We start from the raw sequence: 44,717 nt of genomic DNA on the forward strand, positions 1-44,717 counted from the left end.
AGCATGATCATTCTTCAGAATACAAATACACATTCGTTTATAAGTAGGTATCTCCCGGAATTCCGGAATATCAATATCTTCCTGATATTCCATACGTACCGGTTTCTTCAGGGTTTTATAGTTACTGTTATCCATCACAATGATAGGCACTTTGGCATCAATCAACTTCTTAATCGTAGCATCACTCAGACAGCTCCCTTGGTCCGCCAAAAGCTTACACTTACCGACAGCTTCCGAAGATAATTCTTGCGCGCACGCTCCGGCAAAGTAGATAATAAGAAATACATAAATTCACGCCAGGTATATCCCTCCGGTAACTTCACAGACTGCCATCCCATAGCGTGCGTACCACCATACATACCGGTAAAATTCACTCCATTTACACGTCCGATCATTTTTCCCCAGGTATTAGGATCGAGCACCCGATAAAGCGCCAGACTCTCTTGTGCTTCATTGATAAACGGGCTCGCTACACGCTGACGTTCCAAATTTACTCCAGCACGATAATAAAGGTCATACAATGTATTATAATCCCATTTGAATTTCCCATTAGCCGTCCAGACATCCGTTGTTTTCCAATCAAAAATAGGATATGCATTATAAATATCACATCCCACTTTCGAGGTCCACTTATATTTATGATACATTTGGAACTTCCGACTCATATAAATGCATCTCCAACGATTGAAACTTTCTTGTGTACGAATTCCAATCAGACAGCAGGTACGTACCGCATCATTTTTATCATGTATCCATTGAGCAAAACGCATTTGGAATTCATAATCCCACATCGTAGTATTGTAAAAAGGAAAATCATCCTTAGTCAAAGCCCCTTTGGGCATAGGACGTACCCATAGATCCTTTTTACTTTCTTCCCATGGACGCCAAAAAGATTGATACATTGACGTACAAGTAGCTACACGAAAAGGCACACAGACACGATATACGTCCAGAATATCTTTATTAGCTTCTAATATCCGGTCCACATAATCAATGGTCATTTTATACTGGATCTCATAATCCATATGAAAAACGCTTAAACGTACTTTCAGATTATTTTGCCGAATATAATCAATACACATATTCAACAATACCCCGCTATCTTTACCTCCTGAGAAAGATACATAAACATTATCAAATTCGTTAAATATCATCCTCAGCCGTTCTTGCGCCAATTCATATACATTTTTCGTTCCTGCAATTTTCTTCTTCCCCATAATCAAAACTATCTAAACATTTTCACATAACGTGTCCATTTCATGTCAATAGGTGCAAATTCGAATTTTTCGAAAGTCTCCTTATCTTGTATCAATGTCACCGAGTTGAGTATCCAACCTTCAGATATAAATTCTTTCATTATGGCAGGCAACAGCATAGACAATATCTCATCCCGCTTTTTAGCTTCCGCTGCTATATAATAATTATTGATTATTGCTCTTTTTCCACTCTTTTGTTCCACCGGAATAAAGCCAATAACTTCTCGGCTCTCAAAGGCAACGAACCATATAAAATTATCGTTTGTCTTAAACGGATAATTATTATTTGCACGTATCACTTCCGGATCCATCACCAAAGGCGCTAAAAACCGATATAATTGTTTGTCTTTTCCTTTTAACTGTATTACCTGTATCATAGCATTTTAAATAGATAGACAAAAGTAAAGAAAAAAATCTTTATGTTAGCATAATTGAGAAATAAAACATTTATTTTAAGCAATTAATCCATGTGGTAGCGTCCAATTTTGACGTACCTCGTTTTGAAACCCGCCAAACAGCGGGTTTTCTATAAAGTTTATCAAAACGAACTAGATTTTTATTGTTTATTAATTGTTTTCGTCGAACATCAACGACAGTAAATTGTCATAATCTCGTCGTCTGAACACGATTTTTTGAAAAAACTTTCTCAAAAAAAACAAAACAGACTTTCCTTGCATACGACAATCTTCGATTTGTTCTGGTGTTAAAAGACGGTTTCGTATTCTCGCTCAAGATTATAAAGTTCCCCTATACATCGTAATATGTATTCGGCATCTTTATCATTACCCAGCTCAAACGCATATTTAAATTTAGACCCAGCATGAGCCATGCAACATAGATGTTCTATTTCTACCAACTTATCGTCAAGATACATACATTATAGCCATCTAACTGTAAATCTTTAACTTATCTATTTTCTAGAATACTCTTCAAAACTTCTCGGCCATCACTGCCTTAGCCTCTAAAGGTTTTACTACTTCTTCCTCTTTCGTTGATGACTCTACTTGCAATGGAACTATTCGAAATGGCAGGAATAGAATTCCCCAAAGAAAAACTGATGAACAACCAGACGGGTACAGTAGGTACAGTAAGTTCAGCCTCTCCACCGCACACACGCGCACACGTATCCTAATAAGGCGAATGAAAAAGAAAGTCACACACTTCGCCCAGCATTCGACCATGACCGGTTATCATAAAATCTCCGTACCGACCAAAAATACTGGGAAGTAAAGAAAAGCTTCCTTACTACATGTATGGCATACGAACATGGGTCTGGAATGACAAAAGGATCTAGAGTTTCTCAAAGAGCATGGCATTCATACACTCCGTATCCGGACATTCCTGACGACAATATCCAAGATAACATTATATCCCGTTGGGATATTACTATCACTCCCAAAGATTTTAAAGCCGTAATGAGACTTGTAACCCCTCTGTACCGCCATGCCATGCATATACTATCCTTTCTGCCTTCTACGGAGGTCAGCCATCGAGCAAATGCCAACCGCGACGCCTTTTCAATTCTCTGGGCAACGAATTTACATGTGCACAGATATTGAAATAGGCTGAAAAAATGGAAATTAAAACTAATACTGCTCTCAGCTGGCTAAAACGCTTGGTAAAGCGCAAGTTAATTACCAATTTGGACGGTAAGAGAACTTACGCACGCGTATGTGTGTGGGCGCAAGAAGGAGCCGGGTAAAAGTGTACCTACTGCACCCATTTACCCGTAAAACAACCCACTGCTTTAGGTAGGTTAAAGCATAGCTATAGATATTGTAAAGCTATGCTTTACCTCCTACAAAGCAGTGGGTTTATGGTTCACCTAATACATCTACAATCAGTCCGGAACCCTGTGGGTATGTTATGTTAATAAGCGAAAGTGAACTATCTTTGCGTTCAAACTAAAATTATCTGTCCCATGTCTTCCAACCGCAACCTACATAAGTTACTACGAATCATCTTCCCCGAAGTTTTAATGACGTATTTCGAGATCTCCGGTTTGCATGACAACTCTGTCAAAATCGAAGTTTGGCTTGATGAAAAGAATGAATGCATTTGCAGAATCATTCAATGCAAAAATTAAAGCGTTCAGAGCACAGTTTAGGGGAGTCGGAGATATACCATTCTTTATTTTTAGATTATGCAAACTAACTGTGTAGATTTAACATACCCACAGGGGGGCGGACTAACCCGTTATTACTTCCTGAGGGTAAATAATAAAAGCTCTGAAATCTTTAAATTTCAGAGCTTTACTTCGTTTTTTACTTTAAGCGGTGCGCACGAGGCTCGAACTCGTGACCCCATGCGTGACAGGCATGTATTCTAACCAACTGAACTAGCGCACCAACACTTTATTTTTATTTTAATTAACCATATACATTCTCACGAATGCGGACGCAAAGGTAGATATTTTTTTGAAACGCGCAAGAGCTTTTGTATCTTTTTTCTCAAAAAGTGTGTTTATTGAGAATTATCCTGTACATTTGCAGATATTACATCAAATAGAAAATAGAATGAAAAATACACCAATTGAACGACATGTGATTGATGAAACAATAAATGAGTTCAAATTGTCGATTTTTCCAAGGCAACAATTCGTGAAGTGAAAGCTATTGCTTCGAAAGCTGAAGCTGTATCTGGCGTTGAATTTATAAAGATGGAAATGGGAGTTCCGGGACTTCCTCCTTCTGCTGTTGGAGTAAAAGCAGAAATAGAAGCATTGCAAAACGGAATAGCAAGCCTATATCCTGATATCAATGGTTTACCGGAATTGAAAAAGGAAGCGTCAAAGTTTATCAAATCATTTATCAATGTAGATTTGAATCCGGAAGGCTGTGTACCCGTAACCGGATCTATGCAGGGGACATTTGCTTCTTTTCTGACTTGTAGCCAATGTAACGAAAAGAAGGATACAATTCTGTTTATTGATCCAGGATTCCCAGTACAAAAACAACAATTAGTAGTCATGGGTCAGAAATATGAAACCTTTGATGTCTATGACCACCGCGGAGAGAAGCTGAGAGAGAAATTAGAAAGTTACCTGAAAAAAGGAAATATATCTGCTATTATTTATTCAAATCCTAATAATCCAAGTTGGATTTGCTTAAAAGAAGAAGAATTACAGATCATTGGTCAATTAGCGACTCAATACGACGTTATTGTTTTGGAAGACCTAGCCTATTTTGCAATGGATTTCCGCCAAGACTTAAGTAAACCGAATCAGGCTCCTTTCCAACCAACAGTTGCTCATTACACAGATAATTATGTATTGTTGATCTCAGGTTCAAAAGCATTTAGTTATGCAGGACAACGTATTGGTGTCAGTTGCATCTCGAACAAATTATATCACCGAAGCTATCCCGGATTAACAAAACGTTACGGTGGAGGTACATTTGGTACTGTTTTTATTCATCGGGTACTTTATGCGCTTTCTTCTGGAACCAGTCATTCGGCCCAATTCGCAATGGCTGCTATGCTGAAAGCAGCGAATGAAGGTTGCTACAACTTCTTGGATGAAGTAAAAGTATATGGCGAAAGAGCCAAAAAGCTGAAAGATATTTTCCTTCGTTACGGATTCCACTTAGTATATGACAAGGATCTTGACGATCCAATAGCTGATGGATTCTATTTTACCATTGGATATCCAGGAATGACTAGTGGCGAATTGGCTAAGGAATTAATGTATTATGGTGTCAGTGCAATTTCATTGGTCACTACAGGAAGTCACCAGGAAGGATTACGTGCATGTACCTCTTTCATTCAAGATCACCAATATGAACAGCTTGAAGAGCGAATGAAACTTTTTGCTAAGAATCACCCTACTACCTAATTTATAGATATTCTGAATACTAAAATTCATAAAACTGGTCCTTAATGATAAAAAAATAGGAAAAAAAGAAGGATATTCTATTTTTTTTCTTAATTTAGGGGCATGAATATCAATTCCGACATATTTAAGATTGAGTCTAATAATGTTTTGCCGTCACGAGGAAAGATTTTAATTTCAGAACCTTTCCTCCGTGACACAACATTTGGGAGGTCTGTAATTTTACTGATTGACCATACCGAAGAAGGAAGTATGGGATTAATAATCAATAAACGGCTTCCACTATTCACCAATGACATTATTAAAGAATTCCAATATCTAGATGATATACCTCTTTATAAGGGGGGCCTGTAGCTACCGATACATTGTTTTATCTCCATACGTTAAGTAATATCCCTGGTGCGCTTACTATAGGTAAAGGACTTTACTTGAATGGTGATTTTGATGAAATAAAAAAATATATATTACAAGGAAATAGTGTCAATGTACCATCCGTTTCTTTTTGGGATATTCCGGTTGGGAAGGTAAACAATTAGGTAATGAAATCAAAGAAAACACTTGGTTGGTCTCTGAAGAGGAAAATGACTATCTGTTAAACACAAATATCAAAGGAATGTGGAAACAGGCCTTGGAAAAACTAGGTAGCAAATATGAAACTTGGTCCCGTTTTCCACAAGTACCTTCTCTTAATTAGTGATTTCTTGTTTTTATTGTTTGGTAGGATTAAGACATTGAAAAATGATAGCATCTTTATATGTATTTTCCACTTGCAACCAATTTTTCAATAATCCACATTGGACAAATCCACAGGAAGTAAATAATTTGATACAAACTTCATTATCGGTAGCGACATGAGAATATAACTGACTTAGAGACAGAAAATCAAAAGCATATTCGCATAGTAACCTTAAAGCGTCAGTTGCGTAACCTTGCTGGCGATAATCTTTATGGATGGCAATTCCCACTTCACCACGAGAATGCAGTGGAGCAAAGTCTGTGATATCGATTGTCCCTAAAACACAATGATCTGATTTACGCAAAATCATCAGACGCAACTGTTTATCCGCAAATATATCACATTGAGAACCTTCAATATATTGCCGCAGCACATAACGTGAATAAGGTACAGTGAAATTACTAATATCCCACAGAGAAGGATCATTCTCCATTTCATACATTATGTCCATATCTTCAGGCTCTACTGCACGAAGATAAATACGGTCGTTCATTAAAAAAAGATTTTCGCATTTCTTTTTTTATTCTTTATTGATATGGAGTTCATTTCTAAGTCTCTTTTCGCTTGGTAGACAAAAAAGAGAAGCAGTCAGACAGATCAGCATACACAGATTTCCCGTATTACTGAAAGTCAGATAATAACACAGCAGGTTCAAAAGGATAGCAACTTCAAGCAACCCCAACCGAACATTACTCAATTGTACATAGCGTTTCAATGCAAGTGTTATAGTCATGTGGTCAATCTTCTTCTTCAGTACCAGATTAAATAATTTAAGAGAAAGAGGTACGCAAACAGCAGTCAACAATATACCAAAAGTTTCAAAATAATAGGTGGCGCGTACATCGTCTGCAAAAGTGCCAACAGGAAAAAGCTCCAACTCTCCTGCCCCTAACAAAAATGCAGGGAGAACCCAAAAGAAGACATAACTGATATTTAAGTTTCTGACAGCACGTTTTATTTGTTCTTCCATGTTCGTTCAAGAAAAATAATTAATGATTTATACAGTTCCGGTAAATAGAGTTCGATTCACAATACTACGTCCCAGAGTTACTTCGTCAGCATATTCAAGTTCGTCACCGACAGAGATTCCCCGGGCAATCACACTAAGCTTTACGTTCATCTTTTCCAATTTACGATAAATATAAAAATTAGTGGTATCACCTTCCATTGTAGTGCTCAATGCCAGAATAACCTCTTTGATTCCTCCTTCCGCAACTCGCTGCACCAAGCTTTCTATCCGTAAATCGCTCGGTCCTACCCCATCCATTGGAGAAATAATGCCACCCAATACATGATAAAGTCCCCGATATTGCTGCGTCGCTTCCACCGCCATCACGTCACGAATATTTTCGACCACACAGACAGTTGAAGCATCCCGCTGAGAGTTACTACAAATCTGACATATTTCCGTATCAGAGATATTATGACATACTTTGCAATACTTCACCTCACGTTTCAATGTCATAATGGAATTACCGAAAGCTTCCACAGTAGCTGTATCCTGACGGAGCAGATGCAGCACAAGTCTCATTGCTGTCTTGCGCCCGATACCAGGCAGTTTGGAAAATTCACCAACTGCCTTTTCCAGTAGTATAGAAGGATATTGTTGATTCATATAAATAAATGATCGTTCTATCGATTACGGCCGCAAAGATACAGATATTGTTTTTAAATACCTATAAAAAATATTACCTTTGCAGCCGATATGATGATACTTGTCACTATTACATGCTATTTTACGGCATTATTGCTAATAGCCCGTATCACCGGATATAAAAGCGATTCAAATGCAGCGTTCTTTAAAGGAGAGAACAAATCACCTTGGTATGTGGTCTCTTTCGGCATGATTGGCGCTTCTATTTCCGGAGTAACATTTGTATCTGTACCAGGCATGGTACGTGAAATGGACATGACGTATCTGCAAACTGTATTCGGATTCTTTTTCGGATATATGATCGTTGCTCACGTACTCCTTCCTTTGTATTACAGACTAAACCTAACCAGTATTTACGGTTATCTGGGAACACGAATCGGAATACATTCCTATCGTACTGGATCTTTTTTCTTCCTGTTATCGCGTATGTTAGGAACTGCTGCTAAATTATATCTGGTTTGCCTTATTCTTCATACTTATGTATTCCAGGGATTACACGTACCTTTCTGGGTTATAGCAATCGGTTCGGTAGCTTTAGTGTGGATATATACTCATAAAAGCGGAATTAAGACAATCGTATGGACAGATACTCTACAGACCTTCTGCTTGATTGCAGCATTACTTTTTATCATTTATTTCACAATTCAAAAACTGGATATTGGTTTCAATGGCATTGTACAGGCCATTCAGGAGAGTGAACACAGCCGCATTTTTGTTTTTAAAGACTGGATCTCCCGCCAGAACTTCTTCAAACAATTCTTCAGTGGTATCTTCATCGTCATTGTTATGACCGGTTTGGATCAGGACATGATGCAAAAGAATCTTTCCTGCCGAAATTTGCACGAAGCAAAAAAGAATATGTACTGCTACGGTTTTTCTTTTATTCCACTGAATCTTCTATTCCTATGTCTTGGAATTCTGTTATTGACACTAGCTGATAAAATGCAATTGGAACTACCTGTAATGAATGATGATATTCTCCCCATGTTTGCAACACAAGGATATCTGGGACAAGCGGTATTGGTACTTTTCACAATTGGTATCATAGCAGCAGCGTTCAGTAATTCAGACTCTGCTCTGACAGCAATGACTACAAGTGTTTGCGTAGATCTACTCAATACGCAAAAAGACACTGAAGAAATCGCACGTCGCAAAAGAAGAAGAGTCCACTTGCTACTTTCAGCCCTATTGGCATTTTTCATTTGCCTAGTAGAAATGCTAAATAATAAAAGTGTAATCGATGCGATATATATCATTGCATCCTATACATACGGTCCATTACTCGGCATGTTTGCTTTCGGATTATTCACCCGTAAGCAAACAAATGATCGATTAGTTCCATTTATAGCTATAACTTCACCATTACTTTGTTATGCAGCAGATTGGTGGATAAACAAAGAATTTGGATATAAATTCGGTTATGAGTTGCTTATGTTGAACGGAGCACTTACCTTTGCAGGGTTGATGACTTTGTCCACAAAAAAGAATCAGCTGAAAACGCTCTGAATAAAGGTGTCTATCGTTTATAATAAAAATGAGTGGAATTTATTATAAACTACACAACTGTTTATTATAAATGTTGAGAGAGTTTATTATAAACAAAAGAACAGTTAATTAATTGACAAGAAATATGGAAATAACAAATGCAGAATTTGTAATTAGTAACACAGATGTGAAGAAATGTCCGGCAGGAACATTCCCCGAATATGCTTTCATCGGCCGTTCCAACGTTGGCAAATCAAGTCTTATCAATATGCTGACTTCCCGCAAAGGACTAGCTATGACTTCTTCCACTCCTGGAAAAACGATGCTCATCAATCACTTCCTGATAAATAATAGTTGGTATCTGGTAGACCTGCCGGGATACGGCTATGCAAAACGTGGGCAAAAAGGTAAGGAACAGATACAGAAGGTGATCGAAGATTATATTCTGGATCGAGAACAAATGACCAATCTGTTTGTGCTCATAGACAGTCGTCTGGAACCTCAAAAAATAGATTTGGAATTTATGGAATGGTTAGGAGAAAATGGTATTCCTTTCTCTATTGTTTTCACTAAATCAGACAAGTTGAAAGGTGGCCGCCTGAAAATGAATATTAATGCCTATCTGCAAGATTTACGGAAACAGTGGGAAGAACTTCCTCCTTATTTTATTTCATCATCAGAGAACCATACAGGGCGCACAGAAATCCTCGACTATATTGAAACCATTAACAAAGAGATAAATACAAAATGAAAAGAAAGTTTTTCTTTGCTACATTCGTCGTAGCATTTTCAATGGTGGCAAGCAACAGCCAAGCACAGTCTTTAAAAGATCTATTTAACAAGGACAACATTTCTAAGGTAGTAAACGCTGTAACAGGTCAAACCCAAGCTATTGACATGACCGGAACCTGGAGTTATGAGGGTTCCGCAGTAGAATTTGAATCTGAAAACCTGTTAATGCAAGCAGGAGGAGTCGCCGCAGCTTCTGTAGCTGAAAATAAATTGAACGAGCAACTGACTAAAGTTGGTATCAAGGCTGGACAAATGAGTTTTACTTTCAATGCGGACAGTACTTTTACGAGCAAGGTAGGTAAACGTACCATGAATGGAACTTATTCTTATAATGCGGCAACTAAACAGGTATCATTAAAATATTTGAAACTGATAAATCTGAATGCCAAAGTAAACTGCACTACAGAATCTATGGAATTGCTTTTTAATTCAGATAAACTTTTTGAAACTTTTAGCTTTCATTGGTAGTAAAAGCAATAGTACTGCACTGAAAACAGTCAGTTCATTAGCTGACAGTTATGATGGTATGATGGTAGGATTTGAGTTAAAAAAATAGTAAAAAAGTCCATTTAATACAATTTCTCATAACAGAAAATATATTTTAGAGAAAAAATATTATCTTTGTCGCTTGTAATCAAAAAGAAGGAAAAATGAAAAAAATACTTTTTTTAGTGACTTTATTAGTGATGGGAGTTAGTTTAGCATTTGCTGAAGAAGCGGATGGAGGTGCTGCCATTAAGTTTGATAAGACAACACACGACTTCGGAAAATTTTCTGAGAAACAACCTGTAGTAAGTTGTGAATTCAAATTTACTAATATAGGTGATGCTCCTTTAGTGATTCATCAGGCAGTAGCTTCTTGCGGATGTACAGTACCGGAATACACTCAAGAGCCAATTTTGCCAGGTAAGTCAGGTATTATCAAAGTGACTTATAACGGAGCAGGTAAATATCCGGGACACTTCAAGAAATCCATCACTTTACGTACCAATGCAAAAACCGAAATGGTACGGATTTACATCACTGGTGAAATGGAAGCCAAAGATAAAGATGATAAAGACGCCAAATAAGAAAAAATAGACAAGAAGGAAAAGGAGAATCTTTTGATTCTCCTTTTTTTTTGTTTACTTTGAAGTCTGGAAACATAAACTACTAAAAAATAATATGAAAGAACATCAAGAAGAAGACAAATTCACTGGGTTACCCGAGAATGCGTTCAGAGAATTAAAACCGGGAGAAGTATATAACCCGCTAATGAGTCCCTCTAAAAATTATCCGGAAGTTACTTTCTGGTCAGTCTCTTGGGGTATTGCCATGGCTATTCTTTTCTCCGCAGCAGCAGCCTATCTGGGGCTGAAAGTAGGGCAAGTATTTGAGGCTGCTATCCCTATCGCTATTATTGCTGTGGGTGTCTCCGGTGCTGCAAAAAGAAAAAATGCGTTAGGAGAAAATGTAATCATCCAGTCAATTGGAGCTTGCTCCGGAGTTATTGTTGCCGGAGCTATCTTTACCCTTCCCGCTCTCTATATTCTTCAGGCTAAATATCCTGAAATGACTGTTACCTTCATGCAAGTGTTTATCAGTTCATTGTTAGGCGGTGTATTAGGTATTCTTTTCTTAATTCCGTTTCGGAAATACTTCGTTAGCGATATGCATGGTAAGTATCCCTTTCCGGAAGCCACAGCCACTACACAAGTATTGGTGTCCGGTGAGAAAGAGGGTAGCCAAGCAAAACCTTTATTGATAGCGGGATTGATCGGTGGTTTGTATGACTTTATAGTAGCAACATTCGGTTGGTGGAACGAGAATTTCACAACTCGTGTTTGTGGTTTTGGAGAAATGCTGGCAGAGAAAGCAAAGTTTGTCTTCAAAGTGAATACAGGAGCAGCTGTACTTGGTCTGGGATACATTGTCGGATTGAAGTACGCTTCTATCATCTGTGCTGGTTCACTGGCTGTATGGTGGATCATTATTCCCGGAATGTCTGCTATCTGGGGCGATAGTGTGCTGAATGCATGGAATCCGGACATTACTTCTACAGTAGGATGATGAGCCCGGAAGAGATCTTCAAATATTATGCAAAAAGTATTGGTATCGGTGGTATCGCCATGGCAGGTGTCATAGGTATTATTCGTTCATGGGGAATTATTAAAAGTGCCGTTGGACTCGCTGCTAAAGAGATGGGTGGCAAAGGTAATGTAGAAAAAAGCATTGTCCGTACACAACGTGACCTTTCAATGAAGATTATTGCTATCGGCTCTATCATAACATTGATCTTAGTTGTATTATTCTTCTATTTCGATGTGATGCAAGGCAATTTGGTACATACATTAGTAGCTATTGTTCTGGTAGCTGGTATTTCTTTCCTATTCACAACAGTTGCAGCAAATGCAATTGCTATTGTTGGAACAAATCCAGTATCAGGAATGACATTAATGACACTAATTTTAGCTTCTGTTGTGATGGTATCGGTAGGATTAAAAGGTCCTTCTGGAATGGTGGCTTCCCTTGTAATGGGTGGTGTAGTTTGTACTGCATTATCTATGGCAGGAGGTTTTATTACCGATTTAAAAATAGGTTATTGGTTAGGAAGTACACCTGCCAAGCAGGAAACCTGGAAATTCCTTGGAACAATTGTATCTGCTGCAACGGTAGGTGGTGTAATGATTATCCTGAACAAAACTTATGGATTTACTAGCGGCGCATTGGCAGCTCCCCAGGCAAATGCAATGGCAGCCGTTATCGAACCGCTAATGAGTGGTGTAGGCGCACCCTGGTTGCTTTACGGGATTGGTGCCGTTTTAGCAATTATTCTGACTCTTTGTAAAATTCCTGCATTAGCATTCGCATTGGGTATGTTTATTCCTTTAGAATTAAATGTGCCTCTGGTTGTTGGTGGAGCTATTAACTGGTATGTTACTTCTCGTAGTAGAGACACAGCATTAAACACAGAAAGAGGCGAAAAAGGAACTCTGTTGGCTTCCGGGTTCATAGCGGGTGGTGCACTGATGGGAGTAGTCAGTGCTGCTATGCGTTTTGGTGGAGTCAATCTGGTAAATGAGACTTGGTTGAACAATACTTGGTCAGAAGTGTTGGCATTAGGAGCCTATGCTCTGTTAATCCTTTATTTCATTAAAGCTTCAATGAAAGTAAAATAACATGAAGAGATTTTTATTCTTCATAATGTCATTTATGAGTGTAATAACATTTGCACAACAGCCCGTCGAGCTACCTTTGTGGCCCGACGGTGCCTCCAATACTAACAGGCTGACTGAGAAGGAAAAGGAGTTATCTTATTTGCAACCAATGATAAGAATCGGAAAATCCTATCTGGGTACTAAATATGTTGCTAATACACTGGATGAAAGTCCGGAGGAAAAGCTTGTCATCCAACCTCAAAAAGTAGACTGCCTGACATTCGTTGAATATGTATTAGCACAGGCACTGAGTTCTGATATTACCAAAAACTTACAGAACATACGGTATCGTGATGGTATTATCAACGGATATCCTTCCCGGTTACATTATACTTCTGATTGGATTGAAAATGGTGTTCGCCATGGATACTTGGAAGATATTACCGCTGAAAACAGTTCATGTATCAATAAACTATCACTTTCGTTTATGTCCACTCATCCAGAACTGTACAAACAGTTGGCAAATTCACCGGAGAATGTAAAACGAATAGCTGAATGCGAAAAAGCATTGACCGGAAAAACAGTACATATATTGCCAAAGAATAAACTTCCCAACACAGGGCTCCCCTGGATTGAGAATGGAGATATCATCGCAATCACTACCAGTTTACCTGGATTAGATATAGCTCATGTTGGAATAGCATATTATATTGATGACAATCTTCATCTACTGCACGCATCTTCTTCATTAGGAAAAGTTGTGATCAGCAAAGAGCCTCTCAAACATATGCTTGACAATTATGAATCATGGACAGGAATACGTGTTGTCCGGATGTCTCACCCTAAAAAATAATCAATCATGAAAAGAGTAAAACATTTCCTTCTTGCTTTTTCCCTATTATTACCGACTCTATCAGGAGCACAAGAAGTAGCAAACGCTACTTTTTTGGAATTAACTCCAGATGCTCAATCAGCAGGTATGGCAGGCACAGGACTAGCTATCACTGATAATGGAAGCACGGCTATCTTTCATAATGCTTCCACCATCGCTTTCTCACAAGACGTCATGGGTGCCAGTTATTCATACGCTGATATCAATAAGGATAATGCACTACACAGCGCATCCCTATTCTACCGGATCGGTCGGGAAGGGAAACATGGTTTTACACTTGGTTTTCGTCATTACAAACAACCGAGTTCCTATGTAAATGACAAAAAAGAAAATGATATTTTAAACTTTAATCCTCATGCCTGGAGTCTGGAAGCAGGATATTTCAGAAGCATGACACAAAATCTTGCTCTTTCATTGACTTTCAGATATTTGCAGACAAAATCTTATCCAAATACTGATAATAAAGGAACTGTTTGTCTGGACTTAGGAGCTACCTATCATCGAAATATGTCTATTCTGGATGAAATGGCATCCTGGTCTATCGGATTTCAAGCGGCCAATTTGGGAAGAAAGCTCGATGGACAAAAATTACCCGCTCGATTAGGATTAGGAGGAGCCATTGATCTTCCATTCAGTATGGAAAATCGCCTACAAGTAGCGTTGGATCTCAATTATCTTCTCCCTTCCGATTACCGTCATCTTCAAGCTAGCGTTGGAGCTGAGTACAATTTCCTGAAGTACGGAGTAGTCCGCGCCGGATATCATTTTGGAGATAAAGACAAAGGAGTAGGCAACTATGGTACTTTAGGTTGTGGAATAAACTTCTGGCCCATTCGCGCAGACTTCTCTTATGTACTGGCTGATAAAGACAACTTCATGCATAAGACTTGGCAAATTAGCTTAGGAGTAGTTTTCTAAGCTCATCCTCAAGACGTTGCTTCACTTCGTCCATTGACACATCCTGTTTCAATTCCTGGCGAAGAGAAGTAACGCCTTTATCTATAAATCCACAAGGGTGGATATAACTGAAATAACGCAAATCCGTATTCACATTCAAAGCCAATCCATGCATAGTGACAAAATGACTACTGCGTACTCCTATCGCACAAATCTTACGGGCACGAGATGTTTCACCTTCCAGCCAGACTCCTGTCGCTTTTTCCAGCCGTCCCGCTTCGATACCATAGGAAGCACAGACACGTATCACAGCTTCTTCAAGTAAATGTACATACTCCTTTAATCCAAGTTGAAAATCTTCCAGATTCAGAATCGGGTAACATACTAACTGTCCCGGACCATGATAAGTAATATCTCCTCCCCTGTCAATATGATAAAGGGATGCACCAATGGCTTTGAGCTGTTCGTCACTCAACAACATATTATTTTCTTTCCCGCTACGCCCCAACGTATAGACATGAGGATGTTCACACATAATGATCCTGTTTACATATGGTTCTCTCTGTGCTTTCGCATGAACGAGAGCATTAAACCATTCCGTTTGCCGCTGCCATGCATCGGCATAAGGTATCAAGTTCCAATATACAAAAGATGTTTTCATAAAAACAAAGATAAAAAATAAAAAGAAAATGTGTACATTTGTCGAACTAAATAAAACAACCGACCTTATGAAAATGGATTTTCCTCAGGTTGATTTACCTCTTGAGGTTCTAGCCTGGACAGATGTCACTGAAGATATTCTTAACATTTATAAGCAATCATGCCGATTGCAAGCCTGTATTGTGGCTATTTGTACCGAGGGATACATGAAAGCCTCTATCAATTTGCTGGATTATGAGATTCGTCCAAATGATCTGATCACATTACTTCCGGGAACGATTATTCAATTTAAAGAAAAAACTGAAAAGGTACGTTTGTGCTTTGCCGGATTCTCTTCGACTTGTGCCGGACGCATTAATCTGATAAAAGCTATCGGAGATGCTTATCCAAAATTATTGGAACTACCTGTAGTTCCTCTCTCCGAAGATATTTCCAAATATTTAAAAGAATATTTCGCCCTATTATCTCATGTCAGTTGCGATGATTCTTTTGATATGGATCCAGAATTGTCAGAAATTTCTCTTCAGGCAATTCTGACAAGCGTCAGACTCATATACCGAAAACTAATTGTAAAGAATGACAGTTCAAATCGCAAAAAAGAGATTTGTCGAGAATTGATACAATCAATAACAGAGCACTATAAGGAGGAACGTCGTGCACAATTTTATGCAGATCAACTTGGCATTTCTCTCCAACATCTTAGCACCACCGTTAAACAAGTGACAGGAAAAAGTGTGCTTGACACCATTGCTTATATCATTATCATGGATGCTAAAGCAAAATTAAAGGGTACCAATATGACTATTCAGGAAATAGCGTATTCTCTGAACTTTCCCAGTGCAACCTTTTTTGGCAAATATTTCAGACGATATGTGGGAATGACACCTGTAGAATTCAGAAATGGATAAAACTGATTACCTTATCATTCTGTCATCCAGAACGAAGTGAAGGATCTCTTCTTTCACCCATACAAAAGTAGATTCTTCGCTGCGTTCAGAATAGCAGGACAAGATAAAAATATCCTTTATTATTTTCTTCCCAGACTTAGAGAATTGAGTACCACACTTACACTGGAAAATGCCATAGCAGCACTTGCCAACATTGGATTCAATAATAAACCATTGAGTGGAAATAAGACTCCGGCAGCAATAGGAATACCAATCAGATTATAAATAAATGCCCAGAAAAGATTCTGATGAATCAGTCTTACAGTCTGTTTTGATAATTCAAAAGCTTTAGGAAGTAACAACAGATCGGATGTCATCAAGGTTACCATTGCCACATCCATTGCGATATCTGTCCCTTTTCCCATCGCAATGCTGACATCGGCCAAAGCCAATGCTTGTGAGTCATTAATTCCGTCGCCAACCATAGCTACCTTTTTCCCTTGTAATTGTAGTTCACGAACAAACTCTGCTTTATCGTCCGGCAAAGCATCAGCAACAAAGCGTTCAATACCTAAACGAGAAGAAACAGCCAACGCAGTACGTTGTCCGTCACCTGTTAGCATACAGATATCAATGCCCAGACGCTTCAGTTCCCTTACAGCTTCCGCAGAAGTCGCCTTCACTGGATCTGAGACAGCAATAATGGCCAATAATTCACTTCCCCGACCAAAATAAATAATACCTTGACCATCGGACTCATATTGCACCAACATATCAGCCATGATATCTATTACTATTGCATTGAAGTCTTTCAGTAATTTATGGCTTCCAACCCAATAAGTATAACCTTCATAAGAAACTTTTATTCCTTTTCCGGTAATACTTTCGAAACTATCTAGAGTGACAGGCTTGATATTTTCTTCTTGTAAAGCTGCTACAATAGCACCTGCAAGTGGATGTTCAGATTTCATTTCCGCTGCCAACAATACATCTTTGAAATGCATTTCCTGTGGTTGCGCCCACAACCATCCAGTAGCAGTAGGATGACCTTCGGTCAATGTTCCTGTTTTATCAAGTACGACTACATCCACTTTTCTCATTTGCTCCAAAGCGACCGCATCTTTTATAAGAATATGCTGGCTGGCAGCTTTACCAATTCCAACCATTAATGCAGTAGGAGTAGCAAGTCCCAGAGCACAAGGGCAAGCAATCACAAGTACAGATACGGCAGAAAGAATTCCATAGGAGATATATTCACTACCGCCAATCACGATCCATAATATAAATGTCAGAATAGCAATAGCTAGTACGACAGGGACAAAAATACCCGTAATACGATCTACAATACGTTGTACAGGGGCTTTACTGCCCTGAGCTTCCTGCACCATACGGATGATGCGTGCAAGTACAGTTTCAGTTCCGACCTGTGCAGCACGAATAATAAATGAACCACGTTGATTTATTGTTCCGGCTAGTACCTTGTCTCCTTTTTTCTTTTCCACAGGAACCGGTTCACCACTAATCATGCTTTCGTCTACATAAGAATCACCTTCAGAAAGCTGGCCGTCTACAGGAATCTGCTCTCCCGGACGAACAACCACCAGATCTCCGACTTGCAATTGTTCTATCAGAATTTCTTCTTCTACTCCATTCCTTAAAACGCGGGCAATCTTCGGCTGCATTCCCATTAGTTTACGAATAGCAGTCGATGTATTCCCTTTAGCGCGTTCCTCCATCAGCTTTCCTGTCAGTACAAAAGCGATAATTACAGCAGAAGCTTCGTAATAGACATGCGGCTCCAATCCACGAGCATACCAGAACTCGGGGAAAAATGTATTGAATACACTGAATAAAAAAGCAATGGATGTACTCAGTGCTACTAGTGTATCCATGTTACTACGTCCTAACTTTGCCTGTTTCCATGCACCGGTGAAAAAAGAACCTCCGAAAAGGATCATTACCGGAATAGTAAGTACTAACTGAATCTCACTTGAATAAGGCATATGCATCAGCACCATAGAAAACAAAAGCAATGGAACAACCAGTATCCAAGCTCCAATAACTTTTCGTTTCAAACGAAGATAACGCTTATGCTGTTCTTCTTCCTGACGTTCTTCTTTATGTGTTTCTTCAATAATTAAATCGTATCCGGCAGCAAGCACTGCAGCACGAATTTCTCCGGGAGTTAATTGATCACTCTCATAGGATACGGTTAATGTATTCGTTGCAAAATTGACCGAAGCTTCTACAACTCCGGTCAGTTTCTTGACTGTTTTTTCGACATTATTAGCGCACCCTGCACAGTGCATATTCAACACAGGGAACGATTTCTTTACTATATTACCCATACAATCTATATTTAACCTCTTCCCTTCCTTCACCAAAAAGGAGTTGAGAAGAGGCTGTTCTTTTATTTATAAACAAGCAAAAACGGGTCTTTGTTCGATTACTTCTTATCTGCTTTCTTATCTTCCTTCTTTGTTTCTTTTACAAATTGCGCTTCATATTCGAACTTCTTAAACCCAGCCTGCAAGTTCTTTACATTCGTCTTTTCAGCATCATAAGTGATGGTTACCATTTTTGTTTTCAGTTCAGTAGTCAACTCTTTTACCCCTTTTTCGAAGCGTATGTTGTTTCTCACTTTCCGTTCACAATTTTCACAGTGCATCTGAGAAACTTTGAATACTGCTATACGGATATCTTTTGCCATTACGACTGTTACACCTAAAAAAGCTACGATACATGTAGCCATCCATCTTTTTGTTTTCATTGTCTTTCTCTTATTCGTCTAAATATTATATAATTATCAGTTTCTTGCCAAGTTAAATCGTACTCCGATATAAGCTTTTGCTCCATGTACAGGTCCCCATATCATTGTTGAATCGAAATTATCTCCCCAAGGATTCGAACCATCTATTATAGGATTCTTCTGCTTAAAATTAGTAAGGTTCTCCCCTCCTACATAGATAGACCAGCGACGAAAATAACGGGTTATCTGTACACTCACTTGTTCGAAACTACCATAGCGGCGCTCCCAAGACAGTCTTCCATCCGTCAATTCATAAGGGGACGGCATTCTGCCACTACCATTAAGCTGAAGCGTAGCATCAAATTGCCAAATTCCCATTGGAGTCTGGTAGGAAGCAGTCAATAGCCCCTTATACTTACTCGTCAGAGGCTTTTCCATCCGCTGACCTTTATAGGTAGTTTGTACATCTGTCAATCGATAAGCCCCAGTCAGCGTAAATCCTTTGAAAAAAGGATAGCTCGCTTCTATCTGGAATACATGAGAATAGGAACGCCCATCCAAATTATAAAAAGAGACTTCATGCGGATTACTATCCATGTCCACAATTACTTGTTTCAAAAAGTTTGTGTAATAATATTCTGCATTGACATTCAATGTCTTTGCAAAGATTGGAATATAAGTAGCTACGCTGGCACCATAGTTCCATGCTTCCTCCATATCCAAATTTTGGAATATCGTTACTTTTCGACTACTAGAGAGTAAGTAATTGTTTTCAGCTAAAACATGATTTGTCCGATAACCTTTTCCGGCTGAAAAGCGAAAATGAACATATTCATTCGGATTATATTTAAGGTGTGCACGCGGAGTCATAAAAAATCCATACTCGCTACTGTAATCTCCACGCAAACCTGCCATAAACATCCACTGGTCATTCAGATTTAGTGTATATTGCACATAAGCTCCGGGCACAGCTTCTTTATCAAAAGCTTTACGCAAGAGCCCTTCTGCATCATTTTCCAAACGGTAATGTTGGTCAAATGCATCATAATTAAAACTCAATCCTGCAGAAATACTATTCTGCTTATTTAATTCCGTCTCAAACATTAATGAAGTATACACATTAGTCTGGTCTACATTATAAAGTTTCTTTCCATATAATGCATCTTGATTATGCCAGGCAGCAGATAAGATCAACGCTAAATTAGTGTTTTTCTCTTTATTAAAAATATAAGCATTTTTGGTAAAAAGTTCATAACGATCCATATCAATACCAACTTTATATAATTCTGAAGTTAACATATTTTCATGATGAGTTTGTCCACTGTTTCGACTTTCGGACAAAGCCTTGAATCCTGCCTGAAAAACGTAATGATCACCCATATATGCCCAACGGTTCCATATATTATATTGTTCCACTTGCGGAATATCTACAAAACCATCATTATTGTCATCATGCGCTTTAGTCTCATTCTCGTAATGTACCAATAAAGAGGTGCTCCAACGTTTGGAAATCTTCAAAGTAGCATCTGCATTCGCTTCATAACGGTTGGTAGAACTCGCAAAAAGATTGGCAAATACCCAATCAGCTTCCGGCAATTGCGGTTTCTTAAACTCTACATTAATTTGCCCGGTAATGGCTTCATAACCATTTTTTACGGAAGAGGTTCCTTTTGAGACCTGTATACTTTGCATCCAAGGCCCTGGAACATATCCTAATCCATAAGGAGAAGCAGCTCCACGATAGTTCGGAATATTCTCTGTAAGCATTTGTACGTAGGTACCGGACAAGCCTAAAAGTTTTATTTGCTTTGCTCCTGTCGCTGCGTCCGAATAGCTAACATCCACCGAAGGATTCGTTATAAAACTTTCTCCCAGATTACAACAAGCTGCTCTGCTCAATTCCGCACTAGTTATGATATCTTCATTAAGAACACTATTACGTATCTTCATTGTTCCCATCTTGCGTCTAACGACACTGATCTCATTTAAATCTACTCCATCTTGAAGTACAATATCCAACTCATCATTTTTATCACTAACATGAATTGTATCATTCTGGAAGCCTATAAAACTCACTACCAACATATGTTCTTTTGCTGGTTTATGAATAGAAAAGCTACCATCTTCTTTTGTGGTTACACCTTGTCCTGTATTCAACCAAAAAATATTTGCTCCAAGAATCGGTTCTCCAGTATTATCTTTTACTATTCCTCGCACTTGCCCACAGATATCAAATGCTAACAGCGAGAATAAACTTAATATTATATATTTCATTTATTTTATTTTCGAGATACAAAAATAGATTACTTCTAATGCAACCAAGTTGCATTACTTTACTCTTGGCCTAATTAACCAAAAGTAAAAACGCAGATTAACGCTGACCCTATTCAAGAATCCACGTCGGAAAAATATAAGATGTAAGCTAAATAATAAGTACAGAATGTAGTGCCAACCTCTGTCGAGAGCAGACATGTGGCGGATCACAAAAACAAGAATAGACTTCCGAATAGTCCATATATATCGAAGCCATCCATTCATTTATCTGTCCATAAAATAATGCAATCACCGGAGCAGAAACTGTCATCTCGGAAGTGTGCTTCATCAAATCAATCTTGTAAATAGTAGCTGTACAGCCTTCTTTCTTACAATCTTTTTTTGAATCACAAGAATGAATTTTCCGGCATTTAGAACAACCATCCATACAACTCTGCGCACTCTCACAACGAACACAGCAATAATGTATAATAGACACTCCTACTCCTGAATAAATTATCAGAAGAGAAAGAAACATTACTATTATGTAAGATAGTTTTTTCATTATGGGGACAAAGATAAAGATAAAAACAGAGAGCCCTATATTTTTAACAATAATAATGAGATAGATTGATATACTGTTCGAAATACCTAATATTTTTCCTTTTTTATTCGTCGGATTCGGTAAATTCATTTATATTTGTCGATAAGGAAAGAGACAACAAATATAGAATTTATAGTAAAAACGAGTATGAAAAAACAATATGTCAGCCTGCTTGCGATTATCCTTTCGGCTAGCGGCTTTTTGTTTTCTTGTCATGACAAGATGAACAAAAATACAGGAGCATTAAAATTCGATAGTATTCAGGTAAACGAAACTGTACATCTCTTTAATGATACAGCTAAACCTGCATGTAACATAGTTGTTAATTTCACTTATGCTGTTAAGTCATCAGATCCGATTTTAAAAGATAGTATCAACTCCTACTTCATTTCCACTTTCTTCAGTGATAAATACATTGGAGAACAACCTAAGAAAATCGTGAAAGAGTATACTGACGAATATATCAACACATATCTTCATGATCAAGAACCGATGTATCTGGAAAGTGAAAAAAACAAAGATGACGAATCGGCAATAGGATCATGGTATTCTTTCTATAAAAGTCTCGAAAGCCGTGTACAACTTTATGAGAAAGACCTTCTCGTTTACCGCATTGACTATAACGAATACACTGGAGGGGCTCATGGCATGTACATGACTACTTATCTAAATATGGACCTTACCTTAATGCGTCCACTTCGTTTGGACGATCTTTTCGTTGGGGACTACAAAGATGCGCTGACTGACCTGATTTGGAATCAATTAATGGCCGAAAACAATGTAACGACCCATGAAGCTCTAGAAGACTTAGGATATGCTTCTACAGGGGACATTACCCCTATAGAGAACTTTTATTTGAGTAAGGATGGCATTACCTTCTACTATAATATATATGATATCACACCGTACTCTATGGGACCGGTCAAAATAACTATCCCTTTCTCCATGATGGAGCACTTGTTAGGTAGCAATCCGATTCTGGGAGATTTGAAAAGCTAAAAAGTCATAATTGATAAATTATAATTTAAAACAAGAAAGTGGAAATCATTCTTAAATATTTTCCGAACCTCACGAAAGAGCAGTGCAAACAGTTTGCTGCTCTATACGACCTCTATATTGATTGGAATTCTAAAATCAATGTGATCTCTCGCAAAGATATCGAGAACTTATACGAGCATCATGTACTCCATTCATTAGGTATCGCCAAAGTGATCCAATTCCATCCCGGTACTAGTGTCATGGATCTTGGTACGGGGGGAGGTTTTCCTGGCATTCCTTTGGCAATTCTATTTCCTGAGGTAAAATTTCATATGGTAGACAGTATTGGTAAAAAAGTACGTGTAGCAACAGAAATAGCCAATGCTATTGGATTGAAGAATGTCACTTTCCGTCATGCGCGTGCCGAAGAGGAAAAACAAGAGTTTGATTTTGTTGTAAGCCGCGCCGTTATGCCTTTGCCTGATTTAATAAAAATCATAAGAAAAAATATATCTCCCAAACAGCAGAATGCTCTACCCAACGGATTAATCTGTCTTAAAGGGGGCGAGCTAGAACATGAAACAATGCCATTCAAGCATAAAGTTGTGATGAGCAACCTTAGTGACAATTTTGGAGAAGAATTCTTTAAAACCAAAAAGGTAGTGTATGTCCCACTTTAAAGAGAAATCATTATTAAAACCATGAAAATAAAGAGATTTGAATTTAATATGTTTCCTGTAAACTGTTATGTTATATGGGACGAAACTAAAGAAGCCGTGGTTATTGACCCCGGTTGCTTTTATGATGAAGAGAAACAGACTTTAAAGAACTTTATCCTTACTAATAATCTGAATGTAAAGCATTTACTAAACACTCACCTACACTTGGACCATATTTTCGGCAATCCGTTTATGCTGAAAGAATTCGGTCTGTCGGCAGAAGCTAATAAAGCGGATGAGTATTGGATTGACGAAGCTCCCAAACAAAGCCGTATGTTTGGTTTCCAATTACAGGAAGAGCCTGTTCCACTAGGTAAATACCTTCATGACGGAGATATCATAACTTTCGGAAATACAAAACTGGAAGCTATTCATGTACCAGGTCATTCCCCAGGAAGTTTGGTTTATTATTGCAAAGAAGATAATTGTATGTTTTCAGGAGACGTATTATTCCAAGGAAGTATCGGTCGTGCTGACCTCACAGGAGGAAACTTTGACGAACTAATAGAGCATATTTGCAGCCGTTTGTTCGTACTTCCCAATGAAACAGTTGTTTATCCGGGACATGGCGCACCTACTACTATCGGTATGGAGAAAGCAGAGAATCCTTTTTTTAGGTAAATTGCTTCTGAAGCTACCTGATAATAGCAATAATCAGAAAATGAAAAAGCATGGAGCTGACTAAAAAGATAGAACCTCTTATCTTCCCTACTATAAATATCTACAGAGAATGTAAACAATGAGTATTCAGACTTTTTAGTCAACACCCGCAAAATAAGACTTTAAATTAATACATGTATGGACAATACTGAAACATCCAGAAATCCCTTCTCCTTTGTTGGAGAAAACTGGGGAACAACTTTTGCAAGCCGTCATATCGGTATCAATGAAGAAGATATCAGTGTGATGCTCCGTAAAATTGGCGTAAATTCATTAGATGAATTAATTGATCAAACAATTCCCGCCAATATCCGACTAAAAACACCATTGGCATTGACACCTCCACTTACGGAATATGAGTTCAGCCGTCACATTTCAGCGCTTGCAAACAAAAATAAATTATATGCTACCTATATCGGTATGGGATGGTATAATACCATCACTCCTGCCGTTATCCAACGAAATGTATTTGAAAATCCTGTATGGTACACGTCCTATACTCCTTATCAAACGGAAGTATCACAAGGACGATTGGAAGCACTGATGAATTTTCAGACAGCAATCTGTGACCTCACAGCCATGCCACTAGCCAACTGCTCGTTACTGGACGAGGCAACCGCTGCTGCCGAAGCTGTTACCATGATGTATTCCTTACGATCACGTGCACAGCAAAAAGCAGGTGCAAATGTCGTTTTTGTCGATGAAAACATCTTTCCACAAACATTGGCAGTAATGACCACACGTGCCATTCCCCAAGGGATTGAGTTACGAATTGGAAAATATAAAGAATTCGAACCGACACCAGAAGTTTTCGCTTGTATATTGCAATATCCCAATTCTAATGGAAACGTAGAAGACTATGCTGCATTTACTGAAAAAGCACATGCTGCGGAATGTAAAGTTGCCGTTGCAGCAGATATTCTCAGCCTTGCTTTATTGACTCCTCCGGGAGAATGGGGAGCTGATATCGCATTTGGAACCACACAACGTTTTGGAACACCGATGTTCTATGGAGGTCCTTCAGCTGCTTATTTTGCTACACGCAACGAGTATAAACGAAATATGCCGGGACGAATCATCGGATGGTCCAAAGATAAATACGGAAAACTCTGTTACCGCATGGCTTTACAAACCCGCGAACAGCATATTAAACGAGAAAAGGCAACCTCAAATATCTGCACAGCACAAGCATTACTAGCTATGATGGCAGGTTTCTATGCAGTTTATCATGGACAAGAGGGTATCCGAACGATTGCATCGCGTATTCATAGTATCGCTGTTTTGCTCGAAAAACAACTGAAAAAATTTGGTTATACACAAGTCAATGCAAACTATTTTGATACTCTTCGTTTCGAACTCCCTGAACAAACTTCCGCTCAACAGATACGTACTATTGCACTAAGCAAAGAAGTCAATCTACGTTACTATGACAACGGAAATGTCGGCTTCAGCATTGATGAAACTACAGATATTGCTGCTACCAATGTACTACTTTCCATTTTTGCCATCGCTGCTGGAAAAGACTATCAGAAAATAGAAGAAGTACCGGAGAAATGGAATATTGACAAGTCACTAAAACGTTCATCATCTTTTCTGACGCATGAGGTATTCTGTAAATATCACACAGAAACAGAAATGATGCGATATATCAAACGTCTGGATCGGAAAGATATATCACTCGCACACTCCATGATTTCACTAGGATCGTGTACAATGAAACTGAATGCAGCAGCAGAAATGCTACCTCTGAGTTGTCCGGAATTTATGAGTATGCATCCGTTGGTTCCTGAAGAACAGGCAGAAGGGTATCGTGAATTAATCAATAATCTTGGTAATGACTTAAAAATTATCACTGGATTTGCAGGAGTAAGTTTACAACCTAATTCAGGTGCTGCGGGAGAATATGCAGGCCTTCGTGTTATCCGTACCTACCTCGAAAGTATCGGTCAGGGATATCGTAACAAAATATTAATTCCGGCTTCTGCTCATGGAACAAATCCGGCTTCTGCTGTTCAGGCAGGTTTCGATACTGTTATCTGTGCATGCGATGAACATGGAAATGTGGACATGAATGACCTTCGTGCAAAAGCAGAAGAGAACAAAGGCGAGTTGGCTGCACTGATGATTACTTATCCCTCCACACATGGTATCTTTGAAACAGAAATAAAAGAAATCTGTGACATTATCCATAGCTGCGGTGCACAAGTCTATATGGATGGTGCAAACATGAATGCACAAGTCGGACTTACAAATCCAGGATTTATCGGTGCAGACGTTTGTCACTTAAATCTGCACAAAACATTTGCTTCACCTCACGGTGGAGGAGGTCCGGGGGTAGGTCCTATTTGTGTAGCTAAGCATTTAGTTCCTTTCCTCCCTGGACATAGCATTTTCGGTAATTCTCAAAATCAGGTATCTTCTGCTCCATTCGGTAGTGCAGGTATTTTGTCTATTACTTATGGATATATTCGAATGATGGGAACGCAAGGTCTTACTCAGGCTACCAAGATAGCTATCTTGAATGCTAATTATCTGGCTGCTTGTTTAAAAGACACTTACGGAATAGTATATCGAGGAGCTAAAGGTTTCGTAGGTCATGAAATGATTCTGGAATGTCGCAAACTGCACGAAGAAACCGGAATATCAGAAAATGATATTGCCAAACGCCTCATGGATTACGGTTATCACGCACCTACCCTATCTTTCCCTGTTCATGGTACACTGATGATTGAACCGACAGAAAGTGAGAGTCTTTTTGAACTGGATAATTTCGTGAATGTAATGCTTACTATCTGGGAGGAAATCCAAGAAGTGAAAAATGGCGAAACAGACAAAAACGACAATGTTTTGGTGAATGCTCCTCATCCGGAATATGAAGTAGTCAGTGATCATTGGGAACACTGCTATTCACGAGAAAAGGCAGCATACCCGATTGAAAGCGTACGTGAAAATAAATTTTGGGTAAATGTAGCCGGGTAGATAATACACTGGGAGACCGCAAGTTATTACCAACACGCTACGAGACATTCGAATAGATTTACTCTATCTATCAACGAAGCAAAAAAACTGTCCCCCTAAAAAGATTCTAAAATAGATACTTTCTGTTATAATTAATAAAGTGCACCTTAAAAGTAGATAAAGAAACTTATAAGGTGCACTTTACATAAGTTCCAGAATAACATTGACCGATCCCCAAGCTCATGAATATTCATCCTAGGGTTATTGAAGTAATGCAGGAATCTCTTATTTTACAATCGTCACCGTTCCGACTTTTACTGTCTTTTCTTTCTTCGGTATCTGCGGATCGGCAAATCCTAATGCAACACAACCATATACTTTATGATTTTCAGGAACACCTAAAGAGGTAATAAACTCCCGTACTTCCGGATCATCGCAAGTTGTTCCAAGTTGATTAATCCAGCAAGAACCAATACCCAAGGAAGTTGCGGCTAAAAACATATTCTCAATAGCACAAGCACAATCCATACCAGCCCACCATTGATAGATTCGTTAGATACAATCACTAAAGTTGGTGCATGATAATAACAACAATAGCTTTGATTATGTCCACGTTCCTGCATACGTTGATCATCACTTTTGACAAATGCCCCTTTGATGCGGTTATTCAATTCAGTAAGTTTATCGGTGTTCTGAATAGCAGTGAAATGCCATGATTCATAATGCATTCCGTTTGGAGCATAAGTAGCTGCTTCCAAAATAGTTTGCAAATTCTCGTAAGATATTTGCTGATCTGTATAAGCTCGCACACTACGCCGCGCTTTAATATTTTCTAAAACTTCATTTGTCTTCATACTTCTATCTCATTTCTGAATAATTTATTTTTACTTTTCCAGATACTTCCAGCTCCATTACAATCTAGTTCAAGTCCATTTTCATACGAATAATCTAGACAATACAATTATACAAAACCAGATTTTTCCTAAATAATTAATTCAGTTACACTTATCGTTTCGTCAATCCAATCTTAGCATTCAATTTAAAATAATACGTACCATTCTCTTTTTCCAGAAAGCCGTATTTATCTTTATCCAACGATCCTTTCTCCAAACGTGAATTCCAGAAAAGAAAATCTTCCATCATCTGTTTTTCTGATTTATGATAACATAGCACATTACCACTTCCATCCATTAGTAATATCCCTTCTACAGCAGAATCCTGCCCGTTATATATTTTTGCAGGACGCATCCCCAATGCTAATGCCATAAGGAACTGCTTTATCTTAAACTCATAAAAACAATGTTTATTAATCAATTCATCTTTTATCTTTAAAGGATTGATTTGCTTAATAAGGCCAGTTAATTCACTGATACGAGTCACATTATCTAAGTGCATAATACGTACCATTTCAGCCAGCACTCGTGGAAAATGTAAATCAATCATCGACAAATTACTACGAAATACCCGATCAGCTACATCTGAATATTTAAGCACACCACCCAAACGCTCAATCATCATGATTCGCTCAGCCACCTCAGTCGGCGATTCCGGTAATGCATTAATCTTATTTACTGTGGGAGTAGCAAATTTGATTCCACTCTGTTCCAGCTTCAAGTTTGCGGCACGTCCCCCATCTAACAACGGATTCATAACACTCAACCGCGAGCGTACAATAAATCCGCTCAGAGGTGCTTCAGGATGCCAGAAAGCAATAGAAAAATCTGTGCGGTCTTCCGTTTTCGCCTCCAAATCAAAGATAGCCACTTCATCCAGAAACTCTTCCACTCCGGCCGGAGAAGTTACTTCATTCCCCGATGAACTCTTTACAGCTTGTATTATCAAATCTGCTACTATACTAAAATCTTCACGAGGTATAGATCTAGTACTGTTCTCACTTTCGATACGAATATCTTCTTTTTCTATATAATAACGACGTGTACCATCATGTTCTGCACGCTGAATCATAGCAATAGGCCAACATATACTTCCTTTTTTCGCATCAACTGTACCTAATGCCACTTTTCCGTCAGCAAGTAAACGGAAGAAGGTTACTAGTTCACACCATTCTCTTTTTGTTGCTTCAAATGCCATATATTTCTGTTTTCATTTTTTATCCATAATACGTGCTGTTTCCACCTTTTCCAACCTTGCACGCAATTTTGACATCATCGAACTACGGATTCTCAACGTCATACTGCAATCCATATCATAGATTTGACTGATAATCTCCGGTTCTTCTTCTTTCACGATACGCATGATGTCATTCATAAAAGGATATTCAAACATTACCGTTACTTCTTCATCAACTGTTTTTTCTATAATAGTTGCAGCCGCAATTGCTTCGGCAGCAGCAGCTTTATAAGCTACAATCAAGCCACTTGTACCCAACTTAATTCCTCCGAAATATCGGACTACAATAATCAGAATATCAGTCAGTTCATTCGAATTTATCTGTCCTAGTATTGGTTTACCTGCGGTTCCGGAAGGTTCTCCATTATCGTTTGCACGAAAATCTTTTCGCATTGCTCCCAACATGTATGCATAACATACATGACGGGCATCATAATATTTCTTCTGATACGTTTCAAGATGTGTCTTAATTTCATCGATCGTACGCACAGGAAGGGCAATAGCAATAAACTTGCTTCGCTTTTCTGTATAAATACCTTCGGAAGGTTCGACTATGGTTTTATAAGTATCTTCAGCAGTCATGGTGCAAAGATACGGCTTTATTGATAGAATTCCATCTCTCACCTAGAAATTATTGTTTACTTAACAGGAACTTAAACAAGTTAAAAAATGCCTTGCAATTTTAGAAAAAACTCATATTGTCTCTTGAACTCACATTATCATTATCTGTATTAGAACAATTGAAAGGAGGTACTAGACTTCTTTGGAAGACATATTAAAGTTACTCAAAAGATATACTAGAGTTGTTTGAAAGATATACAATAACAGATCGAAAGATGTACATGACTTGGCTGAAAGATGTACTTAGATTAATCGTTTTTTTCACAAGATACGACTGATCTTCTTTTGCAGATCGAGAAGTCAGTAGAACTGGATTGAACACTCAACTTTATTGAATCAAATACTTTAATTACCAATGAAATGTTTAACTTCAAACCTTTCAATGTTCTGTGATAAACTATTCGATCTTTTTTTTAATCACAAACGAAGTTTGAATCAAACATTGAGAAGATTATCCTGAGATATTTCAATCATTCTTTTAGAAATCCCGTCTACGGAAAGTAAATGAAATCTCTTTTCTGTCATGTCATATTTTACTGTATATCGTTATCAATCTGAGAGATATAATGAAGGAACATATTTATACCACTTTCTATTGTCGTAAAAGATTCAACCCGAAAGATATGACATACAGAAAAGAAACTAAATCTGCTTCTTCATCATAAGTAATTATAACACATACAGATAGAACAAAATATGACGATGAATGAAAATGAAATAGCAATTATCAAATGAATGATTTTAGTATATGTATTCCTAAAAAGAAACTATATATAAAAATGAACGGTTAATCCGATAACTTCATACGGTTAATTTAATAACATTACACGATGAATTTAGTAACGTTATACGGTCAATCATATATAAATGAGCAGTCAATTCAATACAACTAATAGGATGATTATGATGAATTGACCGCTCGAATTTATAAAAGTTCTCTTAGTCTAGCTTATGAATCACTAACCCTGAACGCAGTTTTGGTTCAAACCAAGTAGTCTTTGGAGGCATTATATTACCAGTATCCGCAATATCCATCAATTGTTTCATTGATACCGGATAAAGAGCCAACGCTACTTTCATTTCACCACTATCTACTCTTTTCTTCAATTCTCCTAAACCACGAATACCACCAACAAAATCAATGCGTTTATCAGAACGGAGATCTTTAATTCCTAGAATTTCTTCCAATATCAGGTTAGAAGAAATGGTCACATCAAGCACTCCGATAGGGTCATTATCATCATAAGTACCGATCTTTGCAGTTAAACTATACCACTTACCCTCCAGATAAAGAGAGAAATTGTGTAAACCTGACGGTTTATAAATATCAATTCCCTCCTCTTTCACAATAAAGTTTTTCTGTAAAGCTGCCAAAAACTGTTCCGGAGTCAATCCGTTGAGATCTTTCACGACACGGTTATAGTCAATGATAGTTAGTTGATTTGCAGGAAAGCAAACGGCCATAAAATAGTTATACTCTTCATCCCCACAATGATTTGCATTCTGCTTCGCTTTTTCGGCACCTACCAATGCAGCAGCTGCAGAACGATGATGCCCATCGGCAATATAAAGAGCCGGCATTTTAGCAAATTCAGAAGTGATAGTAGCAATATCTTCATCCTGATCTATAATCCAGAATGAATGGCCAAAACCATCACCCGGAGCGATAAAGTCATAAACAGGTTTATTAGCTACATATTTCTTAATGATACCATCCAGTTTCACATTATCAGGATAAGCAAAGAAAACAGGTTCGATATTGGCATTATTCACACGAACATGTTTCATACGGTCTTCTTCTTTGTCACGACGTGTCAGTTCGTGTTTCTTGATAACACCATTCATGTAATCAGGTACATAAGCACCGACTACCAGCCCATATTGGGTTTTGCCGTTCATCGTCTGAGCATAGATGTAATAGTTCTCTTTTGCATCCTGTACCAGCCAGCCTTTGTCCTGGAAAAGTTGGAAATTCTCGGCAGCTTTTTCATATACACGCTCATCGTGTTCATCCGTACCAACTGGGAAATCTATTTCAGGTTTAATGATATGATAAAGGGACTTTTCGTTACCTTCCGCTTCTACGCGGGCTTCTTCGGAGTTCAGTACATCATAAGGGCGTGAAGCTACCTGCTCAACCAGGTCTTGTGGAGGACGAATGCCTTTGAAAGGTTTAATTATAGCCATGATAATAGGTATTTTATATGAAAAATTAAAAGCCACAGACTTATTGAAAATCTGTGGCTCAAATATACTACTTATTTCTATAATAGACGTTTTATAGTGAACTGTTTTTATTCCAAATACTTACTAATGACTTTGAATATTACTTATTCACTCTGAATTTCTCGCAACCGTCTTTTAGGAAACCTACGATTTGTTTAGCAGCAGCAATACCTGCATTGATATTTGCTTCGGCTGTCTGTGCACCCATCTTCTTAGGAGTTGAGAAATAACGTCCCGCAAATTTCTCTGCAAATTCAGCATTAGCTGCAGGCATAATATCTGTAATATACTTAAAATCAACACGTTGTTCCATCAACTTAATCAACTCAACTTCGTTAATAACTTCCTTACGAGCTGTGTTTACTAACATAGCACCCTTCGGCATATCTTTCAGCAAAGCATAATTAATAGAGTTTTTAGTTTCAGCAGTTGCAGGAATATGAAGAGATACTACCTGACAAGTCTTATACAATTCTTCTGCTGAATCAAGTGCTTTTACACCATCTTTTTCGATCACATCCTTTGGGCAGAATGCATCATAAGCATACACTTCCATTCCAAAGCCTTTTGCTATGCGTGCTACATTGCGACCTACATTTCCGTAAGCATGAATACCCAATTTCTTACCCATCAATTCAGTACCAGAAGTTCCGTTATAGAAGTTACGAACGGCATAAACCATCATACCCAAAGCTAATTCGGCTACAGCATTAGAATTTTGTCCCGGAGTATTCATTACGCATACACCATGGGCAGTGGCAGCTTCCAGATCTACATTATCATATCCTGCACCTGCACGAACTACGATTTTCAATTCTTTGGCAGCATCCAATACTTCGGCATCAATAATATCACTACGGATAATAATAGCATTAGCATCTTTCACTGCATCCAACAGTTGAGCTTTTTCTGTATATTTTTCCAACAAAGCAAGTTCATAACCTGCTGCTTCTATTTCTTTACGAATACCGTCTACAGCAACTTTCGCAAACGGTTTATCAGTAGCTATAAGTATTTTCATAATCTAGTTCTATTTATAAAGACTCACCACAGATTACGCAAACTTCTTCAGATTATTTTATTCAAAATCCGGAATTCTATGTAACCTGTGGCGAAAATAATATTAATGAAGTTTCTCAAATTCCTGCATACAGTCGATCAAAGCCTGTACACTTTCTTTCGGCATTGCATTGTAACAAGAGGCACGGAAACCACCTACCGAACGGTGTCCTTTGATACCTACCATACCTCTTTCTGTAGCAAACTTCATGAAATCAGTTTCAAGGTCTTTGTACTCAGGTGCCATTACAAAACAGATATTCATGCGTGAACGGTCTTCCTTAACAGCGGTACCTACAAACAATTTGTTACGATCGATTTCTGCATATAGCATATCAGCCTTTTCGATAGCACGACGTTGCATTTCTTCTACACCACCTTGTGCCTTGATCCAACGTAAGTTCAACAATGCTGCGTAAATAGGTACTACTGGAGGAGTGTTGAACATAGAACCATTGTCAATATGTGTCTGATAATTCAACATAGACGGAATGTAACGGGAAACTTTACCTACAGCATCATTCTTTACAATTACAAAAGTAAGACCTGCAGGAGCCAAGTTTTTCTGTGCACCACCATAGATACAGATATATTTAGAAACGTCAATCGGACGTGAGAAAATATCAGAAGACATATCAGCTACCATGGGAACCGGAGAGTCAAGATCACTCTTCAACTCAGTACCGTAAATGGTGTTATTAGTGGTAATATGGAAATAATCTGCGTCTCCCGGAACTGTGTAATCTTTCGGAATGTATGTATAAGTGGCTTCAGCAGAAGAGGCAACTTCGACAACCTCTCCGAATCCCTTCGCTTCTTTCATTGCTTTCTTAGCCCAAACGCCAGTGTTCAAGTAAGCAGCTTTCTTTTCAAGAAAGTTGAAAGGCACCATGCAGAACTCCATACTAGCTCCTCCACCCAAGAACAATACCGAATAACCTTCGGGGATATTAAGTAATTCCTTGAATAAGGCCACTGCTTCATCAACCACAGGTTGGAAGTCTTTAGCGCGATGGCTGATTTCCATCAGAGAGAGACCAGAGCCGTTGAAATCTAAAATAGCCTTCGCTGTATCCTCTATCACCTCACGCGGAAGAATGGAAGGTCCTGCATTGAAATTATGCTTTTTCATTTGAAGTTTGTTTTTGGTTTAACAATTTCGTTAGTTTATGTCGTTAGACCCTGCGAATTTACGAATTAATTTCCGCCACACAAATCTTTCCTTATAAAAATACTGTTTTAAAGCAGATTTCTCTTTCTTTTTATTGGTTTATACAGGAAATATACACCATATTGTTATCTATACATATCAAGTTAGGGATTTTAGACGAAAATAAAGTCTTGCAAGAAATATGGATATGAAAAGGCTTTTGATATAATTATAAAAGGAAAATTGAGGGATATTGAGACTCGAATAATGACTTAGAAAAGACCTATCCTCTCGAATTAACTCCATTCTCACTAATGCCTAAAACTACAAAATCTCTGCCTAAAAGCATACATTTAGACTTAATATATCTCTTAATTAAAAGATACATATATTTCTACGGAACTATTGTTTCAAAAAATATTATACTATTTCTGACAACCTTCTAATTATATAGCAACATATAAAAACGTCATAGTAATGCAGTTCAATAACCGACCCATATTAACGTTTAAACACCTCATCAATTAAGAGGCAAATTTAAAAAGCATTTATTACCTCTTTTTTTTACTTGGCTTCTTCAAAAATGGTTCTCATTCCTTTGATCTTCTCACCTTGAATAAGATTTAATAATTGCTTTACCTTAGTACGACGAATTGCCACAAACGAATAATGTTCTTTCACATCAATGGCTCCAACATCTTCGCGATTTAGATTACCTTTTTTATATAAGAATCCGGCAATATCTATTCGACTCAACTTTTCTTTCTTTCCTTTACCTATATAGATAGTAGCCCAAACCGATTTCGGAGGACGAGGAGGATTCTCCGGTAATACTACCGTTTCTATGTCTTCCAAAATATAGGATGGCAATTTTTCTTCTTCATTAAGAATCAAATATGAAGTACCTGTTGCATCCCATCGGGCAGTACGACCATTGCGATGTGTAAACGCTTCTTCATTCACTGGCAAATGATAATGAATGATATGCTCAATTTCAGGTATATCAAGTCCACGTGCTGCAAGATCGGTAGAAATCAGAACATGACAACTACCGTTACGAAATTTATATAATGCACGCTCTCGGTCGGGCTGTTCCATCCCTCCATGAAAACGTTCAGCAGACAATTTTTTTTCTGCTAATAATTTATGTACACGATCTACAGCATCCCGATGATTGCAGAAAACAATACTAGAACTACTATCCAAAGTACAAAGCAGATTATAAAGTGTATCTATTTTATCTTTCGAAAGAGATATCACCTTCATCAAAGTCAAACGAGAATCTCGCTCCTCAGAAGCTTCCGGAAGGAAATTCAATTTAACCGTTCGGTTTAGTCCTGTGAATTGAGGGATTTCTTTAGTATCAGTAGCAGACAAAAGAATCCGTTTCTTTAATCCAGTAGTTGATTGACAATCTCCGCCATTTCATCATGAAAACCGAACTCCAACGATTTATCAAATTCATCAATAATCAATGTATGGATAGTTTCTGGATTGAAATTTCCTTTTGATAAATGATCAGTGATACGTCCTGGTGTACCTATAATAATAGCAGGATGATTACCCACAATACTTTTCTTCTCTTCCGTAATAGGATGTCCACCATAGCAACAACAAGTCTTCCAAGAAGTACCCATTGATTTGAATACAGTATCTATCTGCAAAGCTAACTCACGTGAAGGAACAAGAATCAATACCTGTACACTGTTATCATCTGTTCTCAGGGTGAGCAACAAAGGTAACAGATATGCCAGAGTCTTACCTGAACCTGTAGGTGACAAGAGAATCACGTCTTTCTTGCCCATAGCTTGTTCTAGTGATGCTTCCTGCATCGGATTCAGCGCCTCAATATTCAAATTACGAAGGGCTGACTCTATTATTTCATTATTCTGTAACATGTAAACAAAGATATGAAAAGAAATGAAGAATGAAAGTAAATTATGATATTTTAGCCATGCCTGTTAATATGTAACGACCTTTCAAATCATGTTCCTTCATATAAATTACAACCTCCGCCCGACAGGCTGAAATCAAGGCATATCCTGTAAGATTTTCATTGATAGCTTTGGTAAACGAATATTCTGTGTCATTGTAGATAAAAGATATACGGTGATATTCCATAACATAATGTATTTAAAAGATCAATATTGGTGTCAAATGTACAAAAATAATAGATAGTATTAATAAAAAACAGGAAACTATATTTGGAATCTATATGAAATTTATCAATTAGAAATGAAAGTGAAAAGCTAAAAAATAAACGGGAAACCTGAAAGACATAATTGTCTTTTTCAGATCTCCCGTTAGTCCTATATGCTATATTTCTAATGAATATTCACTCAGGAAAATAGACTCTTTAACTTTAAAACTGTTCTTTCCATATTACAGTACATACTTCGTTTCTGAAATAATACCTCAAGCTATTTAACTTGAACTCTCAGCTTACATACTATAAGCAGCAAAGAACCATTTCTGAAGTTTTACAAGTTCAGGCTTGTTCGAATATTATCCTCCGAAGTTATCGAACATCAAGTTTTGTGCCGGAACACCCAGATCGTCAAGCATCTTCTCAACAGCTTTGGACATCGGACCAGGACCACACATATAATATTCAATATCTTCCGGTGCTTCGTGATTTTTCAAATATGTCTCATAAATTACATTATGAACAAATCCTGGAGTATATTTCACACCTGCTGCATCAGCTGCAGGATCCGGACGGTCTAGTGCCAAATGGAATGTGAAGTTCGGGAAGTCTCTTTCAATCTGCAAGAAGTCTTCCAAATAGAATACCTCATTCAAAGCACGTGCACCATAGAAATAAGACATTTTACGATCTGTAATATGCAATGTCTTCGTCAAATGCATGATTTGTGCACGCAACGGAGCCATACCAGCACCACCACCAATCCACATCATTTCTTTTTTAGAATCTAAAATTGGATGGAAGTCTCCGTAAGGACCACTCATAATCACCTTGTCACCCGGTTTCAGGGTAAAAATGTATGAAGAAGCGATACCAGCAGGTACATCCATAAATCCAGGACCTTGATCTTTCGGTTTAAACGGTGGAGTAGCAATACGTACTGTCAGCATAATACGGTCACCTTCTGCCGGGTAGTTAGCCATAGAATAAGCACGAATTGTTTCTTCGTTGTTTGTACACTTCAGGCCAAACAGACCGAATTTCTCCCAAGCCGGCAAATATTCCTCACCGATCAGCCCTTATCAATGTCTTTATTGTAATCCATTGTATATTTAGGGATCTTGATCTGTGCATAAGATCCTGGAATAAAGTCCATGTGTTCTCCCTTAGGCAGTGCAACGATGAATTCCTTTATAAATGTAGCAACATTCTTGTTGGAGATAACTTCGCACTCCCACTCTTTTACGCCAAGTACAGATTCATCAATCTTAATAGCCATGTCACCTTTCACTTTCACCTGACAACCCAGACGCCAGTGATCTTGTTGCTGTTTGCGGCTGAAATGAGGAACTTCAGAAGGCAAGATTTCTCCGCCACCTTCAAGTACCTGACATTTACACTGACCACATGAGCCCTTACCACCACAAGCAGATGACAAGAATATTCCGTTTACAGACAGCGTGTTCAACAAAGTAGAGCCGGAAGCTACTTCCAGTTCTTTTTCGCCATTAATTGTAAGTTTCACGTCTCCTGAAGGTACCAAGAATTTCTTGGAAACCAACAAGATGATAACAAGCAGCAGAATAACCACAAGGAATACCCCAATGCTCGCTAATATTAAATTCATATCCATTGTTTATTCCTTTCTTTATTAGATGTTCAAACCAGAGAAACACATAAATGCGATGGCCATCAAACCTACTGTGATAAATGTGATACCCAAGCCTTTCAAAGGAGCAGGTACATCCGAGTAAGCCATTTTTTCACGAATAGCAGCCAAACCAACAATAGCCAGTAACCAACCGATACCTGAACCCAATGCATAAGAGAGTGCATCCCAAATGTCACCAATATATTTCGGATCGCTCGGCGCCAGGTTGATACGCTGTTGCATGAAAAGCGAAGCACCCATGATGGCACAGTTTACAGCAATCAATGGCAAGAAGATACCAAGTGAAGCATACAGCGACGGACTGAAGCGCTCTACCACCATTTCTACCAATTGCACGATACCAGCAATAACGGCAATAAAAAGAATAAAACTCAAGAAACTAAGATCAACACCTTCGACAATAGCGTTAGCTGCCAACACCTTAGTTTGCAACAAATAATTGACCGGAAGAGTAACGATCAACACGAAAGTTACAGCAATACCTAGTCCTACGGCAGTCTTCACATTCTTCGATACAGCTAGGTATGAACACATACCCAAAAAGAATGCGAATATCATGTTGTCCACAAAGATGGAGCGGACGAATAAACTTAATAAATGTTCCATATCTTTAATTAAGAATTAAGAAAGAAAAAGTCAGATTGAAAAAGCACCACGAACGGCAACATAAAAGTGCACACACTACGCAGTCCCAATTCTTCGTTCCTCATTTTTCATTCTTCATTTATATTATTACTTTTCTTGCAGTTCTTTGTGACGTGCACGTTGATACCAGATAATGCAAGCTACAATAATCAATGCCATCGGTGGCATCAGCATCAGACCATTGTTTACGTATCCAGTTTTCTGAATCGGTTCATAGTTCAAGATGTTGAAACCAAGTATTGTTCCCGAACCAAACAATTCGCGGAAGAAAGCTACGATTACCAAAATCTTTGCATATCCCAAACCGTTACCCACACCATCAAGGAACGATTCCCAAGGGCCATTTTGCATGGCAAATGCTTCCAAACGTCCCATCAAAATACAGTTTGTGATGATCAAACCTACGTAAACAGAAAGCTGTACACTTACGTCATAAGCAAACGCTTTCAGAATTTCACTTACGATAGTCACCAAAGCTGCTACAACCACCAACTGAACGATGATACGGATACGGTTAGGAATGGTTTTACGCAACAGTGAAATAACAACGTTAGAAAATGCAGTAATCACTGTTACTGAAAGCCCCATTACGATAGCAGGTTCCAGTTTAGCAGTTACAGCAAGTGCCGAACAAATACCCAACACCTGTACGGTTACCGGATTATCCATTCCCAGCGGAGCAGAGAATACTTCTTTATTTCTCTTTGAAAACAACTGTCCCATATTCTTATTTCTCCTCCTTTATTATTTAGTTAAAAAACTCAAGTAACTATTTAGACAAGCCTTCAACATGGCATCTACGCCCACCGATGTGATTGTACCACCGGAAATACCGTCTACCTGATAATCAGGTTTCTCTACCTTACCATTCTTAGTAACTCCAAGAGCGACAGCACCATTTTCTATTGTTTTCTTGCCCTCAAACTCTTTTTGGAACCAGTCAGTTGCAATTTCGGCACCCAGACCTGGAGTTTCACTTGCGTGTGAAAAGTAAGTACCGTAAACAGTATCTTTATCTTCGTTCAGTGCAACATATCCCCAGATAGCCCCCCAAAGACCGGCACCATATACAGGAACTACATATTTAGTCTGACCGTCTACTTCGCATACAAATACGTGCAAACGTTGATTTTCTTTTGCTTCTTTTTCGTAATTGGTAACGAATTCACCTGTATTTTCAGCCAGCGTACCATCTACATTCATCAGCATATCACCTTTTACATATTTCTTATATTCTGCATCCGCATCTTCCACATTCTTGATGTTCAGAGCAGCGAGAATTTGTTTCTTAGTATCCAACTGTACATTCTTACTTTGCGTTTCTTTTAAAGAAGAACTAACGAATGCCAGCAGGAATGCAACGATAACAACCATTACCGAAGCATAAATGATAGTATAACTATTACTATTCGTATTCATTTTCATTCGGTATTTATTAATTAGACTTTACAGCACGTTTTTCGCGACGAGTGATGTTGCTCTGTACTACACAGTAGTCAATCAACGGAGCGAAGATATTCATCAGTAAGATGGCGAGCATCATACCTTCCGGATAACCTGGATTCAGTACACGGATAACGATAGCCATTACACCAATCAGGAATCCGAAGATATATTTACCTGTTTCTGTACGCGCAGAAGTTACAGGGTCAGTAGCCATAAACACAGCACCAAAGCAGAAACCACCTAATACAAGATGTTCGTACCAAGGCATGTGAGCCATTGCAGTATCAGGACCAACGGTATTAAATACCCAAGCCATGAAAGCACCACCCACAAATACAGAGATCATTGTTTTCCAGCTTGCAACACCAGTCCACAAAAGGATAGCAGCACCAATCAGGATGGCGATCACACTTGTTTCACCGATAGAGCCTGGGATTAGACCTGTAATCATATCAAGACTGAATGGAGGAACCGCACCGGTTGTTGCAGCTTGTCCCAATGGAGTAGCTACAGTCAATCCATCTACAGCCTGTCCCATACCAAAGATACTGTCACCAGATACCCAAACGGCATCACCGGACATCTTAGTCGGATAAGCAAAGAACAAGAATGCACGAGTAATCAAAGCTACGTTGAAAATATTCATACCTGTACCACCGAATACTTCTTTTGCGAAAATTACAGAGAATGCAGTAGCTACGGCAAGAATCCACAACGGACAGTCTACCGGTACAATCATCGGGATCAGGATACCAGAAACCAAGAATCCTTCCTGAATTTCTTCCTTCTTCCATTGAGCTACAACAAACTCAATACCCAGACCTACTACATACGATACAATAATTTTAGGCAATACAGCCAAGAATCCGTAGATAAACATTTCGATGAAGCTGCCAGTAGCACCTGTATGAGTGAAATGTTGGTAACCTACGTTGTACATACCGAACAACAAAGCCGGTATTAATGAGATAACCACAATCGACATGATACGTTTACTGTCGATGGCGTCGTGTATATGCGTTCCCGTTTTCGCAGTCTTGTTGGGCACGAATAGGAATGTTTCGAAGCCGTCGAACACCGACTGGAATGCGTGGAATTTGCCGCCCTCTTCAAAGTTCGGCTTTATCTTATCGAGATAATTTCTTAACGCTTTCATTAATATATTTACAATTTTACGATTTACAATTTACGATTTGCCATACGAACATTATTATGCCATTTCTGCACGAAGCATATCAAGCCCGGCACGGACAATGCGTTGCAATTCCATCTTCGAAGAGCAGACGAATTCGCAGAGAGCAAAATCTTCAGGAGCTACTTCATAGATACCCAGTGCTTCCATGCGGTCGATATCAGCAGCAATGATCGCTTTAATTAAGTATTCAGGCAGAATATCCATCGGAAATACCTTATCATATTCACCAGACATGATCATATGACGTTCGCCACCTTTCACACGTGCATCCAATGTGTATTCCTTTTTGGCCATCAGCCAGCTGAAATAAGAGTGGTTAGCGCTATATTGATCAAAACGAGGCATAATCCATCCCAACATTTCGTGAATTTCATCACCTTCAGGGATCACAGTCAGTTGACTATCAAAAGCACCAAGGAATCCGTTTGGAGACACCTGTTTACCTGTCAATACATTGCCACTGATGTATCGCAAATCTTTATCAGTTGTTACGTTACTGGCAAAAACATTTGTCAACAGTGCACCTACCTGTAGTTTACAGTATGCAGGTTTCAACACTTCGGAACCTGTAACGGCTACAGTACGTGTGAAGTCTACACGGCCCGTATTAAAGAGACGGCCAATGAAAATAACGGCTTGAGGATCGATAGTCCATACCGTTTCACCTTTAGATATCGGATCCAAATGGTTGATTTGAACACCTACGTTTCCAGCAGGGTTCGGACCATCAAATGCGGTAATGATAACGTTCTTTGCCTGAGTCAGAGCAGCAGCAGTTTGTTTCACGCTGATGTTCAGGTAAGTTTTTGCCATTTTGGAGAGAGCATCAAGACCTGTTTGGAAGTTTGTTTCTTCTCCTTTCAAGGCAAACTCGAAATTGGGAGCCAATGGATTGGTGTCGAATGCAGAAACGAAGATTCCTTTCGGAGTAACCGTCGGATCAGCAATGATGGCATACGGACGTTGTTTGATAAATGCGAAAATTCCTGCTTCCAACAAAGCAGTTTTCACAGCATCAGCATCCATAGAAGCCACATTCTTTTTACCGAAATCTTCGTAGTCTTGTTCAGCAGCAGCTTCCACTACTATGTTCAATACTTTACGGCGGGCGCCACGTTCTACGCTCGTCACTACGCCACTTATAGGCGAAACAAATTTCACTTCAGGATGATTCTTGTCAATAAACAAGGGTCCACCAGCCATCACATACTCCTGCTCTTTCACAACTACTTTCGGTGTCACTCCAGGGAAATCATCGGGTACAAGTGCGTAGAATCCCGGCTCCTTCACTGTTGTATACGTCTCAGCAGCTTTTCCTTTCAGGTTTATGTCAAGGCCTTTACGTAACTTTATTACATTTGCCATGCTATATAAAATAATGGTTTCATAAATTTGCCGCAAAAGTAATAAATAATAATGTGATTCAAGAGGAAAAAAGAAAGGAATTACGGAGAAATTTCCGTAATTCCTTTCGTGTTCGCGCACGTTGGTATCATTCCTCTGTTTTGAAGTAAATAAAAGAACTAAAGAGAAATCGCAGAAAGCCTTTATACATAGTATATTCAAATAAGATTTTAATAGTTCTCACTTAAGAGAACTATTTTATGCAAACTTTTTTTTCTTTACTTATTCCTCCAATTCACTAAAGGACAGGAAGTCACTTCCACATAAACTGACTTCCTTTTTAATACTTTGACATGATACTCTAATAGATATCCTATGGACAAGAAAGAGGCGAAGTAGTGTCTTTTAGAGAGTATCCCTATATTAAATATATCTCACCAAATCTTCAACCACAGGACTTAATATCACAGTTATGTGTTACCAATAGAGATTATCTACGTCCAGTATGCGACAGAGAAGAAATTATTCCTCTTCGGCAAACATAGGATCCCAGGCAGGAAGACGTATCGGCTTCTGCTTCAGTATTTCAAGAGCTTTTGGAGTTGCAAATTTCGTTTCTACAACAAGACGGAACATATATTCATTGAACCATTCGTCAGTCATAATAAGATGTCCCTGATAGCCAGCGCCAGTTCCCCAACTATTTTCAACCATCCACTTGGTCGGCTTTCCATTTTTATCGAGATCTACAGCCATGAGAGTCATAGCATGACTTGAACCACTATCAAAGGTTTGGATACGTTGTTTCTTATCCATCCCCAAAGAAGTCCCCAACAGAGATTCATAATCATAGTTATTAACGTCAAGAAGGCCACGATCAGAATTCAGACATTTGCCTACATCACAGGAAAAGTACATCATAGTGCTGTCCTTTAAGGAAGCAATTGCCATTTCCTTAATATCCTCGATCGGAAGATTCACATATTTCCAGTTAGTTCCGTCGTAACGGTGCCGGTCATAATCTATTTCGTAGCACTTGTAATACTCGCGACTTGGGTCGTTCATTAACATTACATAGTTACCGATCAAGTTTTCATCGCCAAACTTCTTTAGGAAAGAAAGCGGAGTATATGTAGCCGTCTCAACAGCCTCACCTTTTGAGTTATATTGTGTCCAAGTGAATTCAGTGGGAGGGACACCAAGATTCAGAACTAACATACGGTATATGGTACCTAGCATTTCCGTTTTAGCCTTTTCCAAAGCTGCAGGTTTAGCACCTTTTGACACCATGTCCCGAAGTCGCAATCCTTGTTCACGTAGCTTTAAAGTAATCAATCCTGCCATACGGGAAGTATTTTCACTGCTATTTGTTTCAGGCATCACTTCTTTGGGAACCAAACCGTATTTGCTTACAATGTCGGCAACTCCTGTAAATGTACCTCCATCACTCAAAGGATGTTTAAAGAGCCATTCCACCATTTTATCGTTCATCGGTTTATCACTGGTATCAATGATACCTTGTAAGAAAAGGTTTGCTTTTTCCAGTTGGTCAAAGAAAAAAGGATAAATCTGCGAAAATTCGAAAAAACCAAGATTATATTTAGCAATGGTTTTGGCACGCATCACATTTAGCCCAGTGAAAAGCCAACAACGTCCCGATGACTTCTGATCAGTAATACCTTTAGAAGGCACTTTGATGGAAAAATGCGTATCCATACCTTTCATATTATCCTGATTCAAAGCCAGCTTACGGATGTCGTTACTACCGATAGCGTTTCGGATAGCTTTATCAGCGGATGTTTCTTGATAAGTTTGTTTGATCTGCTGCATCATAGCATTGCTGATACCGCCTTTTCCTTCTTGTGCTTGTGCTGCATAATAAAGAGCACATATAACAAAAACAGATAAAATTCGTTTATTCATAACTTTAATATACT

Annotated in this window: 31 protein-coding genes, 1 tRNA gene and 11 pseudogenes (1 of these 43 cut by a window edge); 17 read left to right on the forward strand and 26 right to left on the reverse strand. The window is 38.5% G+C overall.

Annotated features, from left to right (window positions below):
• Together JCM17102_RS26240 and JCM17102_RS04865 are read right to left on the reverse strand one after the other, a co-directional pair.
• Positions 1-1,217 (reverse strand): annotated as a pseudogene (locus JCM17102_RS26240) (DUF3440 domain-containing protein) (it extends 87 nt beyond the left edge of the window).
• Between the two features lie 8 nt (positions 1,218-1,225).
• Positions 1,226-1,633 (reverse strand): hypothetical protein, encoded by a 408-nt coding sequence (locus tag JCM17102_RS04865; RefSeq protein ID WP_025074222.1) that lies wholly within the window; start codon positions 1,631-1,633, stop codon positions 1,226-1,228.
• A 632-nt stretch (positions 1,634-2,265) separates the two neighbouring features.
• Between JCM17102_RS04865 and JCM17102_RS31305 the strand changes: the two genes are divergently transcribed.
• From JCM17102_RS31305 to JCM17102_RS30250, 3 genes and pseudogenes are all read left to right on the forward strand, one after another.
• Positions 2,266-2,388 carry a hypothetical protein gene (locus tag JCM17102_RS31305; RefSeq protein WP_262481094.1) on the forward strand — a complete coding sequence of 41 codons (123 nt, stop codon included), beginning with the start codon at positions 2,266-2,268 and terminating at the stop codon, positions 2,386-2,388.
• Between the two features lie 190 nt (positions 2,389-2,578).
• A pseudogene (locus JCM17102_RS30240) lies at positions 2,579-2,958 on the forward strand (DNA primase); the annotation flags it as partial.
• Between the two features lie 349 nt (positions 2,959-3,307).
• Positions 3,308-3,418 (forward strand): annotated as a pseudogene (locus JCM17102_RS30250) (ISAon1 family transposase); the annotation flags it as partial.
• Positions 3,419-3,530: 112 nt separating this feature from the next.
• Here JCM17102_RS30250 and JCM17102_RS04890 read toward each other — a convergent pair.
• Positions 3,531-3,604: transfer RNA gene (locus JCM17102_RS04890), tRNA-Asp, on the reverse strand.
• 168 nt (positions 3,605-3,772) lie between these two features.
• On the opposite strand from JCM17102_RS04890, the pseudogene JCM17102_RS26250 reads away from it, so the two are divergent.
• Both JCM17102_RS26250 and JCM17102_RS26255 read left to right on the forward strand, forming a co-directional pair.
• Positions 3,773-5,088 (forward strand): annotated as a pseudogene (locus tag JCM17102_RS26250) (pyridoxal phosphate-dependent aminotransferase).
• A gap of 102 nt (positions 5,089-5,190) precedes the next feature.
• Positions 5,191-5,779: pseudogene (locus tag JCM17102_RS26255) on the forward strand (YqgE/AlgH family protein).
• Between the two features lie 13 nt (positions 5,780-5,792).
• On the opposite strand, the gene JCM17102_RS04905 reads toward JCM17102_RS26255, so the two are convergent.
• The 3 genes from JCM17102_RS04905 to recR are packed head-to-tail and all read right to left on the reverse strand — an operon-like array spanning position 5,793 to position 7,436.
• Positions 5,793-6,314, reverse strand: a complete 522-nt coding sequence (locus JCM17102_RS04905) for a GNAT family N-acetyltransferase (RefSeq protein WP_025074223.1) — start codon at positions 6,312-6,314, stop codon at positions 5,793-5,795.
• A 27-nt stretch (positions 6,315-6,341) separates the two neighbouring features.
• Entirely contained in the window at positions 6,342-6,791 is a 450-nt protein-coding gene (locus JCM17102_RS04910; RefSeq protein WP_025074224.1) for a hypothetical protein, read from the reverse strand.
• 27 nt (positions 6,792-6,818) lie between these two features.
• On the reverse strand, positions 6,819-7,436 hold the full coding sequence (gene recR, locus JCM17102_RS04915) for a recombination mediator RecR (protein ID WP_025074225.1): 618 nt from the start codon (positions 7,434-7,436) through the stop codon (positions 6,819-6,821).
• A 90-nt stretch (positions 7,437-7,526) separates the two neighbouring features.
• Here recR and JCM17102_RS04920 point away from each other — a divergent pair, with 90 nt between their 5' ends.
• The 7 genes and pseudogenes from JCM17102_RS04920 (at position 7,527) to JCM17102_RS04950 (ending at position 14,699) form a co-directional block, all read left to right on the forward strand.
• On the forward strand, positions 7,527-8,981 hold the full coding sequence (locus tag JCM17102_RS04920; protein WP_025074226.1) for a sodium:solute symporter: 1,455 nt from the start codon (positions 7,527-7,529) through the stop codon (positions 8,979-8,981).
• A 124-nt stretch (positions 8,982-9,105) separates the two neighbouring features.
• Positions 9,106-9,711 carry a ribosome biogenesis GTP-binding protein YihA/YsxC gene (yihA, locus tag JCM17102_RS04925; RefSeq protein ID WP_025074227.1) on the forward strand — a complete coding sequence of 202 codons (606 nt, stop codon included), beginning with the start codon at positions 9,106-9,108 and terminating at the stop codon, positions 9,709-9,711.
• Positions 9,708-10,308, forward strand: a pseudogene (locus JCM17102_RS26260) (DUF4923 family protein). The gene yihA and the pseudogene JCM17102_RS26260 overlap by 4 nt, the downstream one beginning before the upstream one ends.
• A 94-nt stretch (positions 10,309-10,402) precedes the next feature.
• Positions 10,403-10,822 (forward strand): DUF1573 domain-containing protein, encoded by a 420-nt coding sequence (locus JCM17102_RS04935; RefSeq protein WP_025074228.1) that lies wholly within the window; start codon positions 10,403-10,405, stop codon positions 10,820-10,822.
• Between the two features lie 94 nt (positions 10,823-10,916).
• Positions 10,917-12,910, forward strand: a pseudogene (locus JCM17102_RS26265) (OPT family oligopeptide transporter).
• A 148-nt stretch (positions 12,911-13,058) separates the two neighbouring features.
• Entirely contained in the window at positions 13,059-13,742 is a 684-nt protein-coding gene (locus JCM17102_RS04945; RefSeq protein ID WP_369897573.1) for an N-acetylmuramoyl-L-alanine amidase-like domain-containing protein, read from the forward strand.
• A 6-nt stretch (positions 13,743-13,748) separates the two neighbouring features.
• Positions 13,749-14,699, forward strand: a complete 951-nt coding sequence (locus JCM17102_RS04950; RefSeq protein ID WP_025074230.1) for a PorV/PorQ family protein — start codon at positions 13,749-13,751, stop codon at positions 14,697-14,699.
• Here the strand turns inward: JCM17102_RS04950 and lipB are convergent.
• Positions 14,677-15,339, reverse strand: coding sequence for a lipoyl(octanoyl) transferase LipB (gene lipB / locus JCM17102_RS22145; protein WP_033886550.1), 663 nt, complete (start codon positions 15,337-15,339; stop codon positions 14,677-14,679). The genes JCM17102_RS04950 and lipB overlap by 23 nt on opposite strands.
• Positions 15,340-15,406: 67 nt before the next feature.
• Here lipB and JCM17102_RS04960 point away from each other — a divergent pair, with 67 nt between their 5' ends.
• Positions 15,407-16,246, forward strand: coding sequence for a helix-turn-helix domain-containing protein (locus JCM17102_RS04960; protein ID WP_025074231.1), 840 nt, complete (start codon positions 15,407-15,409; stop codon positions 16,244-16,246).
• A 119-nt stretch (positions 16,247-16,365) separates the two neighbouring features.
• Here the strand turns inward: JCM17102_RS04960 and JCM17102_RS04965 are convergent, their stop codons facing one another.
• The 4 genes from JCM17102_RS04965 to JCM17102_RS04980 form a co-directional block, all read right to left on the reverse strand.
• A complete protein-coding gene (locus JCM17102_RS04965) occupies positions 16,366-18,573 on the reverse strand; it encodes a heavy metal translocating P-type ATPase (RefSeq protein WP_051572782.1) in 2,208 nt (735 codons plus the stop codon).
• A 98-nt stretch (positions 18,574-18,671) separates the two neighbouring features.
• On the reverse strand, positions 18,672-18,995 hold the full coding sequence (locus JCM17102_RS04970; protein ID WP_025074233.1) for a heavy-metal-associated domain-containing protein: 324 nt from the start codon (positions 18,993-18,995) through the stop codon (positions 18,672-18,674).
• Between the two features lie 36 nt (positions 18,996-19,031).
• Positions 19,032-21,248 carry a TonB-dependent receptor gene (locus JCM17102_RS04975; protein WP_025074234.1) on the reverse strand — a complete coding sequence of 739 codons (2,217 nt, stop codon included), beginning with the start codon at positions 21,246-21,248 and terminating at the stop codon, positions 19,032-19,034.
• A gap of 148 nt (positions 21,249-21,396) precedes the next feature.
• Positions 21,397-21,765 carry a hypothetical protein gene (locus JCM17102_RS04980; protein WP_506256218.1) on the reverse strand — a complete coding sequence of 123 codons (369 nt, stop codon included), beginning with the start codon at positions 21,763-21,765 and terminating at the stop codon, positions 21,397-21,399.
• A 213-nt stretch (positions 21,766-21,978) separates the two neighbouring features.
• Between JCM17102_RS04980 and JCM17102_RS04985 the strand changes: the two genes are divergently transcribed.
• From JCM17102_RS04985 to gcvP, 4 genes and pseudogenes are all read left to right on the forward strand, one after another.
• The gene (locus JCM17102_RS04985) at positions 21,979-22,830 is read left to right on the forward strand and encodes a DUF3298 and DUF4163 domain-containing protein (protein ID WP_025074236.1); all 852 of its coding nucleotides are present in this window, start codon (positions 21,979-21,981) and stop codon (positions 22,828-22,830) included.
• Between the two features lie 38 nt (positions 22,831-22,868).
• On the forward strand, positions 22,869-23,489 hold the full coding sequence (gene rsmG / locus JCM17102_RS04990; protein ID WP_025074237.1) for a 16S rRNA (guanine(527)-N(7))-methyltransferase RsmG: 621 nt from the start codon (positions 22,869-22,871) through the stop codon (positions 23,487-23,489).
• Between the two features lie 21 nt (positions 23,490-23,510).
• A complete protein-coding gene (locus JCM17102_RS04995) occupies positions 23,511-24,149 on the forward strand; it encodes an MBL fold metallo-hydrolase (protein WP_025074238.1) in 639 nt (212 codons plus the stop codon).
• 285 nt (positions 24,150-24,434) lie between these two features.
• Positions 24,435-27,223: pseudogene (gene gcvP / locus JCM17102_RS26270) on the forward strand (aminomethyl-transferring glycine dehydrogenase).
• Between the two features lie 208 nt (positions 27,224-27,431).
• Here gcvP and JCM17102_RS26275 read toward each other — a convergent pair.
• The 15 genes and pseudogenes from JCM17102_RS26275 to JCM17102_RS05080 all read right to left on the reverse strand — a co-directional run bounded on the left by JCM17102_RS26275 (position 27,432) and on the right by JCM17102_RS05080 (position 44,703).
• Positions 27,432-28,000: pseudogene (locus tag JCM17102_RS26275) on the reverse strand (nitroreductase family protein).
• Positions 28,001-28,151: 151 nt separating this feature from the next.
• A complete protein-coding gene (locus JCM17102_RS05015) occupies positions 28,152-29,237 on the reverse strand; it encodes an HpaII family restriction endonuclease (protein ID WP_025074239.1) in 1,086 nt (361 codons plus the stop codon).
• 12 nt (positions 29,238-29,249) lie between these two features.
• Positions 29,250-29,858, reverse strand: a complete 609-nt coding sequence (locus JCM17102_RS05020) for an IMPACT family protein (RefSeq protein WP_025074240.1) — start codon at positions 29,856-29,858, stop codon at positions 29,250-29,252.
• Between the two features lie 978 nt (positions 29,859-30,836).
• Entirely contained in the window at positions 30,837-32,084 is a 1,248-nt protein-coding gene (locus JCM17102_RS05025) for a DUF1015 domain-containing protein (RefSeq protein ID WP_025074241.1), read from the reverse strand.
• Positions 32,085-32,223: 139 nt separating this feature from the next.
• Positions 32,224-33,144, reverse strand: coding sequence for an NAD(P)-dependent oxidoreductase (locus tag JCM17102_RS05030; protein ID WP_025074242.1), 921 nt, complete (start codon positions 33,142-33,144; stop codon positions 32,224-32,226).
• 102 nt (positions 33,145-33,246) lie between these two features.
• Positions 33,247-34,314, reverse strand: coding sequence for a 3-phosphoserine/phosphohydroxythreonine transaminase (gene serC, locus JCM17102_RS05035; RefSeq protein ID WP_025074243.1), 1,068 nt, complete (start codon positions 34,312-34,314; stop codon positions 33,247-33,249).
• Between the two features lie 582 nt (positions 34,315-34,896).
• Positions 34,897-36,230, reverse strand: a pseudogene (locus JCM17102_RS26280) (DEAD/DEAH box helicase).
• Positions 36,231-36,270: 40 nt separating this feature from the next.
• A complete protein-coding gene (locus JCM17102_RS05045; protein ID WP_025074244.1) occupies positions 36,271-36,453 on the reverse strand; it encodes a hypothetical protein in 183 nt (60 codons plus the stop codon).
• Positions 36,454-36,837: 384 nt separating this feature from the next.
• Positions 36,838-38,102, reverse strand: a pseudogene (nqrF, locus tag JCM17102_RS26285) (NADH:ubiquinone reductase (Na(+)-transporting) subunit F); the annotation flags it as partial.
• A 27-nt stretch (positions 38,103-38,129) separates the two neighbouring features.
• Entirely contained in the window at positions 38,130-38,756 is a 627-nt protein-coding gene (nqrE, locus tag JCM17102_RS05055; RefSeq protein WP_025074245.1) for an NADH:ubiquinone reductase (Na(+)-transporting) subunit E, read from the reverse strand.
• Between the two features lie 126 nt (positions 38,757-38,882).
• Positions 38,883-39,518, reverse strand: a complete 636-nt coding sequence (locus JCM17102_RS05060) for an NADH:ubiquinone reductase (Na(+)-transporting) subunit D (protein WP_025074246.1) — start codon at positions 39,516-39,518, stop codon at positions 38,883-38,885.
• A 21-nt stretch (positions 39,519-39,539) separates the two neighbouring features.
• Positions 39,540-40,214: a Na(+)-translocating NADH-quinone reductase subunit C gene (locus tag JCM17102_RS05065; protein ID WP_025074247.1), complete on the reverse strand. Its 675-nt coding sequence runs from the start codon at positions 40,212-40,214 to the stop codon at positions 39,540-39,542.
• Between the two features lie 16 nt (positions 40,215-40,230).
• Complete coding sequence (locus tag JCM17102_RS05070; protein WP_025074248.1) at positions 40,231-41,397, reverse strand: NADH:ubiquinone reductase (Na(+)-transporting) subunit B; 1,167 nt, start codon at positions 41,395-41,397, stop codon at positions 40,231-40,233.
• A 54-nt stretch (positions 41,398-41,451) separates the two neighbouring features.
• Complete coding sequence (locus JCM17102_RS05075; RefSeq protein WP_025074249.1) at positions 41,452-42,801, reverse strand: Na(+)-translocating NADH-quinone reductase subunit A; 1,350 nt, start codon at positions 42,799-42,801, stop codon at positions 41,452-41,454.
• Positions 42,802-43,302: 501 nt separating this feature from the next.
• Positions 43,303-44,703 carry a C1 family peptidase gene (locus JCM17102_RS05080; protein ID WP_025074250.1) on the reverse strand — a complete coding sequence of 467 codons (1,401 nt, stop codon included), beginning with the start codon at positions 44,701-44,703 and terminating at the stop codon, positions 43,303-43,305.
• Positions 44,704-44,717: the final 14 nt, after the last annotated feature.

Source organism: Bacteroides faecichinchillae JCM 17102 (assembly GCF_000614145.1).
Lineage (GTDB): Bacteria > Bacteroidota > Bacteroidia > Bacteroidales > Bacteroidaceae > Bacteroides > Bacteroides faecichinchillae.

Coding starts and splice junctions, on each gene's coding strand:
- JCM17102_RS05025 (WP_025074241.1), bottom strand. CDS start 32,084: ATGGCTATAATTAAACCTTTCAAAGGCATTCGTCCTCCACAAGACCTG.
- serC (WP_025074243.1), bottom strand. CDS start 34,314: ATGAAAAAGCATAATTTCAATGCAGGACCTTCCATTCTTCCGCGTGAG.
- yihA (WP_025074227.1), top strand. CDS start 9,106: ATGGAAATAACAAATGCAGAATTTGTAATTAGTAACACAGATGTGAAG.
- JCM17102_RS04935 (WP_025074228.1), top strand. CDS start 10,403: ATGAAAAAAATACTTTTTTTAGTGACTTTATTAGTGATGGGAGTTAGT.
- JCM17102_RS05015 (WP_025074239.1), bottom strand. CDS start 29,237: ATGGCATTTGAAGCAACAAAAAGAGAATGGTGTGAACTAGTAACCTTC.
- JCM17102_RS04970 (WP_025074233.1), bottom strand. CDS start 18,995: ATGAAAACAAAAAGATGGATGGCTACATGTATCGTAGCTTTTTTAGGT.
- JCM17102_RS05080 (WP_025074250.1), bottom strand. CDS start 44,703: ATGAATAAACGAATTTTATCTGTTTTTGTTATATGTGCTCTTTATTAT.
- JCM17102_RS04865 (WP_025074222.1), bottom strand. CDS start 1,633: ATGATACAGGTAATACAGTTAAAAGGAAAAGACAAACAATTATATCGG.
- JCM17102_RS31305 (WP_262481094.1), top strand. CDS start 2,266: ATGGAACTATTCGAAATGGCAGGAATAGAATTCCCCAAAGAAAAACTG.
- JCM17102_RS04950 (WP_025074230.1), top strand. CDS start 13,749: ATGAAAAGAGTAAAACATTTCCTTCTTGCTTTTTCCCTATTATTACCG.
- JCM17102_RS04905 (WP_025074223.1), bottom strand. CDS start 6,314: ATGAACGACCGTATTTATCTTCGTGCAGTAGAGCCTGAAGATATGGAC.
- JCM17102_RS04980 (WP_506256218.1), bottom strand. CDS start 21,765: ATGTTTCTTTCTCTTCTGATAATTTATTCAGGAGTAGGAGTGTCTATT.
- lipB (WP_033886550.1), bottom strand. CDS start 15,339: ATGAAAACATCTTTTGTATATTGGAACTTGATACCTTATGCCGATGCA.
- JCM17102_RS05045 (WP_025074244.1), bottom strand. CDS start 36,453: ATGGAATATCACCGTATATCTTTTATCTACAATGACACAGAATATTCG.
- nqrE (WP_025074245.1), bottom strand. CDS start 38,756: ATGGAACATTTATTAAGTTTATTCGTCCGCTCCATCTTTGTGGACAAC.
- JCM17102_RS04975 (WP_025074234.1), bottom strand. CDS start 21,248: ATGAAATATATAATATTAAGTTTATTCTCGCTGTTAGCATTTGATATC.
- JCM17102_RS04985 (WP_025074236.1), top strand. CDS start 21,979: ATGAAAAAACAATATGTCAGCCTGCTTGCGATTATCCTTTCGGCTAGC.
- recR (WP_025074225.1), bottom strand. CDS start 7,436: ATGAATCAACAATATCCTTCTATACTACTGGAAAAGGCAGTTGGTGAA.
- JCM17102_RS04920 (WP_025074226.1), top strand. CDS start 7,527: ATGATGATACTTGTCACTATTACATGCTATTTTACGGCATTATTGCTA.
- JCM17102_RS05075 (WP_025074249.1), bottom strand. CDS start 42,801: ATGGCAAATGTAATAAAGTTACGTAAAGGCCTTGACATAAACCTGAAA.
- JCM17102_RS05065 (WP_025074247.1), bottom strand. CDS start 40,214: ATGAATACGAATAGTAATAGTTATACTATCATTTATGCTTCGGTAATG.
- JCM17102_RS05020 (WP_025074240.1), bottom strand. CDS start 29,858: ATGACTGCTGAAGATACTTATAAAACCATAGTCGAACCTTCCGAAGGT.
- JCM17102_RS04910 (WP_025074224.1), bottom strand. CDS start 6,791: ATGGAAGAACAAATAAAACGTGCTGTCAGAAACTTAAATATCAGTTAT.
- JCM17102_RS05030 (WP_025074242.1), bottom strand. CDS start 33,144: ATGAAAATACTTATAGCTACTGATAAACCGTTTGCGAAAGTTGCTGTA.
- JCM17102_RS04995 (WP_025074238.1), top strand. CDS start 23,511: ATGAAAATAAAGAGATTTGAATTTAATATGTTTCCTGTAAACTGTTAT.
- JCM17102_RS04945 (WP_369897573.1), top strand. CDS start 13,059: ATGATAAGAATCGGAAAATCCTATCTGGGTACTAAATATGTTGCTAAT.
- JCM17102_RS05070 (WP_025074248.1), bottom strand. CDS start 41,397: ATGAAAGCGTTAAGAAATTATCTCGATAAGATAAAGCCGAACTTTGAA.
- JCM17102_RS05060 (WP_025074246.1), bottom strand. CDS start 39,518: ATGGGACAGTTGTTTTCAAAGAGAAATAAAGAAGTATTCTCTGCTCCG.
- JCM17102_RS04960 (WP_025074231.1), top strand. CDS start 15,407: ATGAAAATGGATTTTCCTCAGGTTGATTTACCTCTTGAGGTTCTAGCC.
- JCM17102_RS04965 (WP_051572782.1), bottom strand. CDS start 18,573: ATGGGTAATATAGTAAAGAAATCGTTCCCTGTGTTGAATATGCACTGT.